Source organism: Bacillus sp. AY18-3, assembly GCF_008042305.1.
Lineage (GTDB): Bacteria > Bacillota > Bacilli > Bacillales > Bacillaceae_G > Bacillus_A > Bacillus_A wiedmannii.
Map to the genome: position 1 here is coordinate 1 of NZ_QKQR01000004.1, position 57,671 is coordinate 57,671.

The 57,671-nt window shown below is 35.7% G+C and carries 58 protein-coding genes and 3 pseudogenes (1 of these 61 running past the window's edge); 45 read left to right on the forward strand and 16 right to left on the reverse strand.

Translation table 11 applies throughout. The features are described 5' to 3' along the window. A partial coding sequence (locus DM800_RS02650) for a collagen-like repeat preface domain-containing protein (protein ID WP_147786350.1) occupies positions 1–584 on the reverse strand: 584 nt, incomplete at its 3' end. A gap of 88 nt (positions 585–672) precedes the next feature. Beyond that, the gene (locus DM800_RS02655) at positions 673–1,635 is read right to left on the reverse strand and encodes a tyrosine-type recombinase/integrase (RefSeq protein WP_088064237.1); all 963 of its coding nucleotides are present in this window, start codon (positions 1,633–1,635) and stop codon (positions 673–675) included. Between the two features lie 265 nt (positions 1,636–1,900). On the opposite strand from DM800_RS02655, the gene spoVK reads away from it, so the two are divergent. Beyond that, a complete protein-coding gene (gene spoVK / locus DM800_RS02660) occupies positions 1,901–2,857 on the forward strand; it encodes a stage V sporulation protein K (RefSeq protein WP_087982006.1) in 957 nt (318 codons plus the stop codon). 30 nt (positions 2,858–2,887) lie between these two features. Here spoVK and DM800_RS29070 read toward each other — a convergent pair whose 3' ends face one another. Together DM800_RS29070 and DM800_RS02665 are read right to left on the reverse strand one after the other, a co-directional pair. After that, a complete protein-coding gene (locus DM800_RS29070; RefSeq protein WP_165775587.1) occupies positions 2,888–3,025 on the reverse strand; it encodes a hypothetical protein in 138 nt (45 codons plus the stop codon). A 99-nt stretch (positions 3,026–3,124) separates the two neighbouring features. Next, positions 3,125–3,748 carry a trimeric intracellular cation channel family protein gene (locus DM800_RS02665; protein WP_000312270.1) on the reverse strand — a complete coding sequence of 208 codons (624 nt, stop codon included), beginning with the start codon at positions 3,746–3,748 and terminating at the stop codon, positions 3,125–3,127. Between the two features lie 92 nt (positions 3,749–3,840). Between DM800_RS02665 and hflX the strand changes: the two genes are divergently transcribed. The 7 genes from hflX (at position 3,841) to DM800_RS02700 (ending at position 10,297) form a co-directional block, all read left to right on the forward strand. Further along, the gene (gene hflX, locus DM800_RS02670) at positions 3,841–5,115 is read left to right on the forward strand and encodes a GTPase HflX (RefSeq protein ID WP_142310519.1); all 1,275 of its coding nucleotides are present in this window, start codon (positions 3,841–3,843) and stop codon (positions 5,113–5,115) included. After that, positions 5,108–6,379 carry a methionine gamma-lyase family protein gene (locus DM800_RS02675; protein WP_087982013.1) on the forward strand — a complete coding sequence of 424 codons (1,272 nt, stop codon included), beginning with the start codon at positions 5,108–5,110 and terminating at the stop codon, positions 6,377–6,379. The genes hflX and DM800_RS02675 overlap by 8 nt, the downstream gene beginning before the upstream one ends. A gap of 175 nt (positions 6,380–6,554) precedes the next feature. After that, positions 6,555–6,944, forward strand: a complete 390-nt coding sequence (gene glnR, locus DM800_RS02680; RefSeq protein WP_000656785.1) for a transcriptional repressor GlnR — start codon at positions 6,555–6,557, stop codon at positions 6,942–6,944. A 48-nt stretch (positions 6,945–6,992) separates the two neighbouring features. Further along, positions 6,993–8,327: a type I glutamate--ammonia ligase gene (glnA, locus tag DM800_RS02685; RefSeq protein ID WP_000135338.1), complete on the forward strand. Its 1,335-nt coding sequence runs from the start codon at positions 6,993–6,995 to the stop codon at positions 8,325–8,327. A gap of 304 nt (positions 8,328–8,631) precedes the next feature. Continuing rightward, positions 8,632–8,955, forward strand: coding sequence for a PadR family transcriptional regulator (locus DM800_RS02690; RefSeq protein WP_001102620.1), 324 nt, complete (start codon positions 8,632–8,634; stop codon positions 8,953–8,955). Beyond that, positions 8,948–9,490, forward strand: a complete 543-nt coding sequence (locus DM800_RS02695) for a DUF1700 domain-containing protein (protein ID WP_046957695.1) — start codon at positions 8,948–8,950, stop codon at positions 9,488–9,490. The genes DM800_RS02690 and DM800_RS02695 overlap by 8 nt, the downstream gene beginning before the upstream one ends. Continuing rightward, complete coding sequence (locus tag DM800_RS02700) at positions 9,491–10,297, forward strand: DUF4097 family beta strand repeat-containing protein (protein ID WP_088064234.1); 807 nt, start codon at positions 9,491–9,493, stop codon at positions 10,295–10,297. It abuts the gene before it with no gap. Positions 10,298–10,384: 87 nt separating this feature from the next. Here DM800_RS02700 and lexA read toward each other — a convergent pair whose 3' ends face one another. Beyond that, positions 10,385–11,005, reverse strand: coding sequence for a transcriptional repressor LexA (gene lexA, locus DM800_RS02705; protein ID WP_147786351.1), 621 nt, complete (start codon positions 11,003–11,005; stop codon positions 10,385–10,387). 141 nt (positions 11,006–11,146) lie between these two features. Between lexA and DM800_RS02710 the strand changes: the two genes are divergently transcribed. Together DM800_RS02710 and DM800_RS02715 are read left to right on the forward strand one after the other, a co-directional pair. Further along, positions 11,147–11,803 carry a YneB family resolvase-like protein gene (locus DM800_RS02710; RefSeq protein ID WP_147786352.1) on the forward strand — a complete coding sequence of 219 codons (657 nt, stop codon included), beginning with the start codon at positions 11,147–11,149 and terminating at the stop codon, positions 11,801–11,803. A gap of 45 nt (positions 11,804–11,848) precedes the next feature. Then, positions 11,849–12,088 (forward strand): DUF896 domain-containing protein, encoded by a 240-nt coding sequence (locus DM800_RS02715; protein WP_001190582.1) that lies wholly within the window; start codon positions 11,849–11,851, stop codon positions 12,086–12,088. Between the two features lie 39 nt (positions 12,089–12,127). Here DM800_RS02715 and DM800_RS02720 read toward each other — a convergent pair whose 3' ends face one another. Next, positions 12,128–13,711: a bifunctional metallophosphatase/5'-nucleotidase gene (locus DM800_RS02720; protein ID WP_147786353.1), complete on the reverse strand. Its 1,584-nt coding sequence runs from the start codon at positions 13,709–13,711 to the stop codon at positions 12,128–12,130. 184 nt (positions 13,712–13,895) lie between these two features. Here DM800_RS02720 and DM800_RS02725 point away from each other — a divergent pair, with 184 nt between their 5' ends. The 16 genes and pseudogenes from DM800_RS02725 (at position 13,896) to DM800_RS02800 (ending at position 30,739) form a co-directional block, all read left to right on the forward strand. Then, positions 13,896–14,834 (forward strand): phosphate/phosphite/phosphonate ABC transporter substrate-binding protein, encoded by a 939-nt coding sequence (locus DM800_RS02725; protein ID WP_088064232.1) that lies wholly within the window; start codon positions 13,896–13,898, stop codon positions 14,832–14,834. A gap of 84 nt (positions 14,835–14,918) precedes the next feature. Continuing rightward, complete coding sequence (gene phnC / locus DM800_RS02730) at positions 14,919–15,692, forward strand: phosphonate ABC transporter ATP-binding protein (RefSeq protein WP_087982021.1); 774 nt, start codon at positions 14,919–14,921, stop codon at positions 15,690–15,692. After that, positions 15,689–16,483, forward strand: coding sequence for a phosphonate ABC transporter, permease protein PhnE (gene phnE, locus DM800_RS02735; RefSeq protein WP_000996079.1), 795 nt, complete (start codon positions 15,689–15,691; stop codon positions 16,481–16,483). Before phnC ends, phnE (DM800_RS02735) begins: the two co-directional genes overlap by 4 nt. After that, positions 16,483–17,286, forward strand: coding sequence for a phosphonate ABC transporter, permease protein PhnE (gene phnE, locus DM800_RS02740; RefSeq protein ID WP_098134729.1), 804 nt, complete (start codon positions 16,483–16,485; stop codon positions 17,284–17,286). The genes phnE (DM800_RS02735) and phnE (DM800_RS02740) overlap by 1 nt, the downstream gene beginning before the upstream one ends. 74 nt (positions 17,287–17,360) lie before the next feature. Continuing rightward, positions 17,361–17,833: pseudogene (locus DM800_RS02745) on the forward strand (coproporphyrinogen III oxidase). A gap of 232 nt (positions 17,834–18,065) precedes the next feature. Continuing rightward, positions 18,066–20,066: a transketolase gene (gene tkt, locus DM800_RS02750; RefSeq protein ID WP_048544176.1), complete on the forward strand. Its 2,001-nt coding sequence runs from the start codon at positions 18,066–18,068 to the stop codon at positions 20,064–20,066. Positions 20,067–20,222: 156 nt separating this feature from the next. Beyond that, positions 20,223–20,663 (forward strand): sporulation inhibitor of replication protein SirA, encoded by a 441-nt coding sequence (sirA, locus tag DM800_RS02755; protein ID WP_048527522.1) that lies wholly within the window; start codon positions 20,223–20,225, stop codon positions 20,661–20,663. A gap of 78 nt (positions 20,664–20,741) precedes the next feature. Then, entirely contained in the window at positions 20,742–20,963 is a 222-nt protein-coding gene (locus DM800_RS02760; RefSeq protein ID WP_001123315.1) for a YneF family protein, read from the forward strand. A 123-nt stretch (positions 20,964–21,086) separates the two neighbouring features. Further along, positions 21,087–22,838: an ABC transporter ATP-binding protein gene (locus DM800_RS02765; RefSeq protein WP_147786354.1), complete on the forward strand. Its 1,752-nt coding sequence runs from the start codon at positions 21,087–21,089 to the stop codon at positions 22,836–22,838. Next, entirely contained in the window at positions 22,838–24,601 is a 1,764-nt protein-coding gene (locus tag DM800_RS02770; protein WP_147786355.1) for an ABC transporter ATP-binding protein, read from the forward strand. Before DM800_RS02765 ends, DM800_RS02770 begins: the two co-directional genes overlap by 1 nt. Before the next feature lie 132 nt (positions 24,602–24,733). Next, on the forward strand, positions 24,734–25,783 hold the full coding sequence (locus tag DM800_RS02775; RefSeq protein ID WP_137012028.1) for a GH25 family lysozyme: 1,050 nt from the start codon (positions 24,734–24,736) through the stop codon (positions 25,781–25,783). 209 nt (positions 25,784–25,992) lie between these two features. Continuing rightward, positions 25,993–27,012 (forward strand): nuclease-related domain-containing protein, encoded by a 1,020-nt coding sequence (locus tag DM800_RS02780; protein WP_147786356.1) that lies wholly within the window; start codon positions 25,993–25,995, stop codon positions 27,010–27,012. Positions 27,013–27,018: 6 nt separating this feature from the next. Continuing rightward, positions 27,019–27,585, forward strand: a complete 567-nt coding sequence (locus DM800_RS02785) for a hypothetical protein (protein ID WP_087982038.1) — start codon at positions 27,019–27,021, stop codon at positions 27,583–27,585. Between the two features lie 213 nt (positions 27,586–27,798). Then, a complete protein-coding gene (locus DM800_RS02790) occupies positions 27,799–29,526 on the forward strand; it encodes an S-layer homology domain-containing protein (RefSeq protein ID WP_147786357.1) in 1,728 nt (575 codons plus the stop codon). 212 nt (positions 29,527–29,738) lie between these two features. Beyond that, positions 29,739–29,885, forward strand: a complete 147-nt coding sequence (locus DM800_RS02795; protein WP_000644411.1) for a BC1881 family protein — start codon at positions 29,739–29,741, stop codon at positions 29,883–29,885. Between the two features lie 98 nt (positions 29,886–29,983). Further along, positions 29,984–30,739, forward strand: a complete 756-nt coding sequence (locus DM800_RS02800; protein WP_147786358.1) for a sulfite exporter TauE/SafE family protein — start codon at positions 29,984–29,986, stop codon at positions 30,737–30,739. Between the two features lie 309 nt (positions 30,740–31,048). Here the strand turns inward: DM800_RS02800 and DM800_RS02805 are convergent, their stop codons facing one another. Next, a complete protein-coding gene (locus DM800_RS02805; RefSeq protein WP_000624203.1) occupies positions 31,049–31,255 on the reverse strand; it encodes a DUF3903 domain-containing protein in 207 nt (68 codons plus the stop codon). A 141-nt stretch (positions 31,256–31,396) separates the two neighbouring features. Here DM800_RS02805 and DM800_RS02810 point away from each other — a divergent pair, with 141 nt between their 5' ends. Then, positions 31,397–31,810 carry an NUDIX hydrolase gene (locus tag DM800_RS02810; RefSeq protein ID WP_000442959.1) on the forward strand — a complete coding sequence of 138 codons (414 nt, stop codon included), beginning with the start codon at positions 31,397–31,399 and terminating at the stop codon, positions 31,808–31,810. 12 nt (positions 31,811–31,822) lie between these two features. Here the strand turns inward: DM800_RS02810 and DM800_RS02815 are convergent, their stop codons facing one another. Both DM800_RS02815 and DM800_RS02820 read right to left on the reverse strand, forming a co-directional pair. Further along, entirely contained in the window at positions 31,823–32,500 is a 678-nt protein-coding gene (locus tag DM800_RS02815) for an LrgB family protein (RefSeq protein WP_147786359.1), read from the reverse strand. Further along, a complete protein-coding gene (locus tag DM800_RS02820; RefSeq protein WP_087982047.1) occupies positions 32,497–32,862 on the reverse strand; it encodes a CidA/LrgA family holin-like protein in 366 nt (121 codons plus the stop codon). The genes DM800_RS02815 and DM800_RS02820 overlap by 4 nt, the downstream gene beginning before the upstream one ends. 151 nt (positions 32,863–33,013) lie before the next feature. On the opposite strand from DM800_RS02820, the gene alsR reads away from it, so the two are divergent. Further along, positions 33,014–33,919, forward strand: coding sequence for an acetoin biosynthesis transcriptional regulator AlsR (gene alsR, locus DM800_RS02825; protein WP_000423221.1), 906 nt, complete (start codon positions 33,014–33,016; stop codon positions 33,917–33,919). 63 nt (positions 33,920–33,982) lie between these two features. On the opposite strand, the pseudogene DM800_RS02830 reads toward alsR, so the two are convergent. Then, positions 33,983–34,583 (reverse strand): annotated as a pseudogene (locus DM800_RS02830) (histidine kinase). A 174-nt stretch (positions 34,584–34,757) separates the two neighbouring features. Between DM800_RS02830 and DM800_RS02835 the strand changes: the two are divergent. The 3 genes from DM800_RS02835 to DM800_RS02845 all read left to right on the forward strand — a co-directional run bounded on the left by DM800_RS02835 (position 34,758) and on the right by DM800_RS02845 (position 37,272). Next, positions 34,758–35,315, forward strand: coding sequence for an ABC transporter permease (locus tag DM800_RS02835; RefSeq protein ID WP_088064220.1), 558 nt, complete (start codon positions 34,758–34,760; stop codon positions 35,313–35,315). A gap of 108 nt (positions 35,316–35,423) precedes the next feature. Continuing rightward, positions 35,424–36,335 carry an ABC transporter ATP-binding protein gene (locus DM800_RS02840; RefSeq protein ID WP_000180637.1) on the forward strand — a complete coding sequence of 304 codons (912 nt, stop codon included), beginning with the start codon at positions 35,424–35,426 and terminating at the stop codon, positions 36,333–36,335. Further along, positions 36,328–37,272, forward strand: a complete 945-nt coding sequence (locus tag DM800_RS02845; protein ID WP_147786360.1) for an ABC transporter permease — start codon at positions 36,328–36,330, stop codon at positions 37,270–37,272. Before DM800_RS02840 ends, DM800_RS02845 begins: the two co-directional genes overlap by 8 nt. A gap of 38 nt (positions 37,273–37,310) precedes the next feature. On the opposite strand, the gene DM800_RS02850 is transcribed toward DM800_RS02845, so the two are convergent. Beyond that, complete coding sequence (locus DM800_RS02850) at positions 37,311–38,456, reverse strand: M20 peptidase aminoacylase family protein (protein ID WP_147786361.1); 1,146 nt, start codon at positions 38,454–38,456, stop codon at positions 37,311–37,313. Between the two features lie 88 nt (positions 38,457–38,544). After that, positions 38,545–39,453, reverse strand: a complete 909-nt coding sequence (locus DM800_RS02855; RefSeq protein WP_087982059.1) for an EamA family transporter — start codon at positions 39,451–39,453, stop codon at positions 38,545–38,547. 331 nt (positions 39,454–39,784) lie between these two features. On the opposite strand from DM800_RS02855, the gene DM800_RS29870 reads away from it, so the two are divergent. The 3 genes from DM800_RS29870 to DM800_RS02870 all read left to right on the forward strand — a co-directional run bounded on the left by DM800_RS29870 (position 39,785) and on the right by DM800_RS02870 (position 41,243). Further along, a complete protein-coding gene (locus DM800_RS29870) occupies positions 39,785–39,922 on the forward strand; it encodes a peptidase T (protein WP_079999649.1) in 138 nt (45 codons plus the stop codon). Between the two features lie 16 nt (positions 39,923–39,938). Further along, the gene (ccdA, locus tag DM800_RS02865; RefSeq protein ID WP_147786362.1) at positions 39,939–40,646 is read left to right on the forward strand and encodes a cytochrome c-type biogenesis protein CcdA; all 708 of its coding nucleotides are present in this window, start codon (positions 39,939–39,941) and stop codon (positions 40,644–40,646) included. Between the two features lie 90 nt (positions 40,647–40,736). Next, positions 40,737–41,243: a CcdC family protein gene (locus DM800_RS02870; protein ID WP_001028637.1), complete on the forward strand. Its 507-nt coding sequence runs from the start codon at positions 40,737–40,739 to the stop codon at positions 41,241–41,243. Between the two features lie 551 nt (positions 41,244–41,794). On the opposite strand, the gene DM800_RS02875 is transcribed toward DM800_RS02870, so the two are convergent. Both DM800_RS02875 and DM800_RS02880 read right to left on the reverse strand, forming a co-directional pair. Further along, the gene (locus DM800_RS02875; protein ID WP_002142746.1) at positions 41,795–42,226 is read right to left on the reverse strand and encodes a DUF2621 domain-containing protein; all 432 of its coding nucleotides are present in this window, start codon (positions 42,224–42,226) and stop codon (positions 41,795–41,797) included. 109 nt (positions 42,227–42,335) lie between these two features. Next, positions 42,336–42,632: a hypothetical protein gene (locus DM800_RS02880; RefSeq protein WP_044443662.1), complete on the reverse strand. Its 297-nt coding sequence runs from the start codon at positions 42,630–42,632 to the stop codon at positions 42,336–42,338. A 244-nt stretch (positions 42,633–42,876) separates the two neighbouring features. Here DM800_RS02880 and DM800_RS02890 point away from each other — a divergent pair, with 244 nt between their 5' ends. Continuing rightward, positions 42,877–43,464 (forward strand): AAA family ATPase, encoded by a 588-nt coding sequence (locus tag DM800_RS02890; RefSeq protein ID WP_147786363.1) that lies wholly within the window; start codon positions 42,877–42,879, stop codon positions 43,462–43,464. Beyond that, positions 43,461–44,033 (forward strand): DJ-1/PfpI family protein, encoded by a 573-nt coding sequence (locus tag DM800_RS02895; RefSeq protein WP_088122896.1) that lies wholly within the window; start codon positions 43,461–43,463, stop codon positions 44,031–44,033. Before DM800_RS02890 ends, DM800_RS02895 begins: the two co-directional genes overlap by 4 nt. A gap of 13 nt (positions 44,034–44,046) precedes the next feature. Here DM800_RS02895 and DM800_RS02900 read toward each other — a convergent pair whose 3' ends face one another. Then, on the reverse strand, positions 44,047–44,994 hold the full coding sequence (locus DM800_RS02900; protein WP_147786364.1) for a class I SAM-dependent methyltransferase: 948 nt from the start codon (positions 44,992–44,994) through the stop codon (positions 44,047–44,049). A 194-nt stretch (positions 44,995–45,188) separates the two neighbouring features. On the opposite strand from DM800_RS02900, the gene hutP reads away from it, so the two are divergent. From hutP to DM800_RS02930, 6 genes are all read left to right on the forward strand, one after another. Continuing rightward, on the forward strand, positions 45,189–45,629 hold the full coding sequence (gene hutP / locus DM800_RS02905) for a hut operon transcriptional regulator HutP (RefSeq protein WP_000926520.1): 441 nt from the start codon (positions 45,189–45,191) through the stop codon (positions 45,627–45,629). 103 nt (positions 45,630–45,732) lie between these two features. Continuing rightward, positions 45,733–47,250: a histidine ammonia-lyase gene (hutH, locus tag DM800_RS02910; protein ID WP_147786365.1), complete on the forward strand. Its 1,518-nt coding sequence runs from the start codon at positions 45,733–45,735 to the stop codon at positions 47,248–47,250. A gap of 23 nt (positions 47,251–47,273) precedes the next feature. Then, the gene (gene hutU, locus DM800_RS02915) at positions 47,274–48,932 is read left to right on the forward strand and encodes a urocanate hydratase (protein ID WP_000416700.1); all 1,659 of its coding nucleotides are present in this window, start codon (positions 47,274–47,276) and stop codon (positions 48,930–48,932) included. A 12-nt stretch (positions 48,933–48,944) separates the two neighbouring features. After that, complete coding sequence (hutI, locus tag DM800_RS02920) at positions 48,945–50,216, forward strand: imidazolonepropionase (RefSeq protein WP_075312265.1); 1,272 nt, start codon at positions 48,945–48,947, stop codon at positions 50,214–50,216. Continuing rightward, positions 50,195–51,166: a formimidoylglutamase gene (gene hutG / locus DM800_RS02925; protein WP_088122894.1), complete on the forward strand. Its 972-nt coding sequence runs from the start codon at positions 50,195–50,197 to the stop codon at positions 51,164–51,166. The genes hutI and hutG overlap by 22 nt, the downstream gene beginning before the upstream one ends. 281 nt (positions 51,167–51,447) lie before the next feature. Beyond that, complete coding sequence (locus DM800_RS02930) at positions 51,448–51,909, forward strand: CarD family transcriptional regulator (protein WP_170771247.1); 462 nt, start codon at positions 51,448–51,450, stop codon at positions 51,907–51,909. 752 nt (positions 51,910–52,661) lie between these two features. On the opposite strand, the pseudogene DM800_RS02935 reads toward DM800_RS02930, so the two are convergent. Continuing rightward, positions 52,662–53,756, reverse strand: a pseudogene (locus DM800_RS02935) (NAD(P)-dependent alcohol dehydrogenase). Positions 53,757–54,182: 426 nt separating this feature from the next. Here DM800_RS02935 and DM800_RS02940 point away from each other — a divergent pair. The 3 genes from DM800_RS02940 to putP all read left to right on the forward strand — a co-directional run. Next, the gene (locus DM800_RS02940) at positions 54,183–55,310 is read left to right on the forward strand and encodes an alkene reductase (RefSeq protein ID WP_088064207.1); all 1,128 of its coding nucleotides are present in this window, start codon (positions 54,183–54,185) and stop codon (positions 55,308–55,310) included. Between the two features lie 67 nt (positions 55,311–55,377). Further along, positions 55,378–56,946: an FMN-binding glutamate synthase family protein gene (locus tag DM800_RS02945; protein ID WP_098082512.1), complete on the forward strand. Its 1,569-nt coding sequence runs from the start codon at positions 55,378–55,380 to the stop codon at positions 56,944–56,946. A gap of 325 nt (positions 56,947–57,271) precedes the next feature. Further along, a protein-coding gene (gene putP, locus DM800_RS02950) for a sodium/proline symporter PutP (protein WP_048544125.1) crosses the window boundary here: on the forward strand, positions 57,272–57,671 show its start. 1,079 nt of this gene lie beyond the right edge of the window; 400 of the gene's 1,479 nt are visible here — the first part of the coding sequence; its start codon is at positions 57,272–57,274; its stop codon lies beyond the right edge, outside the window.

Sequence of the window (57,671 nt, forward strand, 5' to 3'; positions counted from 1 at the left end):
TTACCTCGAGGTCCGGTAGCGCCAGTAGCGCCCGTGTTACCTCGAGGTCCGGTAGCACCGGTAGCACCAGTAGCGCCAGTAGCGCCTGCTGGCCCAGTAGGCCCGGTAGGTCCTTTAATGAATGAAGCAGAATTAACTAGAGCGGTTTGTAATGCTGCTATTAATTTAAGAAGCTCTTGAAGTGTGCAAGGGTCGATTCGGAATAGTTTTGTAATGTATAGTAAATAATTAATTAGATTTTGAAGCTCGATAAATACAGCGCTTGCTACGAAGGTTGGATTTTTTAATATAGTTATTAAGTTTTTAATAATAGCTAACCCTTGTGCTTTCAGGGAGGAAGTAGCGTCTAGTGAACAAATAAATTTACTTAGTAGGTTCAATGTATCGATTAGATCTTCAATGTTTTGAGGAGATGGATTTGCGAAAAGTTTTGGGATTATTTTTGTTAAATCAATAATGATTGCACGGAATGTTCTAAGTTGTACCTTAGTAACTGGGATTGATGGGGTATTTGGGATTCGTCCGGCGCTACTTGGAAAGCATGGTTTGGAGAATTTGTTCTGACTGTCGTTAAAATGAGACATTAAATCTCTCCTTTCTCATGAGGATATGAACGAAACTCATCATAGTAGATGCAAAAATTAGTTAAATGGTCATAGTAAAAACGCCTTATCATAAGGCGTTTTTTCTATTTTCTGCGTATTGATAATATCGTTTTAGTGAAACTTTTGATTTGAATCCAGCTAGTTTTATAATTTCTGACTCCGGAGTTTCTTTTTTTATTAAGTTTAAAATATAGGTGTTACGAAAGTGTTGTCCTGAGATTCCTTTGCGTAAATTAGCTCTAGATACTTCAAGGCGAATCATTTTTTGGATAGCGATTTCTGTTAATCCCTTCGGTGCATCATTTTCGTATACCCATCTGTATGTTCCACGATTAAAATCAAATGCGATAAATAATGGGTCATGGCTATGATATTTTGGACGAACGGGTTCAGGGATGCTTTTGTAATAAGCATATAGTTGTTTTTTGTCTTCGTTAGTTAATGTAATTGTTCTTTCTACCCCTGCGGTTGCTGGGATAGATAATGTGTTAGTTTCAAAGTGGACGTGATGCAGAGTTAATGCTGTAAGTTCCTGTAAGGATAATCCATAGTCGATTAATAAGTTTAAAATAACGATATTACGATCTATCAATAAAGGGCGCACAGGACGTTGTTTTTCTGAAAGTCCTTCCAATGAAGAGACTATATGTTTTAATCTTTTTTCCTCATCAGATGAAATGAAATCTTCATCGCGAAGCCTGCGGTCTGGTTGGATAGAAATTTCCATATTCTTTAATGGATTAGGGATGTTTAGAAAGTGATGCATTCTATTTAATACAATAAATACACGGTGCATCGTTTTCTCTGAGTAATGTCGATTCTTTTTTAAGTCGAAAAAATAATCTTCATAGTCTTTTGTACAAAGTGTAGCCCATATATTACTGGAAGGGAGCTTTTTGTTTTTTTTTAACCAATGTCCGAAATCTTCAATGTCATAAACATAACGTTTAATGGTTGAAGGTTTTCGGCCTTTATTCAATAAAAAAATAGAAAAGGCTTGTATTGTATCATGGAATTCCGTTGTCTCCATAGTCCCACCACCTTCATTATTTCTTATATTATAGCAAACTTTTCTGAAAATAGTCATTTGCAAGGGAGACAGGAATAATAATATTTGGTGAGTGGATAAAGCGAAATTTTAATCAGTGGGATTTTGTTAATCCATCGCTGATCATTAGCCTGCACCAATCGGGCATTTACGGGCAATTATCTGCCGCCTAACTTCCTAATATTTGCTGAATTTTGAGGTGGGAGTCTTACTGCTCGCAAATAGCGGGATAAAATGAGGTGATTGTATGGAACAATCGATGCGAAAGAAAAATAATAATCAAATTAATATTGTGTTAAATCATCGAAAGAAAATTTCTTTACCAGCCGCAGAAAATAAAACAGTAATTTCAAATGAAACTACTACGAAACATGAGATGCTGCAAAGAATTGAAGAAGAAATGGGAAAGCTTATTGGGATGGATGATATAAAAAAGATAATAAAAGAAATATATGCTTGGATTTATGTAAATAAAAAAAGACAAGAAATAGGGTTAAAGTCTGAGAAGCAAGTACTCCATATGTTGTTTAAAGGGAATCCAGGTACAGGGAAGACAACTGTTGCTAGAATGATAGGGAAATTGTTGTTTGAGATGAATATTCTATCAAAAGGGCACTTAGTTGAAGCTGAACGTGCGGATCTTGTAGGAGAGTACATCGGTCATACAGCTCAAAAAACAAGAGATTTAATAAAAAAAGCAATGGGAGGTATTTTGTTTATTGATGAGGCGTATTCATTAGCCCGAGGGGGAGAAAAAGATTTTGGGAAAGAAGCAATTGATACACTCGTAAAGCATATGGAAGATAAACAACACGGTTTTGTATTGATATTAGCCGGATATTCAAGAGAAATGAATCACTTTCTTTCATTAAATCCAGGTCTGCAATCACGTTTTCCGTTTATAATTGAATTTGCGGATTACTCAGTAAATCAGCTGTTAGAAATAGGGAAGAGGATGTATGAAGAACGTGAATACCAGTTATCGAAAGAGGCTGAATGGAAATTTAGAGATCATTTACATGCCGTAAAGTACTCATCGCAAATTACATCGTTTAGTAATGGAAGATATGTACGGAATATTGTTGAAAAATCGATTCGTACACAGGCTATGCGGTTGTTGCAAGAGGATACGTATGATAAATATGATTTAATTGGGATATCAAGTTGTGATTTGATGCTTGAAGAGGAGACGCACAGTACGTAAACTGTGCGTCTGTTTTTTGTATAAGTGCTTTTACTCTTTTTTTGCTTTTTCTTGATAAGATTTATGGAAGTGTTCCATTTTAGCGCTTTTTTCGTGTGCAGAATTAGGATCGTGTCCAATTTGACCTACTGAGCTTTTTTGAGCGCCTTTATTAACATGGTTTGTCATTTGTATTCACCTCGCTTTGAGGATTAGTATAAACATTATGTAAAGAAAAACTCATTAGAAAAGAAAAACCTCTTTACGATATGTAAAGAGGTTAGATTGCTATTTATGCATTGAACGTTCTTTTGTATCGATACGTCTATGCGGTAAATGCCATTTGTAATGAATAGAAACCATGCGGAAGCAAACAATTAAAATGAATAAGGTATATAGAGCCCAATCGCTAACAATAATTTGAGCGCCGATTAAGAAACCTGCTAGAATCGTCCAAAAGGCATATACTTCAGCTCGAAGGACGAGAGGTTTTCTGCGGGCTAAAAGATCGCGGATGATACCACCGCCAATACCAGTTAAAACAGCTGCTACGATTGTAGCGCTAATTGGTAAATTTAATTTTTGAGCATATAATGCTCCTTGTACGGCGAATGCTGATAAGCCGATAGCATCAGTGATATTTTCCCACTTTTTCCAATGTCTAATTAATTTATTAGGAAAAAGAAAAATAATCGTCATTGATAGTAGTGCGATTTGGAATAACATGTCTTGTTGCCAAAACGCGACAATCGGATAACCGATTAATAAATTACGAAGGGCACCTCCCCCAAATGCGGTTGCCATTCCTAAAATATACACCCCGAAAATATCATAATCCTCTTCCATTGCAACAATGGCTCCGCTTAGTGCGAAAGCGATTGTGCCTATGATGCTAAAAATCTCCCATGCCATGAATTTTCTCCCCCGCTAACTAGATGAAATGTGCTTCCTCTGCTATTATATTAGAAGGTTTAAATTTCGAAAAGGATGAGTGAACATATTTGATGGAAGAAAAAGAAAAAGTCATATTAGTAGGCTGTCAATTGCCACAAGATGATGATGAAAAGTTTATGCATTCCATGAAAGAGCTTGCATCGCTAGCGAAGACTGCACGAGCAGAATTGTTAGTGTCTACAACGCAAAAACGACCGAAGTTTCATCCGGCGACTTATATAGGTAAAGGGAAATTAGAAGAGCTTACAATGTTAACGGAAGAATTAGAACCGGATGTTATCGTATTTAATAACGAATTAACGCCGAGTCAAATTCGGAATTTATCCTCAGTATTAGATGCGAGGGTAATTGATCGAACGCAACTAATATTAGATATTTTTGCGCAACGTGCGAAGTCGAGGGAAGGTAAGCTTCAAGTAGAACTAGCTCAGTTGCAATATACAATGCCACGTCTTATGGGGCAAGGATTGTCTTTATCACGTCTTGGTGGTGGTATTGGAACGAGAGGGCCGGGTGAGACGAAACTTGAGACGGATCGTCGTCATATTCGATCACGCGTTGATGAAATAAAGAAACAACTTGCAGTTGTTGTGGAGCATCGAAAAAGATATCGTGAGAGAAGAAAAGATAATAAAGTATTTCAAGTTTCATTAATAGGGTATACGAATGCGGGAAAATCTACACTGTTTAATAGATTGACGGAAGCAGATACGTTTGAAGAAAACTTGTTGTTTGCAACGCTAGACCCGACGACAAGGAAGATGCAGTTACCTTCAGGTTATACAGTATTACTAACTGATACGGTGGGCTTTATACAAGATTTACCTACGTCATTAATTGCTGCTTTTCGTTCGACATTAGAAGAAGCTGGTGAAGCGGATGTTATTTTACATGTAGTTGATTCAGCGGATCCTAATTATGTAGGGCATGAGAAAACAGTAAAACAATTATTGTCAGAACTTGAAATTAATCATATTCCTATTATTACGTTATATAATAAAAAAGATGAATTACATCAAAACTTTATTCCGTTTCCGAAAAGTGACTTCTTAATGACTAGTGCCTTTGAACAAAGTGATTTATTGCATATAAAAGAAGCGATAGAAACGAAAATGAAGGAAGAAATGAATCGTTATCAAGTGGAAATTCCACCGAGTGAAGGTAAGTTGTTAACGCTATTAAAGACGGAGACGCTATTAATAAAGATGGAGTTTCTGGAAGATAAATTTGTATATAATTGCGTGGGGTATATTTTTGCTCATTCATCGCTTAATGTGCAATTAAAGAGATTTTTAGTGGAAGAAGGAGAAAATAAAAATGTTTGATCGTTTGAAAAATGGAGAAAAAATTGCTCCAATCGTAAAAGAAGTAGAGAGCCAGATTACAGAAGTACATAAACGCGCGGATGAAGTAATTGAAAGCAATCAGTTTCGAGTGTTAGAAAGTTTCCGTAAACATAAAATTAGTGACTCGCATTTTATTCCGACGACAGGTTACGGTTATGATGATATTGGCCGTGATACGTTAGAAAAAGTGTATGCGGATGTATTTGGAGCGGAAGCTGGTCTTGTTCGTCCGCAAATTATTTCAGGTACTCATGCTATTTCTACAGCGTTATTCGGTGTTTTACGTCCGGGAGATGAGTTATTGTACATCACTGGCAAACCGTATGATACATTAGAAGAAATCGTTGGTGTACGCGGAAAAGGTGTAGGTTCATTTAAAGAATATAATATTGGTTATAATGCAGTTCCGCTTACTGAAGAGGGGCTTGTTGATTTTGGAGCTGTTGCGACTGCAATTCATAGTAATACGAAGATGATTGGGATTCAGCGCTCAAAAGGTTATGCTACTCGTCCATCGTTTACTATTTCTCAAATTAAAGAGATGATAGCATTCGTTAAAGAAATTAAACCTGATGTTGTTGTGTTTGTAGATAACTGTTATGGTGAGTTTATTGAAGAGCAAGAGCCATGTCATGTAGGTGCAGATTTAATGGCAGGTTCGCTTATTAAAAACCCTGGTGGTGGAATTGTTAAAACTGGTGGTTACATTGTTGGTAAAGAACAGTATGTTGAAGCGTGTGCATATCGTTTAACATCTCCGGGAATCGGTGCGGAAGCAGGGGCATCTTTATACAGTCTGCAAGAAATGTATCAAGGTTTCTTCTTAGCGCCGCATGTAGCGGGACAAGCGCTAAAAGGTGCGATTTTTACAGCTGCATTTTTAGAGAAGTTAGGAATGAATACATCACCAGCATGGAATGCACCAAGAACAGATTTAATTCAGTCTGTTCAATTTGATGATAAAGAGCGTATGATTGCATTCTGCCAAGCGATTCAATATGCATCTCCAATTAATTCTCACTTCACTCCATATGCCAACTATATGCCGGGTTATGAAGATGATGTAATTATGGCTGCGGGAACGTTTATTCAAGGTGCAAGTATTGAATTGTCAGCTGATGGTCCAATTCGTCCGCCTTATGTTGCTTACGTGCAAGGTGGGTTAACTTATTCACATGTGAAGATTGCGATTTGTTCTGCAATTGATGCGTTAATTGAAAAAGAATTATTAACAATTTCTTAAGGGGAAGCTGTCGATTTCGACAGCTTTTTTCGTGTGAAAGTAATGATTAATCTCATTAGAAAAAAGAATGAAAAAATTTATAAAAAAATCATGTAAGAAAAGCTAACATCTATTGACACTAAACATAACATGGTATAAAATGAGAAGCAGTTAAGGCGAAGGAGGAACTGAAACAATGAAAGAAGATAGACGTTCTGCCCCGCTGTTTCCTATTGGTATTGTTATGGATTTAACACAATTATCTGCACGTCAAATTCGCTACTATGAAGAGCATAATCTTGTTTCTCCAACCCGTACAAAGGGGAATCGTAGATTATTTTCATTTAACGATGTAGATAAGTTGTTAGAGATTAAAGATTTATTAGATCAAGGCTTGAATATGGCTGGTATTAAACAAGTGTTACTAATGAAAGTAAATCAAACAGAAACAGTGAAAGTAAAAGAAGAAACGAAAGAAATTTCAAAAACTGAGCTTCGCAAAATACTTCGAGATGAACTACAACATACAGGTAGATTTAATCGGACTTCATTGCGACAAGGTGACATTTCAAGGTTTTTTCACTAAAGATAACTGATTCTGAAGGTGTTTAGAGGGACTAAGGAGGAATTTATAATGGCTAGGTACACAAGAGAAGATATTTTCCGTTTGGCGAAAGAAGAGAATGTAAAGTATATCCGCTTACAATTTACGGACCTTTTAGGAGTAATTAAAAACGTAGAAATTCCAGTGAGCCAATTAACAAAAGCTCTTGATAACAAAATGATGTTTGATGGATCTTCTATTGAAGGTTTCGTACGTATTGAAGAATCTGATATGTACTTATATCCAGATTTAGATACTTGGGTAATTTTCCCTTGGACAGCTGAAAAAGGAAAAGTAGCTCGATTAATCTGTGATATTTACAATGCAGATGGCACTCCATTTGATGGCGATCCACGTAACAACTTAAAGCGTGTATTAAAAGAAATGGAAGCATTGGGATTCTCAGATTTCAATCTTGGACCAGAGCCAGAATTCTTCCTATTTAAAGTAGATGAAAAAGGAAATCCAACATTAGAATTAAACGATAACGGTGGATACTTCGACCTTGCGCCGATGGATCTAGGGGAAAACTGTCGTCGTGATATCGTGCTTGAACTTGAAGAAATGGGCTTTGAAATTGAAGCGTCTCACCATGAGGTTGCTCCAGGGCAACATGAAATTGACTTTAAATATGCAAATGCAATTCGCTCATGTGATGACATTCAAACATTCAAACTTGTTGTAAAAACAATTGCTCGTAAACATGGTTTACACGCAACATTTATGCCAAAACCATTATATGGTGTGAACGGTTCAGGTATGCACTGTAACTTATCACTATTCAAAAATGGTGAGAACGTATTCTTCGATCAAAACGGTGACTTACAATTAAGTGATGATGCTCGTCACTTCATCGCAGGTATTTTAAAACACGCACCAGCATTTACAGCGGTAGCAAATCCAACTGTAAACTCTTACAAGCGTTTAGTACCTGGATACGAAGCTCCTTGTTACGTAGCATGGTCTGCACAAAACCGTAGCCCATTAGTACGTATCCCTGCATCTCGTGGTATTAGTACACGTGTAGAAGTACGTAGTGTTGACCCAGCTGCAAACCCATATTTAGTAATGGCTACATTATTAGCAGCAGGTCTTGATGGAATTAAAAACAAATTAACTCCACCAGCTGCAGTAGACCGTAACATCTATGTAATGACAAAAGAAGAGCGCGAAGAAGCAGGTATCGTTGACTTACCAGCAACATTAGCGCAAGCATTAGTTACATTACAATCTAATGAAGTAGTATGCGGTGCACTAGGAGAACATTTACTTGAGCACTTCATCGAAGCAAAAGAGATTGAGTGGGACATCTTCCGCACGCAAGTTCACCAATGGGAACGCGATCAATATATGTCTCTATACTAAGAGAGAAAAAAGCCTTGATACTACGGTATCAGGGCTTTTTTTATTTGTGGGCAAATATAAAGGCTTGTGAAATGAATTAGATGGGTGCCCGCAAAATGCCCGAAAAAAGTCATGTGGATTATTTAAAATGCGTGCTAGCTATGAATGAAAATGTGGAAGTTGAAATATGTTGTGGATGTATTTAATTCGAAAATTAAGTATTGAAAAATATAGTACCTTGCAATGAATAATACTAAGTGGTATATTATGGATATAACGGGTACCGTGTATTGAATAGTACTGAAATGAGAAAGGGGGATTGACCTTGAACGTTCAGTTTAAAAAAGGCGTGTTAGAACTGTGTGTTTTAGCACTTGTGAAACGTAAAGATTGTTACGGCTATGAACTTGTTCAGCAAATCTCAAATAAATTTTTAATATCGGAAGGGTCAGTGTATCCTTTATTACGTCGTTTAACGAAAGAAGGATATTTTCAAACGTATTTAAAAGAATCTACAGAGGGACCGCCTCGTAAATATTATCAACTAACTGAGCAAGGGGAAACGCAACTGAATTTGTTAGTAACGGAGTGGCGTGATTTTGCAAAAGGCGTACAAGAAATTATTGAAGGGGTGGAATGGGATGAGTAAAGAACAGTTTCTTAAAGAATTATCAAGTCATCTTAGAAAGTTACCGGAAGAAGAGAGGAAAGATATTTTATTTGATTATGAAGAGCATTTTCAGTTTGGAATAGAAGAAGGAAAAACTGAATCGGAAATAATAAAGGGCCTTGGCTCTCCGAAAGTAATTGCAAAAGACTTACTTGCTTTGTATCGCTTTGACGAAATGAAAAAGGACCCATCAACTACCAATATAACAAGGGCTGTTATGGCAGCGATTGGACTTAGTTTGTTTAATTTTATTATTGTGTTAGGCCCGTTAGTTGCAATTATTGCTTTTATATTTTCCTTCTGGCTCGGTGGAATTGCTAGTGTAGTGACACCATTTTTCGTTATTGGAAAAGTATTTATGGGTACTTTTATATGGTTGGATTTATTCGTTAGTATAACGTTTGTTGGAGTAGGTTTGTTGTTATGTATTATCGCTTATTATAGTACGAAGTGGTTTAAAAAGTTATGCGTACGTTATGTAATATGGAACTTCAAAATGATAAAAGGGGAGTAGATGATGAAGAAAATATTGTTAGTAGCTATCGCTTGTATCATTATTGGAGTAATAGGGATTTCACAAACATATGAAAAAGCAGTGCAAACTGCAGAAGAAGGAAATAAAGAAGACGTAATTAAAAACGAAACACTAAAAAATATAGAAGTTAAGTTAGATGCTGGGGATATTGTTGTCCAAAAATCTCCCGACTCTTCTTTTTATGTAAAGCAATCAGGAGATGTACGTAAACACGAGGTTCGTATTGCCGAAGATGGTGACACATTAAAAATTATTGGGGAAAGAGAAAAAGGTGCTTCATTTGATTTTTCTTTTTACGATTTTAGATTTCAAACGTCTACAATAACTCTCCTTGTGCCTGAACGTTCATACCAAGAGATAAAAATAAATTCATCAGCTGGACAAATAGAAATAAGTGATGTGAAAAGTGATTGTGTAAGTGTTGGGACACTCGCTGGAGAAGTAGATTTGAAAAATGTCACAGCAAAAAGTGTGGAAGGATCTTCAAAAGCTGGTGAGGTGAGCTTTAAGAAGGTAATAGGAAAAGTAACTGCGAAGTCGGCTAGCGGGGAAGTGCATATTATGGATCATGATCCTAAATATGATGTAGAGGCAAGTTCAACCGCTGGGGATGTAGATATTACTTTATTAGAAAAACCACAAGATGCAGTTATAACTGGGCAAAGTGCTGCTGGCGAAGTAATGATTTTTAATGAAGAAAATAAAAATATAACAATTGGCAATGGTAGTAAAAAGATTAGTGGTAAAACAGCTGCTGGCGATGTGACGATTGAAACTCGTTCATAAGAAATAAAATGTATGAAAATCTATCAAAATACAAAAAAGAAGATAATTACCGTATATAAATAAGGTAATTATCTTCTTTTATTATTCTTAATGTAAATCACGATATACGCCAATTACTTTTCCAATAACTGACACTTGTTTTAAAAGGATAGGTTCTAATGAAGAGTTTTCCGGTTGTAGACGGAAATGGTCTTTTTCTTTATAGAAACGTTTAACAGTTGCTTCGTTATCTTCTGTTAAAGCGACTACAATTTCACCGTTGTATGCAGACTGTTGTTGGCGAACAACAACTAAATCCCCATCGAAAATACCAGCTTCAATCATACTATCTCCGGAAATACGTAACATAAATACTTGGTCTGCTCCAGCAACAATGCTAGCTGGAAGTGGGAAATGATCTTCTACACTTTCAACTGCTGTAATAGGTAATCCAGCAGTAACTTTTCCGACAATTGGAACTTGAATAACAGATTGTGTCTCTGTATCCATTCGGTTGTCACCTAAAATTTCAATTGCTCGTGGTTTTGTTGGATCGCGTCGAATATATCCTTTTTCTTCTAGTCGTGATAAATGTCCGTGCACTGTAGAACTAGAAGCGAGGCCGACTGCTTGACCGATCTCACGTACGGAAGGTGGATATCCTTTTTCTTGTACTTTTAGCTTAATAAAGTCGAGAATGTCTTGCTGGCGTTTCGTTAACTTTTCCATGTTTTCTAACACCTCGTTTTCTTTCATTTTTCTTATTAATAAGTATAACATGCGAAAAAACATTCTACAAACATAAGTTCGAACGAAAGACGAATTTATGATACACTATAAGGAAAATATAGTGAGAAAGAAGGGTTCAAAATGAATGCAATTATTTATGCACGTGTGAGCACAACAAAAGAAGAACAGGAAACATCATTATTGCGTCAAAAAGATGAATTATTGCATTTAGCTGAGCGCTATCAAATGAATGTTGTAAAGGTGATTGAGGAGCAGGCTAGTGGTTATACAATTGAACGTGATGGCATATTAGAAGTGCTAGATACAATTCGCGATGAACAAGTTGATGTACTTCTCATACAAGATGAAACGCGCCTTGGTAGAGGGAATGCAAAGATTGCATTAATGCACTGTTTACATAAAGAGGGAATAAAAGTATATACGCATACGCATAATGGAGAATTAGAACTCTCTGACTCTGATTCGATGGTACTAGATATAATTGGGATTGTTGAAGAGTATCAAAGAAAGATCCACAATTTAAAAATTAAACGTGGCATGCAAAGAGCGGTAGAGAAAGGATTTCGTCCAGAGAATAATTTGAAAAATCGTCATTTAAGTATAGGACGTGAGAAAAAAGAAGTGCCAATTGAGGAAATTGTACGTTTACGCCGGAATGAATTAACTTTTGAAGAAATTGCAGCAACACTTCGTGGTTTTGGTCATGATGTTTCAAAAGCAACTGTACATCGAAGATATGTAGAACATACAAAGCAATTGCTTGATAAAGAGGACTAACTATTGTATGATAATAATCAGTTTTGAGTAAAAGGGGGATTCGAGATGCAAAGTCACGAACTCATTGAACGCATTAACTTCTTAGCGAAAAAAGCAAAAGCTGAAGGTTTAACTGAAGAAGAACAACGTGAGCGCCAATCGCTACGTGAACAATATTTAAAGGGATTTCGTCAAAATATGTTAAACGAACTTAAAGGAATTAAAGTTGTTAACGAAGAAGGTACTGATGTTACACCGGCGAAATTAAAAGCTTTAAAAAAGCAAGATAATGCAAAATTAAACTAAAAGATGGGCGGAGCCCATCTTTTTTATTTATTATATCCGTTATTTAATAACTTTCCAGTTGTTATTGACAGTTGCTTCTATCTTTTTATGCTTCAATATATAGTTAGCGATAAGTTCAGACATATCTGTTGGTATGTCTTTTATTACGTGCTTATTTTGAAACATAAAGAAGTTCCCTCCGCCACTTGCGCGATAATTATTCATAACGACGTCATATTCTTCATTCATATGAAGTGGAGCGCCTTTATACTGTAAGGATTCTACTCTCTCGCCAATTGGTTTGGAAATGTTTAATACGTACGAAATTCCTTCCCACATATCGTAATTATAGTGTTGCGGCTTTGGTTCTATGTAGGTAGGGTTTACGATGATAGTTCCATCTGCTTTTAATATGAAATAAGAAGCAGAGAGTTCAAGGGCATCTTTTATATCCGCTCCAGTTATTCTAATTACTTTTAATGTATTTGGATAAATATAATTAGAAACGATGTCACGCATTGTTACATATTTCGGGAAACCTGGAGATGTATTATGGAATAAGCTTGTACAAGAAATGGAAACATTAGCTATATCCATCTGTATTTTATTTATGAATTCAATAAAAGGATGGTCTTGCAAACGAGTTTGCATAGCATCTGAAATTTGCATGTTCCCATAGATTACTCCAATAGGTTGATCGAGCCAATTTTGTGTTTTTTCTTCATAATCGGCAACCAAGGAAAGAATATGTTGGTCAGCCTCAATTCCTTGTACGGGCAATAATTGTGAATCACTCTCTTTTTTTACCCATTTTTTTTCTGTTTTTTCGAATGTTACTGTTACTTTTCCAACGGAGTGTCCATTGCATCCAGTCTGTAAAATTGTTACACCATTCATTACGGTGTGAGCGATTTCCCGGTGTTGGTGGCCTGTTAGTAAAATGTCTATGCCTTCAATTTCATGGCACATTGCATATCCTTGGTTTTCACCTGTTAAAACTTCAGTCGGTACCCCAGTTTGTAAATCGCGTTCAAATCCCCCATGGTAGGCTACGACTAATAAATCGGGTTTCTCGTGTTCGCGAATGTAAGAAACCCATCTTTTTGTTGTTTCTAATGCATCTTCAAATTGTAAATCTTGAATGTGATGGGGTTGTTCCCAATTGGGAATGTAATGCGTTGTCATCCCTAAAATAGCAATTTTTATATTTGATTCAATATGTTTTATTATATATGGTTTCCCGAAATAAGGTTCTTTTCTGTTTTTATCTAAAATATTTGCTGATAGATACGGAAAGTTTGCAGTAGAAATAGCATTATTTAATATGTCCATTCCATAATTAAACTCATGATTCCCAATAACTGCAGCATCATAACGTAAATAGTTCGCTAATAAAGACATTGGATTTTTCTTATCTTCTTCATATGTAGCGTAATGATAAGTAAAGGGTGTTCCTTGTATGAAGTCACCGTTATCAATTAAAAGAACGTTTCTATTTTGGGAACGTTCTTTTTTTATAAGAGTAGAAATTTTAGCTAAACCAATTTCAGCTTGGGAGTTATCTTGGTAGTGAATTGGATAAACAGTGCCATGTATATCACTTGTTAATAAAATGTTTAAAGTTACAATTTGATTTGGATTCAATATCATTCACCTTTTCTATTGTTATCTACTAATTAAGCATATCAAATATATGAAGAGAATTTTAATGAGAATGTATAGAATGTGTAAAGATTCTGTAAATAAGAAAATATACGTGAAAATGTGTGATATATTTCTTCATGTTTACGGAAGGCAATTTTATAACAACAAAATTGGAGGCATTAATATGTTGAAAAAAGTTTTTGCAATGAGTACGACAGTTGTACTAGCGGCGGGATTATTAAGTGGTTGTGGAACGAAAGAATCAAGTGCAAGTAAAACTGAAGATACGAAAAAAGGTTATGTACCGAAGACTTTAAATGTTCAATTTGTTCCTTCTCAAAATGCAGATACGTTAGAGGCAAAGGCAAAACCATTGGAAAAGTTATTAAGTGATAAATTAAATGTTCCGGTAAAAGTTAGTATTTCAACGAATTACAATACAATTGTAGAAGCGATGGCGTCTAAGCAAGTAGATGTAGGGTTTTTACCTCCAACAGCGTATGTGCTAGCGCATGAGAAAAAGGCTGCAAACGTAATTTTACAAGCACAACGTTTTGGAGTAGATGATGAAACGGGAGCTCCTACAAAGGATTTAGTAGACTTTTATAAATCTGAGTTTGTAGTTAAGAAAGATTCAAATATTAACAGTGTAAAAGATTTAAAAGGTAAAAAAATTGGTTATCAAGATGTAACGTCATCAGCGGGGTATGTATGGCCTGCGGCTGTATTGTTAAAAGAGGGAATTGATCCGCTAAAGGATGTGAAACCTGTTACATTAAAAGGTCACGATCAGTCGCTGATTGCTCTTTTAAATGGTGATGTAGATGTATCTGTTGTATTCCAAGATGCTCGTAATATTGTGAAAAAAGATTATCCGAATATATTCGATCAAACGAAAATAGTGAAATTTACGGAAAAAATTCCTAACGATACGATTTCGGTACGTTCTGATTTAGATGCAGAGTGGAGTAAGAAATTACAGGACGCTTTCATTGAAATAGGAAAGAATGAGGAAGGTCACAAAATCATTAAAGAAGTATATTCACATGAAGGATATGTTAAATCTGATGATAGTAAATTTGATATCGTTCGTGAATATGGAAAGAAAGTAAAAACGCAATAATACATATGGAAATGGCAGCTAACTGGAAGGTGTATGTTTCCAGTTAGTTTGCCATTTTGAATACATAGAAGGTAGGTAAGATGTGTGATAGAATTTCGAAATGTTTCCAAAATGTATCCGAATGGTACAAAAGGATTGAATAATATAAACTTGAACATTCAAAAAGGTGAGTTTGTTGTAATGGTAGGGCTGTCGGGGGCTGGAAAGTCTACACTTCTTAGGTCGGTAAATCGCCTTCATGAGATTACAGAAGGAGAAATCTTGATTGAAGGTGAGTCTATTACTGCTGCGAAAGGAAAAGAATTACGACGCATGCGCCGGGATATTGGTATGATTTTTCAAAGTTTTAACCTTGTAAAACGATCAACGGTTTTGAAGAATGTATTAGCTGGGCGTGTTGGATACCATTCGACTTTTCGTACAACGTTAGGTCTATTTCCAAAAGAAGATTTGGAGCTTGCCTTTCAATCGTTAAAAAGGGTGAATATTTTAGAAAAAACATATGCGCGAGCTGATGAATTATCAGGAGGACAACAGCAACGTGTATCGATTGCTAGAGCGTTGGCGCAAGAAGCAAAAATCATATTGGCAGATGAACCTGTTGCGTCGTTAGATCCGCTAACAACAAAGCAAGTATTAGATGATTTGAAAAAAATTAATGAAGATTTTGGGATTACAACAATTGTAAACTTACATTCTATTGATTTAGCTAGGCAATATGCGACACGCATTATTGGATTACATGCAGGCGAAATTGTTTTTGATGGTTCAGTAGAAGAGGCAACGGATGAAAAATTTGCTGAAATTTATGGAGACGTAGCGCAGAAAAGTGAATTATTAGAGGTGGCAGTTAAATGAATGACGCGACGATATATTCGAAATCGATACCGAAGCCGCCGAGTAAGTTGAAACATATGTTAACGGCTATTCTAGTCATTTTACTGTTGTGGGGAAGTAGTGTACAGGTCGACGCATCATTTTCAAAACTAGTAGTTGGTTTTCCTAATATGATTGATTTGTTAAAAGAGATGGTGCCGCCTGATTGGAGTTATTTTCAAGTTATTACAACAGCGATGTTAGATACAATACGTATGGCGATTATTGGGACGACTTTAGGAGCGATTTTAGCTATTCCACTGGCACTATTTGCGGCAAGTAATGTGTTTACTAGTACATTTTTGTACGGTCCAGCTCGATTGGTTTTAAATTTTATCCGAACGATACCAGATTTATTATTAGCGGCAATTTTCGTAGCTATTTTTGGAATAGGACCACTTCCAGGTATTTTAGCTCTTACTTTTTTCTCAATTGGGCTCGTGGCGAAATTGTTGTATGAGTCAATGGAATCGATTGATCCAGGTCCATTAGAGGCGATGACAGCAGTAGGAGCAAATAAAGTGCAATGGATTGTGTATGGGGTAATTCCGCAAGTGAAAGCACATTTTGTCTCCTATGTTCTTTATACATTTGAGGTGAATGTACGTGCAGCAGCTGTTTTAGGTTTAGTAGGAGCGGGTGGTATTGGGTTGTATTATGACCGTACACTTGGATTTTTACAATATCAACAAACTGCATCTATTATTATTTATACTCTTGTTGTTGTATTGTTAATTGATTATGTAAGTACATTGTTGCGGGAGAAATTATAATGAGTAAAACGACGATAATTGTACCAAAACCGAAGAAACCGAGTGTGTATCGCTGGTTTATTTTTATAGCACTTGCATTTGTTTATGTATGGGCTTTTTCAGGAGTCCCGCTAGAGGGAATAAAGGATACGGCAGGAGAAATTACAAAAGCAATTATGACAGGTGTATTGAATCCAGATTGGTCGTATGTATCTTTGCCAGATGGTGAAGATTTATTACATGGCTTAATTGATACGTTGGCAATTGCGATATTAGGTACATTTATTTCTGCCTTTTTATCTGTTCCATTCGCTTTTTGGGCGGCAACGAATATGAGCAGTGGAAAATTAACGGCAGGAACTGGGAAATTTGTACTTAGTTTTGTTCGTACATTTCCTGAATTAGTTATGGCTCTTTTATTTATAAAAGCTGTTGGACCAGGCTCCTTTGCCGGAGTTCTAGCTTTAGGATTACACTCTATCGGAATGTTAGGGAAATTATATTCAGAAGGAATTGAAAATATAGATAAAGGACCGACGGAAGCGTTAATAGCTACAGGTGCGAATCGCTTTCAAATACTTTGGTATGCAGTATTGCCACAAGTATTACCGGATTTTCTATCGTATACGTTATACAGGTTCGAAATTAATGTACGATCCGCTGCCATTTTAGGTGTTATTGGAGCAGGTGGGATTGGCACGCCTCTAATTTTTGCACTGAGTTCACGCAATTGGTCTCGTGTGGGGATTATTTTATTGGGTATCATTTTAATGGTAATTATCATTGATTATATTTCAAGTTCGATACGGAAGAAAATTGTATAATTTATTTTAAGCACCTATAAAAGGTGCTTTTTTATATAATAAGAATAATAAATGTGAGCAATAGGGGGGATAATTTGGCTTTACAGCACGAGTTTGTATTTGTTTCGAATGAAAAAAAGGGTTGGATTTTATAGGTATAGATTGGATTGAACTTTGTTTTCTATATAAAGAAGAGGCAACGATAGATGAGTGTGTTGTATTAAGTGATGAGCTAATCGTATATCTATTAGATTTTACCCATTGGATTCCGACCTATTATCCAGCGAAAAGAGCAGAAGGATTTGGAATTCACTATTATGGTATTACGAAAATAGAACAGCAAGGAGCAGTGATAGCAGAACAGTTATTTTGTTCGCTAGTTAACATGTTTTCTCTAGCGCCAGAAACAATCGAACTGATAGGGCAGTTTCAATGGGGAAATGATAATAATACTGATGGAGAATATGAAAGATACGTATTTGATCGAGATAAATTATGCCAAGATTTAAATTCTTTTATTCGTTTGCTTTGCAGAGTGAAAAATGGGGAAGGATATATTTTGCATTAAGGAATTTGAAAATGATGAATAAATATACAGATAATTCCCTTTCTTTTTAAAATAAAAACAATGAAAAAGTATGTCATATTGAATACCCATACATTCCCGAAATCATTGATTTTTTTATGAAAAACCAAAAAAATATCAACATATTTGTCGATACATGTTGTATAATCTTGCGTGGGAAGCTATCATATAAATGTATAAAACGTTTACTAATATAAGCGAAGGGAAGAATAGCATGTCACATTCAATCGAACAACTTTCTATCAACACGATTCGCACATTATCCATCGATGCGATTGAAAAAGCAAACTCTGGTCACCCAGGAATGCCAATGGGTGCAGCACCAATGGCTTATACATTATGGACTCAATTTATGAAACACAATCCAAATAACCCAACGTGGTTTAACCGTGATCGTTTCGTATTATCTGCAGGTCATGGTTCAATGTTACTATATAGCCTACTTCACCTATCTGGTTATGATGTAACAATGGATGACTTAAAGAACTTCCGTCAATGGGGAAGCAAAACTCCAGGACATCCTGAGTACGGTCATACAGCAGGTGTAGACGCAACTACTGGTCCACTTGGACAAGGTATTGCAACTGCTGTAGGTATGGCAATGGCTGAAAGACATTTAGCGGCTAAATATAACCGTGATGCGTATAATGTAGTAGATCATCATACATACGCTATTTGTGGTGATGGAGATTTAATGGAAGGCGTTTCTGCTGAAGCATCTTCATTAGCTGCTCATTTACAATTAGGTCGTCTTGTTGTGCTTTATGATTCAAACGATATTTCATTAGATGGCGATTTAAATCGTTCATTCTCTGAAAGTGTAGAAGATCGTTACAAAGCATACGGATGGCAAGTAATCCGTGTTGAGGATGGAAACGATATTGAAGCTATCGCGAAAGCAATCGAAGAAGCGAAAGCTGACGAAAAACGCCCAACGCTAATTGAAGTAAGAACGACAATTGGTTTCGGTTCTCCAAACAAATCAGGAAAATCAGCTTCACATGGTTCTCCACTTGGTGTAGACGAAACAAAATTAACGAAAGAAGCATATGCTTGGACTGCTGAGCAAGACTTCCATGTAGCAGAAGAAGTATATGACAACTTCCGTAAAACTGTACAAGATGTTGGTGAAACTGCGCAAGCCGCGTGGAACACTATGCTAGGTGAATATGCACAAGCATACCCAGAATTAGCAAACGAATTACAAGCGGCAATGAATGGTCTTCTTCCAGAAGGTTGGGAGCAAAACTTACCAACTTATGAATTAGGATCAAAAGCAGCAACTCGTAATTCTTCAGGTGCTGTAATTAATGCAATTGCAGAGTCTGTACCATCATTCTTCGGTGGATCTGCTGACCTTGCTGGTTCTAACAAAACATACATGAATAACGAAAAAGACTTTACAAGAGATGATTACAGCGGAAAAAACATTTGGTACGGTGTACGTGAGTTCGCAATGGGTGCAGCAATGAACGGTATTGCACTACATGGCGGTTTAAAAACTTACGGTGGTACGTTCTTCGTATTCTCTGACTACTTACGTCCAGCAATTCGTCTTGCAGCATTAATGCAATTGCCAGTAACGTATGTATTCACACACGACAGTATCGCTGTTGGTGAAGATGGTCCAACACATGAACCAATCGAGCAATTAGCAGCGCTACGTGCAATGCCAAATGTATCTGTTATTCGTCCAGCTGATGGTAACGAATCTGTTGCAGCTTGGAGACTAGCTCTAGAATCTACAAACAAACCAACTGCTTTAGTATTAACTCGTCAAGACCTTCCAACATTAGAAGGTGCAAAAGACGATACGTATGAAAAAGTAGCAAAAGGTGCCTATGTAGTTTCTGCAAGCAAGAAAGAAACAGCTGATGTAATCTTACTTGCATCTGGATCTGAAGTAAGTCTAGCTGTTGAAGCGCAAAAAGCGTTAGCAGTAGACGGCGTTGACGCAGCTGTTGTCAGCATGCCATCTATGGATCGTTTTGAAGCTCAAACAGCTGAGTACAAAGAATCTGTATTACCAAAAGCAGTAACAAAACGTTTCGCAATCGAAATGGGTGCTACATTCGGATGGCACCGTTACGTAGGTCTTGACGGAGATGTGTTAGGTATCGATACATTCGGTGCTTCTGCTCCTGGTGAGAAGATTATGGAAGAGTATGGATTTACTGTAGAGAACGTTGTTCGTAAAGTAAAAGAAATGCTTTAATGATTTTAGAAAAATCTCTCCGGCATGGAGAGATTTTTCTATGTAAATGAGTTTTTTCGACAGAAAAAGTTTTTTATCTCTCCGCAGTCAGACAATCATTGCAAAATTTCTTCTATATAATGAAGGGAAAAGGTTGTCCAGATTGGGAGGCGAAAGATGAAAACGTATGAATTGTATTTAATTCAAGAGGATATTGCGAAAGCTTACTTTGGTCGTGAATATTTGTTTTTTGATTTATTTGCTAGATTTTCAGAATCTGGGTCCCTTTCGGAGAGAAAAGTGTTATATAAACAAATGATGTATATAACGATGCCATTACAAGTAATGAAAATTCACCATAAATTAGAACAAGCTTTGCGCGTTCTTGGTAAATATGATCGAACACATCATACACATACACTTTATACAGGAGCGGAATACGGCGAAATAATGGTGAAACCGCACTATATTCGCATGAATACCTCTGGAAACGTTTCTATGGAAACGACTTTCTTTGAGGTGTTAAGAAAGTGTGAATTAACATTTTTAGCTATGGATTATGAAAATACAAAGTACGGATGGCTGAACCCTCTAAAACAAGTACGAACATATGTGTAAAAAATGTCGAATTGTATCTTGTCTTATTGAAAAGGTTTTAGTACACTGTAAGGTAGACAACATGAAGGAGGAAAATATATGCCAATTTGGTTAGGTATTCTAGTGGGCGTAGTAGCACTAGTAGCAGGCGTGGCGTTAGGATTTTTCATTGCCCGCAAATACATGATGAACTACTTAGAAAAAAATCCACCAATTAATGAACAAATGTTAAAAATGATGATGATGCAAATGGGACAAAAACCTTCCCAAAAGAAAATCAATCAAATGATGAGCGCGATGAATAAGCAACAAACGAAATAAGCGCTAAAAGACACTCGCTAAGAGTGTCTTTTCTTTTTGTTAGTTATGTAGTTTAAAACTTTTAAAAATTCAGTATTTTTGGTAAACTGAAAACATCGCTCATTTTAAGGGAGGAGGATAAAAATGAAGGTATTTATTAATTTAGCGTGGTTTTTTAAACAAGAAAAACGAGCGTACATAATCGGAATTATTATGTTATTTGGTGTCGCGCTTCTTGAACTTGTAGCTCCGAAAGTACTAGGTATTGTAGTAGATGAAATTAATAATGGAACATTAACATCTGAAGAATTGTTGAAGTGGGTTATTCTGTTAGTAGTTGTAGGGATTACTATGTACATATTACGTTATTTATGGCGTATTATGATTTTTGGATCTTCGTTAAAACTAGCCCGTCAATTACGAAAGAATTTATATGAACATTTTACAAGGATGAGCCCATCTTTCTATCAATCACGTCGTACGGGTGATTTGATGGCGCATGCGACTAATGATATTCAGGCGATTCAACAAACTGCTGGATCGGGCGTTTTAACACTTGTTGACTCATTAGCGGTTGGGGGATGTGTACTCGTAGCGATGGGTTTTACAATTAGTTGGAAGTTAACATTGTTAAGCTTAATTCCAATGCCGATTGTAGCGATTTCGACAAATTATTATGGAACGTTATTACATAAAAGGTTTCATAAAGCGCAGCAATCGTTTTCAGAAATCAATGATAAAGTGCAAGAGAGTATGAGTGGGATGAAGGTAATTCGATCACTTGGACAACAGAAAGAAGATTTACAAGCATTTAGAAAAAAATCAGAAGATGTTGTACATAAAAATATGTTAGTCGCACGTATTGATTCGTTGTTTGATCCAACAATCTCTCTTATCGTTGGATTTTCTTTTTTAATTGCAGTGTGTTACGGGTCAGTATTAGTTGTGAGGGGTGAATTAACTGTAGGTGATCTCGTTACATTTACAACGTATTTAGGTACCCTCGTTTGGCCAATGTTAGCCTTTGGATGGTTGTTTAATATTATGGAGCGTGGGCGTGCTTCGTATGACCGTGTAGAAAAAATTCTCTCGCAAAAATCAGATGTAGTAAATAGAGAAGATGCTGTACATAAAGTAGCAAGCGGTGATGTTACATTTGCGGTCGATTCATTTTCATATAAGAAAAATGAACTGTTACAGCTAATAGATGTTCACTTTGATTTGAAGAAGGGTGAAACACTAGGAGTTGTCGGACGTACAGGAGCAGGGAAAACGACTTTATTAAAATGTTTAATCCGTGAGTATGATCATTTTAGTGGTGAATTAAAAGTTGGGGAGCGGGATATTCGCGAGGTAACACTTTACGGTGTCCGTTCTGCCATTTCATACGTGCCGCAAGATCATTTTTTATTTTCAGCGAGTATTGGGGAGAATATTGCCTTCGGAAAGGCGGATGCTACATATAATGAAATAACCCGCGCTGCAGAGATTGCTTGTATTCATAATGACATCCTCCAATTTTCAGAAGGGTATGAAACGGTAGTAGGAGAAAGAGGCGTTTCGTTATCTGGAGGTCAAAAACAGAGAATCTCTATTGCACGTGCTTTATTAACGAATGCGGAAATTTTAATTTTAGATGATTGTTTATCAGCGGTAGATGCAAAAACAGAAGAAACGATTTTAAATGCATTAAAGAGGGAAAGAGCAGGAAAAACAACGATTATTACTGCTCATCGTTTAAGTGCAATTCAACATGCCAATCTTATACTTGTTGTGGATGAAGGCAGAATTGTGCAACGAGGTACACATGAACAATTAATGAAAGAAAACGGTTGGTATAAAGAAATGTACGAGAGCCAGCAGTTAGAAGCATTAGTCGAGAAAGGAGGCGTATGATGACCGGGAAGAAGCGGAGTGATTTAAGTAGATTACTTTCTTATATGAAGCCATATAAAAGGTTACTATCTTTAGCATTTATCTTTTTAGTTGGTGCAACTGTAACTGAAATGATGGGTCCTTTTTTAATTAAACAATTTCTTGATGAACATTTAGTACCACGTAACTTTGATCAATCAGCACTTGTTACTCTATTTGTAGTGTATCTTATTGCTCACTTATTAAAAGTATTATTTACTTATTTAGACTTATTGTATTTTCAAAATATCGCTTTTAAAATTGTTCAAGATATGCGTGTTGAAGTATATAATCATGTTCAAAAGTTGTCATTAAGTTTCTTTGATCGTACGCCGATTGGTACGCTTGTATCGCGCATAACGAATGATACGGAAGCAATTAAAGATTTTTATGTCAGTGTATTATCCACATTTGTCAAAAATGTAGTCTTTTTAATAGGTATTTTAGTAGCAATGTTTTTATTAAATGTAAAACTAGCTCTATTTTCTCTCGTATTAATTCCGATAATGTTTGCAATTATGGTGCTATATCGCCGGAAGAGTGCAGCCTTTTATTTAGAAGTACGTAATCAATTAAGCGTGTTAAATGCAAAGTTGAATGAGTCCATTCAAGGAATGAATATTGTTCAAGTGTTCAGGCAAGAAAAGCGTATGAGAAAAGAGTTTGAAGAAGTGAATAATAAACATTATAGTGCAGGGCGACGGACGTTAAAGTTAGACGCGTTACTTTTACGTCCAGCAACTGATTTAGTTCATATTGTGGCTATTGCATTAGTACTTGGTTTATTTGGAATTGATGCTTTGAAGAGTCCTGTTGAAGTAGGTGTCTTATATGCGTTTGTTAACTTTATACATCGTTTCTTCCAGCCTGTAAATGAGATGATGATGAAATTATCATTTTTCCAACAGGCACTTGTTTCATCATCACGTGTATTTCATTTAATGGATGAGAAAGATTTAGCTCCAGTTCAAAAAGGGGATGGAAATCCTCAAGTTGTTAATGGAGAAATTGAATTTAAAAATGTTACTTTTTCGTATGATGGAAAACGTGATGTTTTAAAAAATGTATCTTTTCACGTGAAACAAGGGCAAACAGTTGCTTTCGTTGGGCACACTGGTAGCGGAAAAAGTACTATTATGAATTTGTTAATGCGATTTTATAATATTAAGTCCGGAAATATTGTAATAGATGGTGTAGATTTAGAGAGATTTGAAGAAAGAGAAATTAGAAAGAAAATAGGACTCGTATTGCAAGATGCATTTTTATTTGCGGGAAATGTAAAACAAAATATTCGTATGTACAATGAAGAAATTACGGATGAAGAAGTAAAAGAAGCGGCACAATTTGTGCAAGCGAATACGTTTATTGAAAAATTACCAGAGCAGTATGAAACAGAAGTAGTAGAAAGAGGAGCTGCATTTTCTAGTGGTCAACGCCAATTAATTGCTTTTGCTAGAACGATAGCAACGAATCCGAAAGTATTAGTATTAGATGAAGCAACAGCTAATATTGATACAGAAACAGAAGATGCGATCCAAACAGCATTACAGCAAATGCGAAAAGGGAGAACGACTATAGCAATTGCACACAGATTATCTACAATTCAAGATGCAGATCAAATTTTTGTTATGCATGATGGAGAAATAGTAGAAAGAGGAACACATCAAGAATTACTGAGTGAGCAAGGGTTGTATTATAATATGTATTTACTACAAAATAAAGGAAGTTTACAAAAGGCCTTGTAATTATAAGGCCTTTTTACTTTGTTTATAAAATATGTTTGCTCTCAATGTCTATAGTAGAAACGTCGTGACCCTTTATTAAAGTTGTACATATTGTATGTATACGAAATGAAAAAAATTGATAGGAGCTTTTATATGCAAGATAGATCTAGTTCAAATATTACGTTTATCGATGTGTCTCATTGGCAAGGGAACATTGATTGGAATGCAGTGAAGGGATCGGGTATTTCAGCGGCGTATGCAAAAGCGACAGAAGGTGTGAATAATCTTGATCCTACTTTGGTTCAAAATGTACAAGCAGCACGAAATGCGAATGTATTAATCGGTGCATACCATTTTGCACATCCAGAACTAAATGATGCAATTTCAGAAGCGAAACATTTTGTGAACATATTACAAAGCAATCAGACAGACTTAATGCCAGTTTTAGATTTAGAATCACCGATAGATCCGAGTAATAGTAATTTAACTGGTACTGCTATATCTAATTGGGCAAGAAGTTTCATAAATTATGTGAAACAGGCTACTGGAAAAGATGTCATGTTATATACAGGAGTTTGGTATATTAATGAGTTTGGAATTAACGGATTAAGCGATATTCCACTTTGGATTTCTAAATACTCTAGTACGCCGCCTGCTGATGCTGGTGGATGGACAGAGTGGACAGCATGGCAATACACAGATTCTGGTCAAATTTCAGGTGTATTAGGAAATTGTGACGTATCAGCAGCGGTTTCATTAGAAGCTTTGCAAGGAAATGGAACAAATGGTGGTGGAAATGTTTCTCCACCTAGTACTGCTACTGCAGTCTACGGCGTTGCTGTAATTAAAGGCGATAATGTAAATTTACGGAGTGGACCATCTTTACAATCTAGTGTAATTCGCCAGCTAAATAGAGGAGAATCATATGAAGTTTTGAATGAACAAGATGGTTGGCTTGCTTTAGGTGGAAACGAATGGATATACTATGATCCAAGTTACATTCAGTATAAACATTATGTGGCGACTATTACTGGTGATAATGTGAATCTGCGGGATGCTCCATCATTAAATGGAAATGTTATAAGACAGTTACATCACGGTGAGGCTTATAGAGTATGGTGTAAGCAAGATGGCTGGCTTGGGTTAGGTGGAAATGGCTGGATATACTATGATCCAAGTTATATTCAGTATGGTGTACAATAAAATGCACGTAAAAGGTATCTCGCCTGAGATGCCTTTTATTCTGCTATTTGCGGGCAGCCTGAAACAATCAGTGGGGAATGGGGAAAATCGCTTATTAAAGTCTCGCTTCATTAAAAATATGTGATTTTTACAAAGTGTATATTGAAAACATAGTATAATATAATGGATGTTTATAAAAATAAATGAAAATGGAATAAAGGAGTAAAGATATGGATTATGTGCTAATAGGTGTGGTTTTATTATTATTAGCTGTAGTATTCGTGCTGTTCTATAAAAATAAACAGCTAGAATCAGAGAGTCAGCAAGTAGAATTTGAAAAGAAACAAGCAATTGAAACGTATGAAACTGAAATTGCAGCTACGGTTACAGAGCATAAAGAACAACAAAATACATTGAAAAATATAGAACAGAAGAAATACAATGATTTACAAATAAGTGCAGCTAGAGAACTTGAAAATATGCGTATGATGAAAAATCAATTAGCTGTGCAACATAGTAAAGAACGCAGTGAAATGCAAGAAAAACATAGTAACGAAATTCATATGTTTCAAAAGTTAATTGCAAATTTGCGAGAGTATACGAAAAATGGAGCTGAAGTGAATACACACGAAACATTACATTATATGAAGCGTGGCTTCGTAGAGCAAGGCATAATACTAGACACTGAATTTCATATTATGCCAAATGTTTTTATTAGAAATCAGCATGGAGGAAATGATTGTCGCATTCATCATCTTGTCTTAAGTAAAACGGGTATGTATCTACTTGAGACGAAAGAATGGACAGGGAAATTAATTCATGGCTTAACGAAAGAAAATGCTAGTATATATTCATTTATGATTGATGAAATTGGCAAGTATCAACAAGAAGTAGAGAAAGAAGAGACATTTGAATGCGTTACAGGTGAAGATTCATTAACGATACAAGTGAAAAATGAAGGGAATCCAGTATATAGAGCGAAGAAACTATCTCATATTCTATACAATTGTTTGAAAGAAATACAAGTTGATATTGTAAAGGAAAAAGTAAAACCGATTGTGTATTTTTATAATGAGAGTGGGAAAGAAGTGCTAGATCTGTCTGAAGAAAAAACGCCGAGATTAAAAGATAGAGAGCAAATTGTAACGTTCTTCAGAAATGAGATCTTAACAGGGAAAGTAATATATACAGATCAAGAGTTAGAAAAACTTCGAGAAATCATTAGCCGGATGAATTATAAAATAAATTAAAAAGAGGTGGGCTTTTTGAGTGCCATATTGAGGGGTATTTTGTATGTTTATGTTTGTTTGTATATACTAATGTATCTTGCGTTTATGTTTGTTATTGATGTGGTTCATATGTCAGTAAGTGTAAAAAGTATGTTTGTAGTAGTCATGCCATTTGCTATATTAGTCGTAATTCAAAAGTTCGTCTTACGTACTTCTGTAAATCGTAATACAGAAAAAAAGCAAATGCTAGGTGTAATGATAGTAGGTTGTATTCTATTGATAGTGTGCACTGCGCAATTAAGTATGAATACATACACCTCTAAGTTTAATCAAGATCGGTGGTTACATGCTGAAGAGAAAAGGGTACATATGGTAGATGATCTAATGCAAAAATATAAATTAACAGGGAAGTCAAATGAAGAAATCACAAAATTATTAGGAACGCCTACTGAAACGAGAAATGGAGAAGAAGGGATTACCACTTCGTACTATCTTGGAAATGAACGTGGCTTTATTTCAATAGATAGTGAACAGCTTGTTTTACAATTTGATAGAGATGGTAGAGTTATGGAATATAAGGTGCATAGAGGTTAAAGAAATGTAGAGGGAAGCTATATATTATAGCTTCTTTTTATATTCCAATATAGTAAATGTAGGCAAATAGTAGTCATTCCTATCTATACGAATCGGAATGAGTCTGTTATATTGTAAATGGTTATGTAGTTTAATAGTTTACTAGATGTCCTATATTTTGGTTGAGGAGGGGGAAATTAACACGAATTTAATTATGGCGTGTTAAGTATTATTATGAAAAAAAGATTTTATAATGTTTTAGCTGCATCGATTGTATTTAGCGTGGTAACGATTCCGAATTATTCCTATGCTAATGAGTTGGAAAAAACTGTAGCGGTTTCACCTGATGAACAAGCTTTAAAAAGTATTGAAAACCATATGAAAGAGGAAGATGGTCGAGGAGAAGATACAGGAGTAAAAAATGAAGTGCAAGGCGAATTTCTTGTACAAATAGTGAAAGAAGTACCTTTATATGATTCTAGTAATTTTCAAAAAGAGACAGGGGTTCACATTTCGAATCAAGTTGTAAAAGCTGAGAAGAGAAAAGGAAACGCTTACTATGTTCGGACTTCATCTGGAACTGGATGGATAGAAAATAGTGAGGGGAATGTAGAGGTTAAAGAATTTCACCCTTTATTAAGTGAAAAGTTGGTTATTAATGAAGTAACCTCTACTTACTCTGAACCATTTACTTCATACAAAGAAGAAAATGTATTGGAGCCACAAAATATTCAAGCAATTGGACAGGCCGGAGAATGGTTCCAAGTAAAAATAAATGATGAGATAAAATGGATTTATTCACCTTCAGCAAAATTTGAAGGAACAAAAGCTTCAATTATTCAAGAGGCAACACCAGCACGTACAAAACGTGCAGCAGTTATGTATGCTGCACCAATAGAAGAGAAAACAACGGATATTTATGGTGTAACTTTAAAAGAAATGATTGTACCGAAAGGAAATGAAAATATCCGTCCCGGTTATGCGATGAAGCCGAAGTATATTACGATTCATGAGACAGATAATTACAGTGTTGGGGCAAATGCTAAAAACCATGCAATATATTTATATAACCAAGCGACGGGAACGGAAGATCGTTCAGCGTCATGGCACTTTACGGTAGACGATAAAGAGATTTATCAACATCTTCCATTAAACGAAAATGCTTGGCATGCAGGAGATGGAGCAGAAGGAACTGGAAATCGAGAATCAATTGCGATTGAAATTGCTGTAAACGAAGATGGTGATTATAATAAAGCTGTTGAAAATGCTCGTAAATTAACAGCTTATTTAATGGGAGAATTACATATTCCTTTAGAAAATGTGAAGAAACATCAATTCTGGAGTGGAAAGAATTGTCCGGCTATTATGATTAAAAATAATGCGTGGGAACCATTCTTACAAGGAACAAAGGTTTATTATGATGCGAACCATAAAGATGATATAACAGGTGGTTGGTACGAAGCAGACATTCGTGAATTAGATAAACGAGGCATTATGATTGGGGATGGGAAAGGTTCTTATTGGCCAGAGCGTCTTGTCACACGTGGCGAATTTGCGAATTTAATTTCAAGATCATTACAGTTACCTGAAGGATCATCGAATTTTAATGATTTAAATACAGCACATCCATCGCTAATAGATGGTATTAATCGTGCAGCAACTGCTGGGATAATAAGTGGTAGAGGAAATGGGACGTTTGCTCCAAATGATACGATTAAACGAGATGAAGCTGTTATCATGATTGATCGTGCACTGCAATATAAAAAAATTAAAGGTAACTTAGTTCCGTTACCATTCTCGGATCAAGATTTAGCATATGATAAACAAGCTGTACAACGTGTTTATGGATTAGGTATTGTAAAAGGAAATGAAAATAATGAATTTATGCCGAAAGGTTCTGCAACGCGTGGAGAATCGGCAGCATTTATTAATAGAATGTTAAAAGTAATAGAAAGTAAATAATGAAAAAGCACTCGCTTTTGCGAGTGCTTTTTTATTTTTCAATATGTTACGGAAGGGAGAGAAGGATTTTGAGTGGAATAAGGAATGAAAGCGGAGGTGATGCATATATATGGATGCATTGGGTTGTTTTTATCTCGCTATTTGCGGGCAATAAGACTCCCACTTCAAAGTTTCACTTTATCATATTGTATAAATGAAAAGGAGGTAAGACGGTGAAAGCAATCCCGACTGATGTCCTGAGTAAAGAATTAATGGAAAGAGAAGGAGTTATATCTATTACAGTAAAGGAATTTGAAAAGATAGAAGTAGCTGGAGTAGTAGTTGCTGGTCCGGCAGTTATTTTGATTAATCAAGATTAAGTACATATTATTGAAATAAAAAGCATCCATCTAGGATGCTTTTTATTTGTATACAAGGAAGAATATGATGGATAATTGCTTTACTGGAGGGAAAGTCTGTGGCAATTATTATAACGATGTTAGTAATGGGAGTTTTATTAGGATTTGTTGGAGCAGGGGGAGCTGGTTTTATTATCGCAATACTCACTTTAGTATTCCACATTCCTATTCATGTTGCGCTTGCAACGTCTTTAACTGCAATGGCATTTACGACATTATCTGGGGTTATAAGTCATTATCGTGAAGGAAATGTTGTAGTTACTATAGGAGGGATTGTTGGTGGATGTGGAGCACTTGGTTCTTATATTGGTGCAAAGCTTGGTTCACTTATACCACCGCATCTTCTTCATTGGTTTACAGCTGGGATGTTATTTTTATCTGCAATTTTTATGTTTGTTAAATTAATTAAGTTTCAAAATAGGAAAGAACTACTTTTAGCAGAAATTAAAGATTTTTCGAAAGACAATATAATGAAATGTATATGTCTCGGATTAGTCACTGGAATGATGGCTGGTTCATTTGGGATTGGTTCTGCACCATTTATTCAACTTGGATTAATGGTTCTATTAGGATTAACAATCCAGCAATCTGTAGGAACAACAATGCTTGTCATATTGCCGATTGCGATTGGAGGTGGGCTAGGATATAGTTCAGAAGGCTACCTAGATTATATACTGTTATTGCAAGTATTAATTGGCACGATGTTAGGAGCGTATATCGGGGCGAAGTTTACAAATTATGCACCACGTATGCTTTTGCAGCTTTCAATGATTATGACACCAGTTGTAGCTGGATGTATGTTATTGATGGAATAAAAATAATATAGCAAACTAATATGTTTTACGAATGAATTATGTAAGTAATTCATATTTCCCATATAAAAGGATTTGCTTTAATATAATGAGTGTAAAGTTCGAGTATTCGAAGTACTACTTGAATTATATCCCTATCCCTTTTCTAAAAATGCGAACAAGTTTTGCCCTATTCTATTCAATAATTAATTGCATAGAAATATATTGTTCGATGACCATTATGGAACGTACATAATGGGAAAATCCCGATCCTTAAAGAGGATGCCCCTAATCTTCATGTGAAAATATGATCGGATAAGAAAGCTGACCAATTTATGGTCGGCTTTCTTTTTGTTCAAAAGTTATTTCTTCTTTAATTTCTGTTTGCAATAATAAAGCTTTTCCGAAACGACGTTTACATTCCGCACGCACTTTTTCAATGGCTAGTAGCTGAGTAGTGGCGGGAACTGTTACGATAGCTTGGCGTGGTTTTCGATTTTCTTCACAAAAGACACATTCCACAACATATTTAGAAATCATATTTTCATCCTTCCGTTTTTAATTTCTAAGAAGGGATTGTCTATGAAGTTAATGTGATTTTTCGTCATTAGTTTACTTTTTTCCTCTTTTTTCAAGGAGAAAATGATAAAGAAGGTGAATTTTTGTAGGGGAGGGATGTATATGGAAAGATGGATAGGTTGTGCAGCAGTATGTATAAATGAAAAAAATGAAGTTTTAATGGTGTTGCAAGGGCAAAAGGGTGAAGAAAAAAGGTGGTCTGTTCCAAGTGGAGGGCTTGAAAAGGGAGAGACACTAGAAGAATGTTGTATTCGAGAAGTTTGGGAAGAAACAGGTTACAATGTGGAAGTTGTAAATAAAATATACGAAAAAGAGGGTATTACATACGGGGTTCCTGTATACGTTCATTATTATGTCGTTAAAAAAATAGGCGGTAGTATGAAAATCCAAGATCCTGATGAGTTAATACATGAAATTGCTTGGAAGAGGATAGATGAAATGAAGGAATTAACGCTATCTTTCCCGGAGGATTATGAGGTTTTAAATAAATATATAAATAAAAAAGCGAGTGTTTAAACACTTGCTTTTTCAATGTATCCACGATAAGAAAAGCGGAACGATAACTAAACTAGCTCCTGCTGTTAAAAGCATAGATAAACTTGCAATGGTTCCTTCTACAGGGCCGATTTCGAATGCTTTTGATGTACCGGTTCCATTTGCGCTAGTGCCTAACATAATGCCTTTTGCGAGCGCTGTTTTAATACGGCATATACGTATGAGAGCAGGTCCGAGCAATGCTCCTGTTAACGCAGTTAAAACAACAAATACAGCTGTTAATTGTGACATACCACCGATCATTTCTGAAATGGCCATTGCAATTGGTGTCGTTACAATATGAGGCGCTAAACTATGTTCTAACGATGAATCAATTTGAAAATAATTAGCTAGTAGTGCTGAAGTAATAACTGATAAAAATGAACCGACAATGACATTAAGTAAAATAGCTATTCCATGTTTCTTGAGTAAATCAAAGTATTTATAGATTGGCCATGCGAAAGCAACTGTTGCAGGCTTTAATAATTCTGTTAACCATTGACCACCTGTTTCATATGTTTCATAAGGTGTGTCTAGTCCGAGTAATAAAGCAATTAAAATAATAGGGCAGACGAGAAGAGGAGAAAGTAAGCTCCAATTCCAGCGTTGATACATTTTCTTCGATATCCAATATGTGAATAGTGTTAATAGTAAACAAAGAAAGCAGATCATTGTGTTGATCCTTTCCGCTTTAGTAGCAATTCTGTTAGGAGTCCTGTAGCGAGAGTGACACAAAGTGTACTAATCATAATAATTAAAATGAGATCGATTCCATATTGTGATAGTGTATCTTTGTAGCGTATGACAGCGACTGCAGAAGGAATGAAAAATAAAATAAGTTCTTTTAATAAAAAGTCTGCTCCGTCCTGTACCCACTCTTTCTTCACTAGGTTAAATTTTAATGAAATTAATAATAAAAAAATACCGATTATACTTCCTGGAACTGGGAGGTGTGCCTGTTTTGCAATCCATTCACCTGTCCAAGCGAAACAAAATAATAATAAAATTTGTCCGCTTAATTTCCACCATTTCATACAGTACCACCTCTTTCTTTTTTTACATAAAAATTGTAAAAAAGAATTAACAATTTCTACTATACGTTCATTCGAAAAATTTGTCTAATATATAAATTATATGTTATTAATATATTAGATGTATTAATTGAAAGTGAAAAGGGTGTCCAAAATGGAATTACGGCATTTGCAATATTTTGTTGTAGTGGCAGAGGAGTTACACTTTGGACGAGCAGCTGCTCGTTTACAAATGACACAACCACCGCTTAGTCAACAAATTCAGCAATTAGAAAAAGAAATGGGAGTTATGTTATTTTCAAGAACGAAGAGAAAAGTTGAATTAACAGAAGCTGGAGAAATGTTTTTAAAAGAAGTAAAAAAAGCGTTCGAACAAATTGATAAAGCAGTAGAAGTTGCACAAAGTGCCCAAAGGGGAGAAGTGGGATCACTTTCAATTGGTTTTGTAGGTGCGGCGATATATGATATTTTACCATCTATCGTAAGGGAGTATAGAAAGAAATTTCCGAGAGTGTCTGTTGCATTACATGAACTGTCAACACCGGATCAGGTGCATGCACTTCACGATAACCGTATTGATATTGGCTTTTTGCGTCCGCCAATTCCAACGCAATTACTAGAGTTAGAACCAATTCAAAAGCTTTCTTGTACGTTATGTTTACCGAAGGCACATCCACTTGCTGAAAAGGATGAAATACATATTGAAGATTTAAGAGACGAACCGTTCGTATTTATTACGAGACCGGTATGGCCGGCGTTATACGATACAATTTTATCACTTTGCCGCGACGTAGGATTTAGTCCACACATTGTACAAGAAGCAACGGAATATCAAACAGTTATGGGACTTGTAGCGGCAGGAATCGGAATTACGGTAATACCTGTATCGGCGAATAAATTGTATAAAACCGAAGTCGTATATAAAGAGTTATGTGATTCTAATTTTGTTGCAGAAATGTCAGTAGCGTACAAAAAAATGAATACTAATCCAGAACTTTTAGAGTTTTTGAAAATTGCAAGAGAGAAGAAAAGAATAGAAGTTGAGGATGAGATTAATTAATTTGTTAAAAAGTACACCTCGTTAAACACTAAAGCGGAAATGCAATATAATTGCATTTCCGCTTTAGTGTTCTTTTTTTAGTTCTATACTAAAGAGATAAACATGTTCGTTTTCTTGTAATAGTTGGTCAATAGCAGTTTTTTCCTCAAGCATTGGAATTCTTACGGTTTCTTTATTCGTTTTTATTATAGCCGCTAAAGTCGTCTTTTGATTGTATGTTAAGTTTATAGCAGATTGAAGAGTAGTAGAGGTAGAGCTATTTATGATTGGAGGTGCTTCTTCAGGAGCGAGCATGGAACTACCTTCAATATTAACATACCAATGTTTTTGCACTTGTACATCTTTATCGAGTTGGGATTGAGGTGGTAAAAAAGAAAGCTTTACTTTCTTTTTTTTGAAAATGGGAGGTAGCTATATTCGCAATTACGTTTGTTTTTTTACCATTTTGATAATAATCAATTGTAGCATGTATTTCATCTTTTTCATTTTTTAGGGTAACGTTATAAAACATGCTGTCTCCTTCTTGAAAAGGAGTCATTTGTAAAATAGAAGATTGCTCTTCTGTTAATTTGTATGGCTCAACAATGGCGATCTCATTGTTTTTAAGTGAGCTACAACTTGTGAGAAATAATAAAAATAAGATTGATAGTAATTTTATGCGCATGCAACCCCCTCCTTTTTACAATTATATTCTGAATATGATTTATTTTCCATTTTATTTTCTAGGACTAAAGACTTAGAAAAAATTCAGATTGTAGTGCGATGTTTAAAATGTCATATTTTTATACACTAGTAGTATAGAATGAGTATGGTATGAAGTAAGGTAGGGGAAGAACATATGTCTTTATGTCAGTTAGTGAGAAAAAATATAAGAACATTTGCTGCCAAAAGGATGAAGCAATTCATGTGGGTTGCTATGAGTACTATGATTTTATTTTTTATGATATCGCTCCAATTTAATGAAGGAGCTATTGGGAAATTAGAGACTACACTTTTATTTCAAATGAGCTTTTACATGCTGTTTATTGTATTCATTTTTATTTGTATTTTTACTACATATAAAATAACGTTTTCTCTTCTGCAAGTGAGGAAAGAGGAAATTAAATCTTATGTAGCAGAGAGTAGGAAGAGAAATGACGTACTATGTTTATTATGTCAGGAGCAATTATTTATTTATGGAGCAGCGTTTGTTTTTGGATTAGTGAATGGGATGTTATTTTTGAAATTATTTACGATTATCTTTATGAAAATAGCAGGAATACAAGGGATAAATAGTGCACCGATTACAATATATGCAATAGTAGTTGTTAGTATAATTATGATTGTGATCGTCCTATTATCGATGATGCAATGTTTTCGATTTGTTCAAAGTTTACAAGATGAAAATTCGTTTTAATTTAAGGAAAAGGCATGAGAAATCATGCCTTTTCTTATTTTACACATAAAAATAATCATGTTACAGTGTAAAGACCTGACAAAGAATGGGAAGGAAAGGTTGTATAGTATGACAAATGAACAATCAATTGTAAAGGTTGAGCGGTTAACGAAGCGAATCGGTTCAAAGACACTTGTAGAAAATATTAGTTTCGAAGTTAAAAAGGGTGAAGTAGTTGGCTTGCTCGGACCAAATGGTGCTGGAAAAACGACTTTAATGAGAATGATGGTCGGCATGATTCGTATGACAGAGGGTGAAGTTTGGATTGACGGTCAATCTGTAAAACAGCAATTTGAAAGTACTGCTGCGAAAATTGGAGCAGTAATTGAGACACCGGAATTTTATCCTTTTTTGAGCGGCTATGAAAATTTAACATATTTCGGACGAATGAATGGTAACGTGACGGAAGAACGTATCGATGAAGTAGTGAAATTGTTAGGGATGGGACAAGTAATTGACCGAAAAGTAAAAGCATATTCACTCGGCATGAGACAACGTTTAGGAATTGCTCAAGCGCTTATTCACGATCCAGATGTATTAATATTAGATGAACCAACGAATGGATTAGATCCTAGTGGAATACATGAAATGAGAATGTACATAAAGAAAATTGCACATGAACAAGGGAAAGCGGTACTTGTATCTAGTCACTTACTTTCAGAAGTTGAATTAATGTGTGATAGAGTTATCATTATTCAGCATGGAGAATATGTGGCGACGCAAAATATTCAGCATAATCAAAGAGAAGAGATGGAGACAATCCGTATACGTGTAGATGATGCGAATAAAGCGGCAGAAATGTTAGACCAAGATGTTTTAATAAAAGGTAATGATCTACTTATTCATGTAAAAGATGAAGAAATCCCAAATGTTATTCGTATATTGCTTGAGAAAAATATTCAAGTGTATCGTGTATATGAAGAAAGAAAAACGTTAGAAGAGCAATTTTTAGAATTAACAGGGGGAAAAGATATTGTTTAATTTAGTGTATAACGAACTGTATAAAATATTTAAGCGAAAGCGAACGATTATTCCCTTTGCAGTTATTGCAGTATTAATAATTGGATTAGGGTGGGTTACGGTAAAGTATTTAGAACCGGAAACAAAAGGATGGAAAGCCGATTATACAGAACGAACTGTAGAAATAGAGAAAAAGCTAGGTATGAAAAAAGAAGCTATATTAGCAGAACGATCTGGGGACGAGCTTGTAAAGGAATATCAGCTTAAGATGAAGCATTTAGATACAGATACAGCACCGGCAAGCAGTTCTCCGCTTTCTTTCATGAGAGATACAGGTTTTATCGTATTTCCAATATTGCTCCCATTTATCCTCGTGTATGCAAGTACAATTTTTGCGAATGAATATAGCTGGGGAACATATAAATTTTTAACGATACGACCAGCGAGTCGATTTAAAATTTTGACATCTAAATTTTTAGCAATTGTGATATTTGCAGCGTTATTGTTTATATTTAATATGATTTTCTCCACTTTATGTGGACTTGTTATTTATAAATTCCAACAGCCTGCATGGAGCGAGCTTATTTTCCAAGATGGAAATATTATAAAACAAAATATTTTTGTGGAAGCTAGTAAGTATTATATTTTATCGTGGTTGCCGACGATTGTGTACGCAGCGTTTGCATTTATGATTTCTGTATTAACAAGATCTAGTGGAGGTGCGATTGGTATTTCACTATTTCTTGCTTTATCAGGAAATATTGCATTATTAGCAGCGACTAGATATGATTGGGCGAAATATTTATTGCCAGCAAACACAGATTTATACAGTATTTCAAAGAATGGAAGTTTAATTGATGGAGTAACATTCCCGTTTGCTTCATGTATGTTATTACTATATTTATTTGTATTTTTAAGCATTTCCTATACAGTATTTTTAAAACGCGATTTAACTTAAAAAAAGGAGCCGTTAAGTATTTCTTAACGGCTCCTTTTTTATGCAAATTGTTTAAGTGCTTTTTCAGCTAACAAAGCGAAGTATTCTGCACTTATAGGTAATGCTTGCTCATCTACTGTAAAAGCTGGATGATGCCATTCATGTGTACCACTCGTTCCCATAAAAACGAATGAACCAGGTATTTCTTGTTGATAAAAAGAAAAATCTTCTCCGGCCATTGACGGGGTAGGAGAGATGATATTTAAATTCATTTTTTCAGCAACTTGAGAGGATAAGTTTGTTAAAGATGTATCGTTATGAACAGCAGGAGGACCTGCATAAAAACGAAATTCTGTTTTTACACCTAATGCATCAGAAACCCCTTGAATAATACGTTTCATTAGTGCAGGAATCTTTTCACGTGTTTCAGTTTGGAATGTACGTACAGTTCCTTCCAGCGTTGCTTTTTCAGGAATTACGTTCCACGTATTTCCTGAATGGATGTTTGTGACACTGACGACGGCATTATGTGAAGAGCTTATATTTCGGCTTACAATTGTTTGGAGTGCCATCACGATTTGAGAGGACGCGACAATAGGGTCTACCCCAGCATCAGGTACAGCTGCATGTGTACCAACTCCGTGAATTTTAATTTCAAATCGATCGACCCCGGCCATCAGTGGACCATCTTTAATACCGATTGTACCTACTGGTAAATCAGGTTTATTATGCATACCGAAAATAGCTTGCACGCCATGTAAATGCCCGGCTTCAATTACTTTGCGAGCACCATTGCTACTTTCTTCAGCTGGTTGGAATATAAAGCGTACAGTTCCGCTAAGAGAAGATTCTTTTTCTTTTAATAAATAAGCGGCACCTATAATAGCAGCTGTATGAAAATCATGCCCACAAGCATGCATTTTACCGGGAATTTTTGAAGCGTACGGTAAATGTGTTTCTTCTTGAATAGGAAGGGCATCAATATCAGCACGGATTGCTATAATTGGTCCGCTATTATTCCCTGAAATTTCAGCAATAACGCCTGTTTCTAAACTAGAATTTATAATCGTAATGTTTTTCTCTTCTAACCAATTTTTTATAGTCTTCGTCATTTCAAATTCTTCGTATGATAATTCTGGATGCTCATGTAAATTTCGACGAATAGAAATTAGCATCTCAGTTAATTGCTCTAGATTTGCTGCCACGTATAATGCCTTCTTTCTTAATTAATGTATTTACATTAATTATACAATAAGAAAAGAGAGGATTCTCAAATGAAAATCCTCTCTCGTTTTATGCTGCCAATTTCTTGTGTGTATGATGTTTATGATAACGTCCACGCATTGCATAGGCAATTTGCGGGATTGCAATACCGATTAAAATAAGTGATACACCGATCCATTGTGAAGATAGCACCGCTTCTTTTAAAACGAATACAGACATAATTGTTGTAACTGGTAGTTCTGCTGCACCAAGAATAGTCGCTAAGCCAGAACCGATCTTTGGAATACCGATTGTAAAGGCGATAGAAGGAATGACGATACTAAATGTTCCTAATCCTAAACCGTATTTCCAAAGTCCTTCAGAAATTGCACCGCTAAAAATAAATGTTGGCGGGAATACGATCATTACTAAAGTTAAAGCGCCAGTCATTAAGAGAACACCGCGCGGTAATGAAGGTACTTCAACAGCAACTTTTCCGCTCACGAAAATGTATGTTGCGAATGTAACAGCAGATAATAAACCTAGTATGATTCCAGTCATATCGAAATCACCTGCTGATTTTTCTAGTAAACCACTTGATAAAAATGTACCTGCAAGTAAGAAAATAACGGAAATAACCTTTTCTCTTGAAGGTAATGTTTTTGTTGCGACTGCTTCAATAATAATTCCGACCCAAACGAATTGGAATAAAAGTATAATTGCAATAGATGCTGGTACAGTTTTTAATGAAGCATAATAAAAAATTCCAGTAAAACTTGCAGATGTACCTGCAACGAATAAAATTAACGCTTGTTTTAATGGAACACGATGTCTAGAAAATAGAAGAGTAATAGCAAGCAAAATAATCCAACCGAACAAATATTGGCTGCCAATTACCTCTCCAAGTGAAAATCCTTCTGCATAGGCAAGTTTAACGAAAATAGCTAAAATCCCATAACTACACGCTCCTAATAAAACTAAAAGAGAATAACGAAGCATGAAAAATTCCTCCCATCTATATGAAATTGTTCCTAACGGACATATATAACTAGAGGGAAGTATACAAAATTAAAAATAAAGGGTCAAATAAAAGAAAAGTGTGACATTTTATAGAATAATAATAAAAGTATGATATTTATGCATAATCTTGAAATTAGTAATAATAAAAGTATTGTAAAATCAGCTTCGTATTGTATAAAGACAGCATTTGAAAAAAATATTTTTTAGGGATATAGAAGGGTAGTCCATTATAGTGTGCTAATCATTTGAGAAACTATGTTACCTTTGTTATGTTAATAACAATTAGAGAAGTTTCTTAGTCCAATTAAGATTGTTCTATATAATAGAAGGAAATGAAAACGTTTTATTAGAAACTGTTTGTAAGGGTAGTTTTTCTTATTATCACGTTGTTAAAGTGAGTTCACGAATTGTTCATAGTATTTTTATGTGTTTTTGCTACAATATGTAAGGAGAGGAGTGGAATCATGCAAGATATTAGTATTTTTTTAGCGTTTGGCGCTGGATTTTTATCATTTATTTCCCCATGTTGCTTACCGCTTTATCCGGCATTTTTATCGTACATAACAGGTATGTCGGTTTCTGAGTTGAAAGAAGAAAATGCAATGCTTCGCAAAAGAAGTATGATACATACAGCGTTTTTCTTACTTGGATTTTCAATTATATTTATTGCAATTGGATTTGGTACAAGTTTTATTGGAGGCATCTTTACAAATTATAAAGATTTAATTAGACAGTTAGGTGGTATATTTATCATCGTGTTCGGTCTTATTATTGTCGGTGTGTTTAAGCCAAAGTTTTTAATGCAAGACCGTAAATTTACGTTTAAAAATCGTCCGAGTGGCTATTTGGGATCCGTTCTAATTGGGTTGGCCTTTGCTGCAGGGTGGACACCATGTACTGGACCTATTTTAGTGTCTGTAATTGGATTAGCTGCAACAAATCCAGAATCAGCAATGATTTATATGATAGCATACATACTTGGGTTTGCTATCCCATTTTTCGTACTATCATTCTTTATTACGAAAATGTCTTGGATTAAAAGAAATAGTATGAAAATCATGAAGATTGGAGGATATGTTATGATTGTCATGGGTATCTTCCTATATTTCAACTGGATGACGAAAATTATCGTATATTTCTCAAGTTTATTTGGTGGTTTTACCGGTTTTTAGTATTATTCTGTGAAAATGTTGGAAATACTAACGGAAAAGCATATAATGAAAGTATATTTTGCATATAGCCACAAAAAAGGATGAGAAAATATGAACATAGTTGTTTTATCCAGTATCGTTGCTGTTTGTATGGCTGTTGGTGCGATGTTTATTCGTTTAAAAGCAGCTAAGAAACCGGCAACATTGAAAAAAATTATACTTCCACCATTTTTTATGAGCACGGGAGCGTTGATGTTTGTTTTTCCTGAATTTCGATTAACTCCAGCAGAAATGTTAGAAGCAATTGGCGTCGGTTTGTTTTTCTCTATTTTTCTTATTAAAACATCTAAATTTGAAATTAGAGGACAAGAGATTTATTTGAAGCGTTCAAAAGCATTTGTTTTTATATTAATTGGATTACTTGTCGTGCGTATCGTGTTTAAAACATACTTAAGTCAATCTCTTGATTTAGGACAACTTAGCGGTATGTTCTTCTTACTTGCGTTTGCAATGATTGTTTCATGGAGAATTGCAATGTACCGTTCCTTTACGAAATTACAGAAGGAAATGGAAAAAGAAGATGGTTTTTATAATGAAAAAGATATGAAGTTAACGTAAAGAGTGTTATATGTATAAAGAAACAACGTCTGATTAGACGTTGTTTTTTGTTAATCACTGAAAGGTAACTTCCTCAATTCTAGTTGTGATGTATAAATTGTCGACCATCGAAGAAGCAATTTAAGTTTGACGTTACGAATGGACCGATATAAGGAATACTATTTGGTTTGAAGTTTTATCACCGGTAATTGGTGGCTAAGTTAGATTAGGTTGGATCGTATAGGAGACGTTCCTTCATTAACAATTACTCCACTTGATGGTACTGATACAACATGAAAGTGGAATGTTAATGACGAAATTTCGCTTAGCTTAAGTGTCTTGAGCCGAATCTAATATTGCAAATATAAATGCAACAGGATGAATTGCTGCGAATACAACATATACCTCTGTAAATATTACAGGTACTGGTGATACGATTTATACGAGTGCTGTAGGGTTACAGATAGATTTAGCGAAAGCGAGATTAATTGCTACAAAATCAGTAACTGTAAGTTGAGCTTATAAAAAAGATTGCTATAAAATAGCAATCTTTTTTATAAGGAATAATGGGCTTACTTTGCAAGTAAAGTTTTATAGTTAGAATAATCAATCTCTTTTTCTTGTAGTTTCTTAATTAAAAATTTATGATCGCGCTTCGGTGTGGCAACGATATATCCTTGTATGATTAAATCTTGTGTAATTTTTGGAGCGTTTTCCTTTATTGCAAGTTCCCCAATTTTACCGGCAATTTTTGATTTGGCAACATCGCGAAATAATTCCGGAACGGGACTTACTAGTTCTTCTAACAATTGTTTTTGTTCGTCAGCCCATAAGTGTCTTGTTTTATTAATATAGTGATCTTCCCAATCCAAAATGGACATACCGTCTTCTTTTGGCAACCGTTTTAGGAATTTTCTGAACATGAAATATCCACCAATGGACATAAGCCCTAATAATACAACAGTCCAAACGACTATAAACCAACTAAACCATCCTTCAAGCAATTGTATGCCCTCCTTTAACGAAAGCAATATTTTGTATTTTATTTATATTATAAGCAATGAGATTCATAGAAAGCAAGAACGCTTGATCATTTTGACCAAGCGTTGTGATTTAAACGAAGTATAGTTGTTCAACACATAAAATATCATTGTCATTTTCTACATATTCAATGATGAGTGTGCCAACTTTACGATCTTTATCTTCAGTTGTGAAAATAGAGTAAGAAGTAAAACGTGTTGTTGATAGGCCGCTTATATGTGTAGGTAAAGGAATGTAGTCGTTATCGCGGAAGAATTCCATCAGTTCAATATCTTCAAATTCTTTTCGATCAACTTGTTTGTTTGTATAGCGGCGTTGAAGTTGTTTTAAAGACTCATTCCAAGAAATTGCTTTTGTGTCGTATACCATTGTTCTATCTCCTTACTGTATGTAATCATTAAGAACATACGTTCTAAACTAGTATACTCTTTTTATTAGAAAAGGGAAAGCAAAAAATAATGTAAGCTTGGATTTCCAAGCTTACATTATTGATGCGTCCGTCATAATCTCTATTTTTATTATAAGTTAGATAAGAATAAGAAACAAGATGATATATATTCTGTTGATGGTTTTTAAAATTCTGTATATTATAGATATACTAAAATGCAAGGGAATGAGAGGAATGGCATATGTAATTTCACTCCAAGGATCGATGGCAAGCGGAAAAACAACATTGACTAAAAGGTTAGAGAGATGTGGGCTTTCAGTTATATATGAAAATCCATATCCAATTGTAGAAAAGCGAAAACAATTAAATTTGGATATGAATTCAAAAGAAGGATTTATTATAAATCAAAAAATGTTTATTGAAGCAAAAATAAAGGAGTTTCAAAATCTGAAAGATTCAGTCGTGATTTTTGATCGCGGACCAGAAGATATTGAATTTTATACACTCTTTTATCCGAAAGTGATAGGGAAAGAGTGGGATATAGAAACAGAATTAAAAGATGAATTGTATAAATTAAGAGAATGCTGTTCGGATGCAATTTTTTATTTAGATGTTTCGAAAGAAAATTTATATGATAGAAAAAATAATGACGGGGCAAGAAATCGAAGTACATTCGAAGAACAATTTAAATTAGTAGAAACTGAAAAAGAATGGTATAAACAATTTCCTGTAACTTATGTGGACACGAATACATTAACAGTGGATGAGTTAGAAGCATATTTTATGGGCTGGTTAAAGGAGAAAGGACTATGAAAAAAATATTATTATTCGTATACCCAACATTTGCGGAGTTTGAAATTACAGTAGCAACAGCATTGCTGAAAAAGAAATATGAAATCATTACTGCGGGATTAACAAAAGGGTTGATTATAAGTGAAACAGGCTTGCAAGTACAACCGCATATAGAATTAAGTGAAGTGCGTGTAGATGAATATGAGGGGATTATCATTCCAGGGGGAGACGAAGTACATATGAAAGACGCAGATATTCTCTTTTCAGTCATTCGCCAATTTTCTGAAAAAGAAAAATTAGTAGCTGCGATTTGTGCTGGACCGTATGCGTTAGCAAGAGCAGGTTTATTTAAAGGGATTTCTTATACAGCGACTATAGATTATCAAAAGTTAGATTGTTTTCCAGTAGAAAATTTTGTATATAAAGAAGTTGTACAACACTCAAATATTATTACTGCACAAGGACATGCTTTCGTACCATTCGGAATAGCAGTTGCTTCTTATTTTGGAGTAGCGAACGAACATAATATAAATTTTTATGGCGGAAAGGGCAATATGATGATGGACAAACTTTTACATGAGAATGTATAAAAGCTAGCATTTGCTAGCTTTTTTCTTTTTGACATCGATAAATGGCTAACGTTTTCGGGTCGCGCCATATACCGTTATGAAGTGACAATTCATTTTCTACTTCTTTTTTTAGCCATTCCTTCATTTCGGCGTGAAGATATGTACTATCAGGTATATTTAGCGATGGAAACATGCTAGAAATATAGCTTACAATCGGAGTAGCATGATGAAAAACGAGAGCATTATGAATAACTGTTTCTTCAACAGTTGGAAAAACAGACTGTAATATCTCTTTACCATTTTCTAAACAAAATGGAGTGACTGATGATGTTGTTTTCGGTAAATCAAATGCGTCTAACATGCGGTTACACATTTCAACTATATGAGGTAATGTAACGTCAGAATTTGTTGTAGCTAAAAGTGAGCCTCCGGGACGAATTACTTTATGGAATCCTTGAACTGTTTTTTCGACATCTTTCATGTGATATAACATATGTCTTGCGATGACCCAGTCATAGCAATTAGCTTCAAAAGGGAGTTTACCAGCATCACCTAGTTTCCATTCAATTATGCTATTCTTTATTGCAGCTTCAGAAAGCATCGTTTTTGATTGATCAAAACCGGTTAGTTGGCCTTTATGACCGTTAGTTTGTAAAAGGGAAAGAAAATTTCCATTAGCACACCCAACCTCTAATATTTTTTCTTCTCCTTGAAGTTGTAAATGTTCCATGACGAGTTCATCTAAATTTACTTGTTTTTCTTCGTAATGTTTATGCGTATCGATACGTGTTTGTAAATGGTTGCTTACGTTGTATTGGCGTTTTACATCATTCATCTTTTCGCATTCCACTTTCGTACAAAATTGCTGAATCGCGTGTGTTAATACTTCGGTTTTCTTTAAACCTTCGTAATGGAGTGCAGATTCAAACCTTTCAAGTAATTTTTCTTCAATTCGAAAATGAATATCTTTTCGCTTCGTCATTGAAATATCGCCCCTTTGCATCTGTTAGTGAGACTATAGCACGCCTGAAAAATTCGTGTAAATAATTTGTGTACACAAATGGAGGGGATGAAAAAATTGTTCGAATGTGAGTTTAAACTATTGACGATTTAACCGTTTTCATATATTCTTAAATTAAGAAATATTCAAATAATTAAAAGAAATGAGAGAGTCACATGCTTCTTCAAGGAACACATCGAATTGGTCGTATGGCCATGTTGTTGGCACTTGCGGATGAGAATGAAAGCCCTGTATTATCTATTCCAAAAGGTTGGAAGTATTGTACGGGGAAAGTGGGTTCGATGAATTCGCAAAAAGTTGTAGCAGCAATGGAAACAGCGGCTAAGAGCACCCAAGTTATTGAAACAGATGTTTACAGAGAAACACATGCACTTTATCATGCAATTATGGAAGCTTTGTACGGAGTGACGAGAGGTCAAATTCAGTTAGCAGACGTTCTTCGTACAGTAGGACTTCGCTTTGCAATTGTGCGCGGTAGACCATACGACGGAAAAAAAGAAGGCGAATGGGTTGCTGTTGCATTATATGGAACGATTGGTGCACCTGTAAAAGGATCTGAGCATGAGGCGATTGGTTTAGGAATTAATCACATATGATTTGCCCATAGTCTATTAGTTAGAAGGGGGCCTTACTTTTTTAGGACAGAAGTCTGTCTTAAAAAGATAAGGTCCCCTTTTGCCTTTTTAAGGAGGAAAAAGAATGATTACGTTAACAGGATACACATTGACAATTGAAGAAATGAAGAGGTTGTTACTTGAAGGGGAAGGTGTAACAGCTTGTCCAAATAGTATGCAAAAGGTGGCGGAGTGCCGCGAAGTTGTTGAGAAAATTGTAGAGGACGGAAAAGTCGTTTACGGTATTACAACTGGATTTGGAAAGTTCAGTGATGTGCTTATTCAAAAAGATGATGTAAAGGCACTTCAACACAATTTAATTCAGTCACATGCATGCGGTATAGGTGATCCATTCCCTGAAGAAGTATCACGCGGTATGTTAATTTTACGAGCGAACACGATGCTTAAAGGAGTATCTGGTGTTAGACCACTTGTTGTAAATATGCTTCTTGAGTTTGTAAATCGTAAAATTCACCCAGTCGTTCCGCAACAAGGGTCACTTGGTGCGAGTGGCGATTTAGCACCTTTATCTCATCTTGCGCTTGTATTATTAGGCGAAGGTGAAGTGTTCTATAAGGGTAAACGCGTTCATGCGATGGTTGCTCTTACAGAAGAAGGGCTTGAACCGATTGAACTTGAAGCGAAAGAAGGGCTTGCATTAATCAATGGTACGCAGGCGATGACAGCGCAAGGAGTTCTTTCTTATATAGAAGCAGAAGCAATGGCGTATCAAGCTGAATTCATTGCTTCGATGACAATTGAAGGATTACAAGGCATTATTGATGCATTTGATGAAAATGTTCATAAAGCACGTGGTTATAAAGAGCAAGTGGAAGTAGCGAGCAGAATTCGTGACATCCTTCATGATAGTAAATTAACAACAAAACAAGGAGAACTACGAGTACAGGATGCATATTCACTTCGTTGTATCCCGCAAGTACACGGTGCTTCTTGGCAAGTTTTAAATTATGTGAAAGAAAAATTAGAAATTGAAATGAATGCAGCAACAGATAATCCGCTAATCTTTGATGGCGGAGAAAAAGTAATTTCGGGTGGGAATTTCCATGGTCAACCGATTGCGTTTGCGATGGACTTCTTAAAAGTAGGAATGGCGGAACTTGCAAATATTTCAGAGCGTCGTATCGAGCGTTTAGTAAATCCGCAATTAAATGATTTACCTCCATTTTTAAGTCCAGAACCAGGACTTCAGTCTGGTGCAATGATTATGCAATACGCTGCAGCGTCACTTGTTTCTGAAAATAAAACGTTAGCACATCCAGCGAGTGTTGATTCAATCCCGTCATCAGCTAACCAAGAAGATCACGTAAGTATGGGAACAATCGCTTCACGCCATGCACATCAAATTATTCAAAATGTAAGACGTGTTCTTTCAATTGAGATGATTTGTGCGATGCAAGCAGCAGAATATCGCGGTATTGAAAACATGAGTACAGTGACGAAGAGCTTCTACCATCAAGGCCGTCAACAAGTACCTTCTATTACAAATGATCGCATATTCTCAACGGATATTGAAAATATTACGCACTGGTTAAAAACGAATTATTCGATAAAAGAAAGATTAGATGTAAACGCGGCACTATAAAATGAGAAAAGGGAGAGATTGAAATGGAAAAAGTTAAACAAACAATTCGTGCGCCAAGAGGTACTGAATTACAAACGAAAGGGTGGGTTCAAGAAGCTGCACTTCGTATGTTAATGAACAATTTAGATCCTGAAGTTGCTGAAAAACCAGAAGAATTAGTTGTATATGGCGGAATTGGCCGTGCAGCTCGTAACTGGGAAAGCTACCATGCGATTGTAGATTCATTAAAAACGTTAGAAAGCGATGAAACATTACTTGTTCAATCAGGAAAACCAGTTGCAATCTTTAAATCGCATGAAGATGCACCTCGCGTTCTTTTAGCGAACTCAAACTTAGTACCAAAATGGGCGAACTGGGATCACTTCCGTGAACTAGAGAAAAAAGGTCTTATGATGTACGGACAAATGACAGCAGGTAGCTGGATTTACATTGGAACACAAGGTATTTTACAAGGAACATATGAAACGTTTGGCGAAGCGGCACGTCAACATTTCGATGGTTCATTAAAAGGTACATTAACACTTACTGCTGGCTTAGGTGGTATGGGTGGTGCACAACCTCTTGCTGTAACGATGAACGGCGGTGTTGTCATTGCTATTGATGTTGATAAGCGCAGCATCGATCGTCGTATTGAAAAGAGATACTGTGATATGTATACAGAATCATTAGAAGAAGCATTAACGGTTGCGAACGAGTATAAAGAGAAGAAAGAACCAATTTCAATTGGTTTATTAGGAAATGCGGCAGAGATTTTACCAGAACTAGTGAAGCGCAATATTACGCCAGATTTAGTTACGGATCAAACATCTGCTCATGATCCATTAAACGGTTATATTCCAGTAGGTTTCACATTAGAAGAAGCAGCGAAACTTCGTGAAGAAGATCCAGAACGTTACGTACAATTATCAAAAGAAAGCATGACAAAACATGTAGAAGCAATGCTTGCTATGCAAGAAAAAGGCGCAATTACATTTGATTACGGAAATAACATTCGCCAAGTTGCTTTCGATGAAGGTTTGAAAAATGCATTCGATTTCCCAGGATTCGTTCCAGCATTTATTCGTCCATTATTCTGCGAAGGAAAAGGACCATTCCGCTGGGTAGCACTTTCTGGTGATCCAGAAGATATTTATAAAACAGACGAAGTAATATTACGTGAGTTTGCGGATAATGAGCATTTATGTAACTGGATTCGTATGGCTCGTCAGCAAGTTGAGTTCCAAGGTCTTCCATCTCGTATTTGTTGGTTAGGTTACGGTGAGCGCGCGAAATTTGGTCGCATTATTAATGAAATGGTGGCAAATGGTGAATTATCAGCACCAATCGTTATCGGTCGTGACCATTTAGATTGCGGATCAGTAGCATCTCCAAACCGTGAAACAGAAGCGATGAAAGACGGTAGTGATGCAGTAGCAGACTGGCCAATTTTAAATGCATTAATTAATAGTGTAAACGGTGCGAGCTGGGTATCTGTTCACCACGGTGGTGGCGTTGGTATGGGTTATTCACTTCACGCTGGAATGGTTATCGTTGCAGATGGAACAGAAGCAGCAGCAAAACGTATTGAGCGCGTATTAACTTCTGACCCTGGTATGGGTGTTGTTCGTCACGTTGATGCAGGATATGACTTAGCTGTAGAAACTGCGAAAGAAAAAGGCGTTAACATTCCGATGATGAAATAAGGAGGAGAAAACATGCTGGACACTTTACTAATAAATATCGGTCAATTACTAACAATGGATCAAGAAGATGGCTTGTTAAGACGGGAAGCGATGAACACGCTTCCTGTTATCGAAAATGGTGTGGTTGGAATTGAAAACGGCGTAATTACTTTCGTTGGAACAGTGGAAGAAGCTAAAGGATTACAAGCGAAAGAAGTTATTGATTGCGGCGGGAAAATGGTTTCTCCTGGTCTTGTTGATCCGCATACTCACCTTGTATTTGGTGGATCTCGTGAAAATGAAATCGCACTAAAATTACAAGGAGTTCCGTACTTAGAAATTTTAGAAAAAGGCGGAGGTATTCTTTCAACTGTAAATGCAACGAAAAAGGCGTCGAAAGAAGAACTTGTTCAAAAAGCGAAATTCCATTTAGACCGTATGCTATCTTTCGGAGTTACAACTGTAGAAGCGAAGAGTGGTTACGGATTAGATGATGAGACGGAATGGAAACAATTAGAGGCAACTGCACAATTACAAAAAGAGCACTCGATTGATTTAGTTTCCACATTTTTAGGTGCTCATGCAGTTCCGAAAGAGTATAAAGGTAGATCAAAAGAATTTTTACAATGGATGTTAGACCTACTACCAGAAATGAAAGAGAAGCAATTAGCTGAATTCGTTGATATTTTCTGTGAAACAGGTGTGTTCTCTGTTGAAGAGTCAAAAGAGTTTTTATTAAAAGCGAAAGAGCTTGGGTTTGATGTGAAAATTCATGCAGATGAAATTGACCCTCTTGGTGGCGCGGAAGCAGCGGCTGAAATTGGTGCAGCATCAGCGGACCATTTAGTTGGCGCTTCTGATAAAGGAATTGAAATGCTTGCAAACTCTAATACAGTAGCGACTTTATTACCAGGAACAACTTTCTATTTAAATAAAGAAAGCTTTGCTCGTGGACGTAAAATGATTGATGAAGGTGTTGCAGTTGCTTTGGCTACAGACTTTAACCCAGGTAGTTGTCCAACTGAGAACATTCAGCTTATTATGAGCATTGCAATGCTCAAGCTGAAAATGACACCAGAAGAAGTTTGGAATGCAGTAACAGTTAACTCTTCTTACGCAATTAATCGTGGCGATGTAGCTGGGAAAATTAGAGTTGGTCGCAAGGCAGATTTAGTTCTATGGGATGCTTACAATTATGCTTACGTACCGTATCATTACGGCGTAAGTCATGTAAATACAGTATGGAAAAATGGTAATATCGCATATACAAGAGGTGAACAATCGTGGAGCACGGCCACTATTTAAAGAAAAATGCAAAGTTTATCGATCGTGAAGTGACGAAATGGAGTGAGATGATTAAAGATTGGGAGGAAGGCTTGGAAATATTCGGTGCTGCCTTAATTGGAGCACCCCTTTCTAAACCATCTATTAGTCATTCAGGAGCAAGTTTTGCACCAAAAACAATTCGTGCAATGTTAGATGCATATAGCACGTACGCAATTACAGAAGAACATGATATGAAAGAAAGTGTCTTATATGATTGCGGCGATATTACGATGCATGTGACGGATATAAAAGAAAGTCATAAGCGAATTGCGAAAACAGTTGGTCATGTAACGAAAGTAAATCCGAACATGATACCAATCGTTCTTGGTGGTGACCATTCGATTAGTTTTCCGAGTATAACAGGGTTTGCAAATAGTAAAGGGAAGGTCGGCGTTATTCAATTTGATGCCCATCATGATTTACGTAATTTAGATGATGGTGGCCCATCAAATGGGACACCGTTCCGTAGTTTACTAGAAAATGATGTCATTACAGGAAAACAACTCGTTCAAATCGGAATTCGTAATTTTTCAAATGCACGAGCGTACCATGAATATGCAAAAGAACATGGCGTGACAGTGTATACAATGAAAGATGTACGAGAGCGACAAATCAAAGATATTATCACAGAAAGTATTGAAGTATTAAGAAAGCAAGGCGTGACTTCTATTTACATTTCTCTTGATATGGATGTACTAGATCAAGCATTTGCACCAGGTTGTCCAGCAATTGGTCCTGGCGGTATGGATAGTACGACTTTACTTGATGCGATTGAATTTCTTGGTAAAGAACCGCTCGTTCAAGGGATGGATATAGTAGAAATTGATCCAACCCTTGATTTCAGAGATATGACGAGTCGAGTAGCTGCGCAAGTGATTATGAGTTTTCTTTTAGCGAGAGAGACAGTACGTAAGCAGGTAAGTGTATAGGCGTGAAATTAATAGGGAATGTTTAACGATTCCGTATAAAAAACACATTACTATTTATATGTAGTAATGTGTTTTTATGTAAAAAGAGAAGGTGAAATTAGAATGTATATATGTGCGGAAAAGTTAATAAGATTGCGGGTTTTTAATGATATTTTACGAAATTATTTTCTTAGTTCGAAAGGATTGACATTAAAAATAATTTTATGATAAAATAAAAATTTTGCTAAAAAATTGATTGTGTGTTAAGATTGAGAAGGTTACCATATATGGAGGTGGATTATTTGTTTCAAATTGGCGATAACATTGTTTATCCAATGCAGGGAGCAGGTATAATTAAAGCCATAGAAGAGAAGGAAATCACAGGAGAAAAACAACAATATTATGTTATAAAAATGTCGGGTAGTAATATGGAAGTAATGATTCCGGCAGGGAGAATATTGAGCTCAAATATACGACCAGTCACGGATATAACGGCAATAGCACACATATTGGATATTTTTCAACATGGAGAATCTGATAGATTACTTACGTGGAAACAAAGGTATAAATTGAACACTGATAAAATAAAGACGGGTAAAATACAAGAAGGTGCTGAAGTTGTACGTGATTTATTACGTATGCAGAAAGAAAAAGCACTTAATGCAAGCGAAAAGAAAATGTTAGATAACGCACACGAATTTTTGATTAGTGAACTGGGATTAATTGAAGGTATCACAGAAAGTCAAATAAAAAGCTTTTGTTAAGATTCATTACAAATAATGTATTAGATCCCAAAAAAGGTTTTGAATTTTTTGGGAACATAATTATAGAGAATTAATCATTTCAAAGACATTCAATTCTTTCAAACCACTTTTAGAGCATTAACCTCTTTTGTTATTACTACAATCAAATCCATTTTTATTTTTTAAATTCTTTACGAATATTCGAAGTTTAATTAAACACTTCGATAGAATAGTTACTTGATTTTTGCAATCCTGATTCACACTGGCACGGACGAGGAGCCGTAAGGATGAAAGAGAGGTAGGGCTTTCATTGTTTTAGGTTTATAAGTTATTATTTTTAGAAGAATACTGAACCATTCTCACTTCTACTGCTAAGGAATTTTTTATATGTGAAGAGATAATAATTGTTTATATTCTTTATATTAAAGAGATAAATGAATTTTTAGCCATATACGGTCAACTAAAAAGGAGTGTCATATAGTCGATAATTCGACTATGTGACAGCTCCTTTTTTCATGGGGATGAACGGATAAATAGAAAAAACAATGTGTTAGATATGCAATTATTATCGTAATGCTTGTTGTTTGCATGTTGGAAACGAATTTGTTCCCTATCTTCTTTAGAGCAATGACAGAGATGGAGACTAGGCGATGTGGACTAAGAAATCAATCACGAAAGAATATAAATGGCGAGGCTGATGTACGTATATGGGGAAAAAACCGTGCTTTTGCACGGCTTTTTTATGTTAGTTATCAAGAGAAAGCAAACAGATGTTACTCCATTACGATAATCGGCTTAATCGTTTTCCCTGTTTTAGAATCTTCAAATGCTTGAGCGATTTCTTCAAAAGAATAGAATTGTACAAATGTATCGAATGGGAATAATCCTTTTTGATAGAAATTAATTAATTTTGGAATGAATAGTTGTGGCACTGCATCACCTTCAACTACTCCTTTAATTGTAATAGCTTTTACGACAATTTCATTTGTTACGTTTATAGTTAAATCTTTTTTACCGACAGCAACAGTTGCCATAGTCCCTTTTACTCGTAAACATTGAATGGATTGAAGTGTAACAGTATTTACGCCAGTTGTTTCAAATGAGTAATGAGCTCCACCGTTTGTAATTTCTTTAATTTTGGCAACTGGATCTTCGATTAAGCTATTAATCGTGTGTGTAGCTCCTAATTCTTTTGCTAATTCTAAACGACTATCATGAATATCAACGGCAATGATTGTAGTACATCCAGCAATTTTAGCTGCCATTAAGCCACTAAGACCAACAGCGCCAGTTCAAAATACAACTAGGCTACTACCTGGTTTTGCTTGTAGTGAATGTAAGATTGTACCGCTACCAGTCATAATTCCGCAACCAAGTGGACCTAACAAACGTATATCAACATCTTTTGTTACTTTTACAACATTATTTTCATCAACTACGGCATGGTATGCGAATGAAGATTGGCCGAAGAATTGAGAAATATCATTATTGTTAAGATCGTGTATAGGTGTTACATGGCGTTTGTTTTTTCCAGAGAAGTTTAACTCAATCATATTTTCGCAAGCAGCAGCATTACCATCTAAGCAATTTTCACAATGACCACAGTAAGAGAATCCGAGTACTACATGGTCACCAGGTGTAACAGATGTTACATTACTTCCCACTTTTTCCACAATACCAGAACCTTCATGTCCTAAAACAACTGGTTTTGGTGTGGGCATTGTCCCGTCTAAAACTGTTGCATCTGTATGACATATACCAGAAGCGATAATTTTTACTAATACTTCATCGTCTTTAATCTCGTCTAAGTATACTTCTTGCATATTAAAATCTTTTTCGGGTTTAGAAACGATAGCTTTTGTTTTCATTGTTATCCTTCTTTCTAAAAGTTAAATAAGAAAAAATACGTTCAACTATGTAGGAGTCTTTTATTCGTTCCTAAAATTTTGTTTGTATAATAAAAAACAAATGAATGATTGAAGCCTCGTTACTGTAAGTTTGAATATAGTACAATGGAAATCGTTTTTTTAGTAAATAGTTTGAAAAACAATTACCAATATATTCTATAGCAATAAAAATAGAAGAAAAGAAAACATCCACTTAACAAGTATTTTGCTCATCCACTTACTGAACATAAAAATAGACAGTAGAGTCTTGAATACCAGAACCCTTAAAGTTAAAAAACAGTTAGTTTTACTATGCGAATATTTCTACATAAGAGCGTATAAATTGACGTTACTATCTAAAAGTAAGTATGATGCGATTATAGTAAGAATTTTTTAGGGGGAAGAAAAATGACAAGTTCAAATAATAAAGCAGCAAGTATTTATGAAGGAACAAATATAAATGATTGGGGTTCTTTTGAAAATATTGAAGAAACGAAGTTATTTGACTCGATTCAAATTGGATCTTGGTCTCTTCGTAATCGCATAGCAATGGCACCGATGACGAGATGTTTCGCGAATCATGAAACAGGAATCGTTGGTACTGATGTAGTCGAGTACTATAGAAAACGTGCAGCTGATGGAGTTGGCTTAATTATTACAGAGGGAATCGTCATTAGCCCAAGAGCAAAAGGAAATCCAGGAGTACCAGGGATTTATACACAAGAGCAAATCGATTCGTGGAAGCCTGTTACAGAGGCAGTACATAAAGAAGGTGGAACGATTATTGCTCAAATATGGCATGTTGGCCGTATGAGTCATCACGAGATAATTGGTGGGCAAATGCCACAAGCACCGTCTGCTATCGCTGCAGAGGGAAATGTTCCGCGTTTTCGTAAACCGTTCGACACGCCAGAAGCAATGACGTTAGAAGAAATACAAGAGGTGATTGGTCAATACGCACAAGCTGCGAAAAACGCGATCGAAGCTGGATTTGATGGAGTAGAAATACACGGTGCACACGGATATTTAATCGATCAATTTACTTATGAGTTCGCAAATAAGCGTACTGATAAATACGGCGGAGATTTAAAGCAAAGGCTAACGTTTATGAAAGAAGTAACAGAGGCTGTAATAGAAGCTGTTGGGGCTGATAAAACACTTCTTCGCTTCTCTGCTTTCAAAGGTGATAATCCAACTTATATGTGGGAAAACCCTGAGCTTGCAATTGAAACGTTTGTAAATATGTTCAACGAAGTTGGATTAACGATGATTCACCCTTCAACGATGAATTATACAGCAGTTATTGCTGACGGAAAGAATTTTCATCAATTAGTAAGAAAATATTGGGAGGGTACGATTGTAGGAGTAGGGAATTTAAATCCGAAAGAGGCTGAAGAAGCGTTGCAAGAAGGAACAATTGATGTAGTGGCATTCGGAAGACCTTTAATAGCTAATCCAGATTTTGTTCATCGAATTAAAAATGCTGAAAGTTTAGTTGAATATGATGCGAAAGAGCATCTTGCTACGTTAATTTGAATAAAGATAAAAGGAGAACACATCAGGTGTTCTCCTTTTATTATGGATTTTCATAGGAGGAAGCGGGATGAGTGAAACGCTACTCGTTATTATTAGTATATTGCTCTTATTGATGTTACTATTAATCATTTTTTTTATTATTACATTTTTTATTAAAAAACGGACGCATCATTCTATATTAAAGCTGCATCCATACTTAGGAAGGATGCGTTATTTACTTGAAAAGATAGGACCGGAATTTAGGCAATATTGGTTTGATCATGATACGGATGGAAAGCCCTTTTCACGTTATGATTTTCAAAGTGTAATGTTTCTAGCGAAATACCGTTCAGAAATACTCGGTTTTGGATCAAAACGAGATTTTGATGCATCTGGATATTATATTGCTAATACATTATTTCCGATATTAACAGATGAATTAAGTGTGAATGTAACGCAAGAACGTGAAGGGAAAAAGTATGTGATTCATAAAGAAGGGTTATTTTCACGAAGAGAAAAATTGACAGCGGATACAACGAATCTTTGGTTATATGAAGAAGACGATGCAATTATCGTCGGTGAAAACCGCAAGTATCCGTGGAAACTACATGGCATGTTTGGGGCATCTGCGACTTCTTACGGTGCGATTGGCGAAAATTATATTTTAGCGAGCGGATTTGGTGCGAAGATGGCTGGCGGATCGTGGATTAATACTGGCGAAGGTGGCGTTATTCCAGAACATTTACATACAGGTGCGAATATCGTTGCGCAAATTGGTCCGGGTTTATTTGGGTACCGTGATGAGGGTGGTAATTTTTCAATGGAGAAATTTATGGAGAAAGCAAAAGAAAGCAATATTAAAGCATTTGAATTGAAATTTGGGCAAGGTGCGAAAATACGTGGTGGTCATCTAGAGGGACAAAAAGTAAATGAGAAAATTGCTTCTGTTCGGAATGTGCGAAAAGGAGAAACGATTAATTCACCGAATCGATTTCCATTTTTAAAGAATGCAGCAGATACACTTTATTTTATTCAACGTTTGCAAGAAAACGGTGGTAAACCAGTTGGGATGAAGATTGTAATTGGACAGCAGGAGCCGTTGGAAGATTTATTCAAAAGGATGAAAGAGTTAAGCATCTATCCAGATTTCATTACAATTGATGGTTCAGAAGGTGGATCAGGAGCAACGTATAAATCGATGGCAGATAGTATGGGGATGCCGCTTATTCCAGCGTTACTGACATGTATTGATACAGCGAATCATTATGATGTTCGGGACAAATTCAAAGTGTTTGCCTCGGGGAAATTAATTACACCAGATAAAGTGGCAATTGCTTTAGCTATTGGTGCAGATGCTGTAAATTCAGCACGTGGATTTATGATGGCAAGTGGCTGCATAATGGCACTTCAATGTAATTCCGGACAATGTCCATCTGGAGTTGCCACGACGAATCCGCACTATCAAAAAGCGCTAGATCCGTATGAGAAGAAATGGCGAGTAATGAATTATGTTGTTAGCATGAGATATAGTTTGTTCTCACTTGCGGCCGCAGCGGGAGTAAAGAGCCCGCGTCATTTAACGAGAGAGCATATTGTGTTTAAAGATGAGGTGGGGCGGATAGTTCCTCTTTCAGAATTGTTTCCTACTAGTAAATAGAAGATAAGCTATGTTTAATAGATTAAAAGTCATACATTCGTATGGCTTTTTTCTTTTAAAATTTGTCTGATAAGTGAATGAAAATAAGGTGTGAAAAAACGGCATTTTATTTTTTGAATATTTTTACTTTAATTTATTTTAAAACCGGGGTAATCCACTGGGATAAAGGGGTTTATAAAGGTTTTCACATGTAGTGAAAAGGGCTTGTTCACTTGAAAGAATAAAAAATGTTTGTTAAGGTAGGGAACCATAAGCGAAAACAAGAAAATAGAAAAAGTCATTTTTCGAAATTTTGAATGGCTTATGTAACTAAGGGAGAGATTTGGTGAAGATTGAGATTATGGTTTCGCTTGCTATTTATATGGCAGGTATGTTGTATATCGGTTATTGGTCTTATAAGAAGACATCCGATTTATCAGATTATATGTTAGGCGGAAGGGGACTCGGTCCAGCAGTTACAGCTTTATCAGCTGGTGCTTCTGACATGAGTGGTTGGATGCTAATGGGATTACCTGGTGCGATGTATGCAACAGGATTATCTAGTGTATGGATTGCGATAGGGTTATTAATAGGTGCTTATGCAAACTATTTAATTCTTGCCCCGCGTTTGCGAACGTATACAGAAGTGGCAAATGATTCAATTACGATTCCAGACTTTTTAGAGAATCGATTTAAAGATCGTACGAAAATACTTCGTTTTGTCTCCGCTATCGTTATTTTAGTAT

Excerpts from the sequence above, each read along its gene's own strand:
- phnE (WP_098134729.1), top strand. The coding sequence starts at position 16,483 with ATGAGTAAAACGACGATAATTGTACCAAAACCGAAGAAACCGAGTGTG.
- DM800_RS02725 (WP_088064232.1), top strand. The coding sequence starts at position 13,896 with ATGTTGAAAAAAGTTTTTGCAATGAGTACGACAGTTGTACTAGCGGCG.
- DM800_RS02815 (WP_147786359.1), bottom strand. The coding sequence starts at position 32,500 with ATGATCTGCTTTCTTTGTTTACTATTAACACTATTCACATATTGGATA.
- DM800_RS02665 (WP_000312270.1), bottom strand. The coding sequence starts at position 3,748 with ATGGCATGGGAGATTTTTAGCATCATAGGCACAATCGCTTTCGCACTA.
- DM800_RS02695 (WP_046957695.1), top strand. The coding sequence starts at position 8,948 with ATGAGTAAAGAACAGTTTCTTAAAGAATTATCAAGTCATCTTAGAAAG.
- DM800_RS02710 (WP_147786352.1), top strand. The coding sequence starts at position 11,147 with ATGAATGCAATTATTTATGCACGTGTGAGCACAACAAAAGAAGAACAG.
- DM800_RS02840 (WP_000180637.1), top strand. The coding sequence starts at position 35,424 with ATGACAAATGAACAATCAATTGTAAAGGTTGAGCGGTTAACGAAGCGA.
- DM800_RS02805 (WP_000624203.1), bottom strand. The coding sequence starts at position 31,255 with ATGATTTCTAAATATGTTGTGGAATGTGTCTTTTGTGAAGAAAATCGA.
- DM800_RS02940 (WP_088064207.1), top strand. The coding sequence starts at position 54,183 with ATGACAAGTTCAAATAATAAAGCAGCAAGTATTTATGAAGGAACAAAT.
- DM800_RS02675 (WP_087982013.1), top strand. The coding sequence starts at position 5,108 with ATGTTTGATCGTTTGAAAAATGGAGAAAAAATTGCTCCAATCGTAAAA.
- DM800_RS02790 (WP_147786357.1), top strand. The coding sequence starts at position 27,799 with ATGAAAAAAAGATTTTATAATGTTTTAGCTGCATCGATTGTATTTAGC.
- DM800_RS02760 (WP_001123315.1), top strand. The coding sequence starts at position 20,742 with ATGCCAATTTGGTTAGGTATTCTAGTGGGCGTAGTAGCACTAGTAGCA.
- hflX (WP_142310519.1), top strand. The coding sequence starts at position 3,841 with ATGGAAGAAAAAGAAAAAGTCATATTAGTAGGCTGTCAATTGCCACAA.
- DM800_RS02775 (WP_137012028.1), top strand. The coding sequence starts at position 24,734 with ATGCAAGATAGATCTAGTTCAAATATTACGTTTATCGATGTGTCTCAT.
- DM800_RS29070 (WP_165775587.1), bottom strand. The coding sequence starts at position 3,025 with ATGACAAACCATGTTAATAAAGGCGCTCAAAAAAGCTCAGTAGGTCAA.
- DM800_RS02870 (WP_001028637.1), top strand. The coding sequence starts at position 40,737 with ATGAACATAGTTGTTTTATCCAGTATCGTTGCTGTTTGTATGGCTGTT.
- DM800_RS02655 (WP_088064237.1), bottom strand. The coding sequence starts at position 1,635 with ATGGAGACAACGGAATTCCATGATACAATACAAGCCTTTTCTATTTTT.
- DM800_RS02895 (WP_088122896.1), top strand. The coding sequence starts at position 43,461 with ATGAAAAAAATATTATTATTCGTATACCCAACATTTGCGGAGTTTGAA.
- hutU (WP_000416700.1), top strand. The coding sequence starts at position 47,274 with ATGGAAAAAGTTAAACAAACAATTCGTGCGCCAAGAGGTACTGAATTA.
- DM800_RS02770 (WP_147786355.1), top strand. The coding sequence starts at position 22,838 with ATGACCGGGAAGAAGCGGAGTGATTTAAGTAGATTACTTTCTTATATG.
- DM800_RS02945 (WP_098082512.1), top strand. The coding sequence starts at position 55,378 with ATGAGTGAAACGCTACTCGTTATTATTAGTATATTGCTCTTATTGATG.
- DM800_RS02880 (WP_044443662.1), bottom strand. The coding sequence starts at position 42,632 with ATGGTATACGACACAAAAGCAATTTCTTGGAATGAGTCTTTAAAACAA.
- hutP (WP_000926520.1), top strand. The coding sequence starts at position 45,189 with ATGCTTCTTCAAGGAACACATCGAATTGGTCGTATGGCCATGTTGTTG.
- hutI (WP_075312265.1), top strand. The coding sequence starts at position 48,945 with ATGCTGGACACTTTACTAATAAATATCGGTCAATTACTAACAATGGAT.
- glnA (WP_000135338.1), top strand. The coding sequence starts at position 6,993 with ATGGCTAGGTACACAAGAGAAGATATTTTCCGTTTGGCGAAAGAAGAG.
- ccdA (WP_147786362.1), top strand. The coding sequence starts at position 39,939 with ATGCAAGATATTAGTATTTTTTTAGCGTTTGGCGCTGGATTTTTATCA.
- tkt (WP_048544176.1), top strand. The coding sequence starts at position 18,066 with ATGTCACATTCAATCGAACAACTTTCTATCAACACGATTCGCACATTA.
- DM800_RS02715 (WP_001190582.1), top strand. The coding sequence starts at position 11,849 with ATGCAAAGTCACGAACTCATTGAACGCATTAACTTCTTAGCGAAAAAA.
- DM800_RS02810 (WP_000442959.1), top strand. The coding sequence starts at position 31,397 with ATGGAAAGATGGATAGGTTGTGCAGCAGTATGTATAAATGAAAAAAAT.
- lexA (WP_147786351.1), bottom strand. The coding sequence starts at position 11,005 with ATGGAAAAGTTAACGAAACGCCAGCAAGACATTCTCGACTTTATTAAG.
- DM800_RS02780 (WP_147786356.1), top strand. The coding sequence starts at position 25,993 with ATGGATTATGTGCTAATAGGTGTGGTTTTATTATTATTAGCTGTAGTA.
- alsR (WP_000423221.1), top strand. The coding sequence starts at position 33,014 with ATGGAATTACGGCATTTGCAATATTTTGTTGTAGTGGCAGAGGAGTTA.
- DM800_RS02835 (WP_088064220.1), top strand. The coding sequence starts at position 34,758 with ATGTCTTTATGTCAGTTAGTGAGAAAAAATATAAGAACATTTGCTGCC.
- glnR (WP_000656785.1), top strand. The coding sequence starts at position 6,555 with ATGAAAGAAGATAGACGTTCTGCCCCGCTGTTTCCTATTGGTATTGTT.
- DM800_RS02700 (WP_088064234.1), top strand. The coding sequence starts at position 9,491 with ATGATGAAGAAAATATTGTTAGTAGCTATCGCTTGTATCATTATTGGA.
- DM800_RS02820 (WP_087982047.1), bottom strand. The coding sequence starts at position 32,862 with ATGAAATGGTGGAAATTAAGCGGACAAATTTTATTATTATTTTGTTTC.
- DM800_RS02765 (WP_147786354.1), top strand. The coding sequence starts at position 21,087 with ATGAAGGTATTTATTAATTTAGCGTGGTTTTTTAAACAAGAAAAACGA.
- spoVK (WP_087982006.1), top strand. The coding sequence starts at position 1,901 with ATGGAACAATCGATGCGAAAGAAAAATAATAATCAAATTAATATTGTG.
- DM800_RS02900 (WP_147786364.1), bottom strand. The coding sequence starts at position 44,994 with ATGACGAAGCGAAAAGATATTCATTTTCGAATTGAAGAAAAATTACTT.
- phnE (WP_000996079.1), top strand. The coding sequence starts at position 15,689 with ATGAATGACGCGACGATATATTCGAAATCGATACCGAAGCCGCCGAGT.
- DM800_RS02890 (WP_147786363.1), top strand. The coding sequence starts at position 42,877 with ATGAGAGGAATGGCATATGTAATTTCACTCCAAGGATCGATGGCAAGC.
- DM800_RS02855 (WP_087982059.1), bottom strand. The coding sequence starts at position 39,453 with ATGCTTCGTTATTCTCTTTTAGTTTTATTAGGAGCGTGTAGTTATGGG.
- hutH (WP_147786365.1), top strand. The coding sequence starts at position 45,733 with ATGATTACGTTAACAGGATACACATTGACAATTGAAGAAATGAAGAGG.
- sirA (WP_048527522.1), top strand. The coding sequence starts at position 20,223 with ATGAAAACGTATGAATTGTATTTAATTCAAGAGGATATTGCGAAAGCT.